This is a genomic window from Streptomyces sp. WAC04114 (assembly GCF_019733245.1).
Classification (GTDB): Bacteria; Actinomycetota; Actinomycetes; order Streptomycetales; family Streptomycetaceae; genus Streptomyces; species Streptomyces massasporeus_A.
The window spans coordinates 57,672-114,180 of sequence record NZ_JAIGQA010000001.1 but is presented as its reverse complement, the minus strand read 5'-3'; the positions used below and the strand labels follow the sequence as shown (position 1 = coordinate 114,180).

The 56,509-nt window shown below is 71.8% G+C and carries 51 protein-coding genes and 6 pseudogenes (2 of these 57 only partly in view); 29 read left to right on the top strand and 28 right to left on the bottom strand.

Annotation, left to right across the window (positions count from 1 at the left end; all coding sequences use genetic code 11):
- Positions 1-914 carry the 5' portion of an IucA/IucC family protein gene (locus K4G64_RS00505; RefSeq protein WP_221754012.1) on the bottom strand. The gene continues 580 nt to the left of window position 1, outside the view, so only the first 914 of its 1,494 coding nucleotides appear in the window; the start codon lies at positions 912-914; the stop codon falls past the left edge of the window.
- A gap of 113 nt (positions 915-1,027) precedes the next feature.
- Between K4G64_RS00505 and K4G64_RS00500 the strand changes: the two genes are divergently transcribed.
- Positions 1,028-2,578, top strand: coding sequence for an IucA/IucC family protein (locus tag K4G64_RS00500; RefSeq protein ID WP_374206335.1), 1,551 nt, complete (start codon positions 1,028-1,030; stop codon positions 2,576-2,578).
- 59 nt (positions 2,579-2,637) lie between these two features.
- Positions 2,638-3,009 carry a (2Fe-2S) ferredoxin domain-containing protein gene (locus tag K4G64_RS00495; RefSeq protein WP_221754011.1) on the top strand — a complete coding sequence of 124 codons (372 nt, stop codon included), beginning with the start codon at positions 2,638-2,640 and terminating at the stop codon, positions 3,007-3,009.
- Positions 3,010-3,018: 9 nt separating this feature from the next.
- On the opposite strand, the gene K4G64_RS00490 is transcribed toward K4G64_RS00495, so the two are convergent.
- The 6 genes and pseudogenes from K4G64_RS00490 to K4G64_RS00465 form a co-directional block, all read right to left on the bottom strand.
- Positions 3,019-3,435, bottom strand: coding sequence for a universal stress protein (locus K4G64_RS00490; protein WP_221754010.1), 417 nt, complete (start codon positions 3,433-3,435; stop codon positions 3,019-3,021).
- A gap of 2 nt (positions 3,436-3,437) precedes the next feature.
- On the bottom strand, positions 3,438-4,937 hold the full coding sequence (locus K4G64_RS00485; protein ID WP_221754009.1) for an APC family permease: 1,500 nt from the start codon (positions 4,935-4,937) through the stop codon (positions 3,438-3,440).
- Between the two features lie 80 nt (positions 4,938-5,017).
- Positions 5,018-7,090 carry an iron ABC transporter permease gene (locus tag K4G64_RS00480; RefSeq protein WP_221754008.1) on the bottom strand — a complete coding sequence of 691 codons (2,073 nt, stop codon included), beginning with the start codon at positions 7,088-7,090 and terminating at the stop codon, positions 5,018-5,020.
- Between the two features lie 7 nt (positions 7,091-7,097).
- On the bottom strand, positions 7,098-8,078 hold the full coding sequence (locus K4G64_RS00475; RefSeq protein WP_221754007.1) for an ABC transporter substrate-binding protein: 981 nt from the start codon (positions 8,076-8,078) through the stop codon (positions 7,098-7,100).
- A complete protein-coding gene (locus tag K4G64_RS00470; RefSeq protein ID WP_221754006.1) occupies positions 8,075-8,944 on the bottom strand; it encodes an ABC transporter ATP-binding protein in 870 nt (289 codons plus the stop codon). The genes K4G64_RS00475 and K4G64_RS00470 overlap by 4 nt, the downstream gene beginning before the upstream one ends.
- A 57-nt stretch (positions 8,945-9,001) precedes the next feature.
- Positions 9,002-9,378, bottom strand: a pseudogene (locus tag K4G64_RS00465) (pyridoxamine 5'-phosphate oxidase family protein).
- A gap of 146 nt (positions 9,379-9,524) precedes the next feature.
- On the opposite strand from K4G64_RS00465, the gene K4G64_RS00460 reads away from it, so the two are divergent.
- Positions 9,525-10,439 carry a HipA family kinase gene (locus K4G64_RS00460; protein ID WP_221754005.1) on the top strand — a complete coding sequence of 305 codons (915 nt, stop codon included), beginning with the start codon at positions 9,525-9,527 and terminating at the stop codon, positions 10,437-10,439.
- On the top strand, positions 10,436-10,756 hold the full coding sequence (locus tag K4G64_RS00455) for a SelT/SelW/SelH family protein (RefSeq protein ID WP_221754004.1): 321 nt from the start codon (positions 10,436-10,438) through the stop codon (positions 10,754-10,756). The genes K4G64_RS00460 and K4G64_RS00455 overlap by 4 nt, the downstream gene beginning before the upstream one ends.
- 7 nt (positions 10,757-10,763) lie before the next feature.
- On the opposite strand, the gene aceB is transcribed toward K4G64_RS00455, so the two are convergent.
- Both aceB and K4G64_RS00445 read right to left on the bottom strand, forming a co-directional pair.
- Positions 10,764-12,389: a malate synthase A gene (gene aceB / locus K4G64_RS00450; protein ID WP_221754003.1), complete on the bottom strand. Its 1,626-nt coding sequence runs from the start codon at positions 12,387-12,389 to the stop codon at positions 10,764-10,766.
- Between the two features lie 208 nt (positions 12,390-12,597).
- Positions 12,598-13,212, bottom strand: a complete 615-nt coding sequence (locus K4G64_RS00445; protein WP_221754002.1) for an NTP transferase domain-containing protein — start codon at positions 13,210-13,212, stop codon at positions 12,598-12,600.
- Between the two features lie 243 nt (positions 13,213-13,455).
- Here K4G64_RS00445 and K4G64_RS00440 point away from each other — a divergent pair, with 243 nt between their 5' ends.
- Positions 13,456-13,785: a DUF5955 family protein gene (locus K4G64_RS00440; protein WP_308122164.1), complete on the top strand. Its 330-nt coding sequence runs from the start codon at positions 13,456-13,458 to the stop codon at positions 13,783-13,785.
- A gap of 429 nt (positions 13,786-14,214) precedes the next feature.
- Here K4G64_RS00440 and K4G64_RS00435 read toward each other — a convergent pair whose 3' ends face one another.
- The gene (locus tag K4G64_RS00435; protein ID WP_221754001.1) at positions 14,215-15,012 is read right to left on the bottom strand and encodes an IclR family transcriptional regulator; all 798 of its coding nucleotides are present in this window, start codon (positions 15,010-15,012) and stop codon (positions 14,215-14,217) included.
- A 236-nt stretch (positions 15,013-15,248) separates the two neighbouring features.
- Here K4G64_RS00435 and allB point away from each other — a divergent pair, with 236 nt between their 5' ends.
- Together allB and alc are read left to right on the top strand one after the other, a co-directional pair.
- Complete coding sequence (gene allB, locus K4G64_RS00430; protein ID WP_221754000.1) at positions 15,249-16,589, top strand: allantoinase AllB; 1,341 nt, start codon at positions 15,249-15,251, stop codon at positions 16,587-16,589.
- A 35-nt stretch (positions 16,590-16,624) separates the two neighbouring features.
- Positions 16,625-17,740 (top strand): allantoicase, encoded by a 1,116-nt coding sequence (gene alc / locus K4G64_RS00425; RefSeq protein WP_221753999.1) that lies wholly within the window; start codon positions 16,625-16,627, stop codon positions 17,738-17,740.
- Between the two features lie 108 nt (positions 17,741-17,848).
- Here the strand turns inward: alc and K4G64_RS00420 are convergent, their stop codons facing one another.
- Positions 17,849-18,592 (bottom strand): 3-oxoacyl-ACP reductase family protein, encoded by a 744-nt coding sequence (locus tag K4G64_RS00420; RefSeq protein WP_221753998.1) that lies wholly within the window; start codon positions 18,590-18,592, stop codon positions 17,849-17,851.
- A gap of 147 nt (positions 18,593-18,739) precedes the next feature.
- On the opposite strand from K4G64_RS00420, the gene K4G64_RS00415 reads away from it, so the two are divergent.
- From K4G64_RS00415 to K4G64_RS00405, 3 genes are all read left to right on the top strand, one after another.
- Positions 18,740-19,564, top strand: a complete 825-nt coding sequence (locus K4G64_RS00415) for an AIM24 family protein (protein ID WP_221753997.1) — start codon at positions 18,740-18,742, stop codon at positions 19,562-19,564.
- An 89-nt stretch (positions 19,565-19,653) separates the two neighbouring features.
- Complete coding sequence (locus tag K4G64_RS00410) at positions 19,654-20,280, top strand: dihydrofolate reductase family protein (RefSeq protein WP_221753996.1); 627 nt, start codon at positions 19,654-19,656, stop codon at positions 20,278-20,280.
- Between the two features lie 131 nt (positions 20,281-20,411).
- Positions 20,412-20,807 (top strand): ribonuclease, encoded by a 396-nt coding sequence (locus K4G64_RS00405; RefSeq protein ID WP_221753995.1) that lies wholly within the window; start codon positions 20,412-20,414, stop codon positions 20,805-20,807.
- 38 nt (positions 20,808-20,845) lie between these two features.
- Here K4G64_RS00405 and K4G64_RS00400 read toward each other — a convergent pair whose 3' ends face one another.
- Positions 20,846-21,046, bottom strand: a complete 201-nt coding sequence (locus K4G64_RS00400) for a hypothetical protein (protein WP_031106532.1) — start codon at positions 21,044-21,046, stop codon at positions 20,846-20,848.
- A gap of 177 nt (positions 21,047-21,223) precedes the next feature.
- On the opposite strand from K4G64_RS00400, the gene K4G64_RS00395 reads away from it, so the two are divergent.
- A complete protein-coding gene (locus tag K4G64_RS00395; protein WP_374206334.1) occupies positions 21,224-22,498 on the top strand; it encodes a histidine kinase in 1,275 nt (424 codons plus the stop codon).
- A 108-nt stretch (positions 22,499-22,606) separates the two neighbouring features.
- Complete coding sequence (locus K4G64_RS00390; RefSeq protein WP_221753994.1) at positions 22,607-23,284, top strand: response regulator transcription factor; 678 nt, start codon at positions 22,607-22,609, stop codon at positions 23,282-23,284.
- 16 nt (positions 23,285-23,300) lie between these two features.
- Here K4G64_RS00390 and K4G64_RS00385 read toward each other — a convergent pair whose 3' ends face one another.
- Complete coding sequence (locus K4G64_RS00385) at positions 23,301-24,323, bottom strand: Gfo/Idh/MocA family oxidoreductase (protein ID WP_221753993.1); 1,023 nt, start codon at positions 24,321-24,323, stop codon at positions 23,301-23,303.
- Positions 24,324-24,451: 128 nt separating this feature from the next.
- Between K4G64_RS00385 and K4G64_RS00380 the strand changes: the two genes are divergently transcribed.
- The 5 genes and pseudogenes from K4G64_RS00380 to K4G64_RS41270 all read left to right on the top strand — a co-directional run bounded on the left by K4G64_RS00380 (position 24,452) and on the right by K4G64_RS41270 (position 32,322).
- Positions 24,452-25,189 carry a GntR family transcriptional regulator gene (locus K4G64_RS00380; RefSeq protein ID WP_221754080.1) on the top strand — a complete coding sequence of 246 codons (738 nt, stop codon included), beginning with the start codon at positions 24,452-24,454 and terminating at the stop codon, positions 25,187-25,189.
- Positions 25,190-25,312: 123 nt separating this feature from the next.
- Positions 25,313-26,461, top strand: a complete 1,149-nt coding sequence (locus K4G64_RS00375) for an ROK family glucokinase (RefSeq protein ID WP_221753992.1) — start codon at positions 25,313-25,315, stop codon at positions 26,459-26,461.
- A complete protein-coding gene (locus K4G64_RS00370) occupies positions 26,458-27,039 on the top strand; it encodes a sugar kinase (protein WP_185010492.1) in 582 nt (193 codons plus the stop codon). The genes K4G64_RS00375 and K4G64_RS00370 overlap by 4 nt, the downstream gene beginning before the upstream one ends.
- Positions 27,040-27,161: 122 nt before the next feature.
- Positions 27,162-30,014, top strand: a complete 2,853-nt coding sequence (locus K4G64_RS00365; protein ID WP_221753991.1) for a DEAD/DEAH box helicase — start codon at positions 27,162-27,164, stop codon at positions 30,012-30,014.
- A pseudogene (locus tag K4G64_RS41270) lies at positions 30,011-32,322 on the top strand (SWIM zinc finger family protein). Before K4G64_RS00365 ends, K4G64_RS41270 begins: the two are co-directional and overlap by 4 nt.
- Before the next feature lie 120 nt (positions 32,323-32,442).
- Here the strand turns inward: K4G64_RS41270 and kdpB (K4G64_RS00355) are convergent.
- A complete protein-coding gene (gene kdpB / locus K4G64_RS00355; protein WP_260459778.1) occupies positions 32,443-34,371 on the bottom strand; it encodes a potassium-transporting ATPase subunit KdpB in 1,929 nt (642 codons plus the stop codon).
- A 215-nt stretch (positions 34,372-34,586) separates the two neighbouring features.
- On the opposite strand from kdpB (K4G64_RS00355), the gene K4G64_RS00350 reads away from it, so the two are divergent.
- The 4 genes and pseudogenes from K4G64_RS00350 (at position 34,587) to K4G64_RS00335 (ending at position 36,115) form a co-directional block, all read left to right on the top strand.
- Positions 34,587-34,676 (top strand): potassium-transporting ATPase subunit F, encoded by a 90-nt coding sequence (locus K4G64_RS00350; protein WP_215450453.1) that lies wholly within the window; start codon positions 34,587-34,589, stop codon positions 34,674-34,676.
- An 82-nt stretch (positions 34,677-34,758) separates the two neighbouring features.
- Positions 34,759-34,902, top strand: a pseudogene (locus K4G64_RS39690) (hypothetical protein); the annotation flags it as partial.
- A gap of 58 nt (positions 34,903-34,960) precedes the next feature.
- Positions 34,961-35,325 (top strand): annotated as a pseudogene (locus K4G64_RS00340) (sensor histidine kinase); the annotation flags it as partial.
- Between the two features lie 31 nt (positions 35,326-35,356).
- Complete coding sequence (locus K4G64_RS00335) at positions 35,357-36,115, top strand: DUF4118 domain-containing protein (protein WP_221753990.1); 759 nt, start codon at positions 35,357-35,359, stop codon at positions 36,113-36,115.
- Positions 36,116-36,325: 210 nt separating this feature from the next.
- On the opposite strand, the gene K4G64_RS00330 is transcribed toward K4G64_RS00335, so the two are convergent.
- Positions 36,326-36,874 (bottom strand): hypothetical protein, encoded by a 549-nt coding sequence (locus K4G64_RS00330; protein ID WP_221753989.1) that lies wholly within the window; start codon positions 36,872-36,874, stop codon positions 36,326-36,328.
- Between the two features lie 401 nt (positions 36,875-37,275).
- Between K4G64_RS00330 and K4G64_RS00325 the strand changes: the two genes are divergently transcribed.
- The 7 genes from K4G64_RS00325 to K4G64_RS00295 all read left to right on the top strand — a co-directional run bounded on the left by K4G64_RS00325 (position 37,276) and on the right by K4G64_RS00295 (position 45,343).
- Complete coding sequence (locus K4G64_RS00325; protein ID WP_221754089.1) at positions 37,276-37,416, top strand: hypothetical protein; 141 nt, start codon at positions 37,276-37,278, stop codon at positions 37,414-37,416.
- Positions 37,413-37,502 (top strand): K(+)-transporting ATPase subunit F, encoded by a 90-nt coding sequence (kdpF, locus tag K4G64_RS00320; protein ID WP_033264828.1) that lies wholly within the window; start codon positions 37,413-37,415, stop codon positions 37,500-37,502. Before K4G64_RS00325 ends, kdpF begins: the two co-directional genes overlap by 4 nt.
- A 9-nt stretch (positions 37,503-37,511) precedes the next feature.
- Positions 37,512-39,176 (top strand): potassium-transporting ATPase subunit KdpA, encoded by a 1,665-nt coding sequence (gene kdpA / locus K4G64_RS00315; RefSeq protein WP_221753988.1) that lies wholly within the window; start codon positions 37,512-37,514, stop codon positions 39,174-39,176.
- Positions 39,173-41,311 carry a potassium-transporting ATPase subunit KdpB gene (gene kdpB, locus K4G64_RS00310; protein ID WP_221753987.1) on the top strand — a complete coding sequence of 713 codons (2,139 nt, stop codon included), beginning with the start codon at positions 39,173-39,175 and terminating at the stop codon, positions 41,309-41,311. The genes kdpA and kdpB (K4G64_RS00310) overlap by 4 nt, the downstream gene beginning before the upstream one ends.
- Before the next feature lie 5 nt (positions 41,312-41,316).
- On the top strand, positions 41,317-41,931 hold the full coding sequence (gene kdpC / locus K4G64_RS00305; RefSeq protein WP_221753986.1) for a potassium-transporting ATPase subunit KdpC: 615 nt from the start codon (positions 41,317-41,319) through the stop codon (positions 41,929-41,931).
- Between the two features lie 123 nt (positions 41,932-42,054).
- Complete coding sequence (locus K4G64_RS00300; protein WP_221753985.1) at positions 42,055-42,738, top strand: response regulator; 684 nt, start codon at positions 42,055-42,057, stop codon at positions 42,736-42,738.
- Positions 42,739-42,790: 52 nt separating this feature from the next.
- Complete coding sequence (locus K4G64_RS00295; protein WP_221753984.1) at positions 42,791-45,343, top strand: sensor histidine kinase KdpD; 2,553 nt, start codon at positions 42,791-42,793, stop codon at positions 45,341-45,343.
- Positions 45,344-45,397: 54 nt separating this feature from the next.
- Here the strand turns inward: K4G64_RS00295 and K4G64_RS00290 are convergent, their stop codons facing one another.
- The 7 genes and pseudogenes from K4G64_RS00290 to K4G64_RS00260 form a co-directional block, all read right to left on the bottom strand.
- Positions 45,398-46,120, bottom strand: a complete 723-nt coding sequence (locus K4G64_RS00290) for a TrkA family potassium uptake protein (protein WP_221753983.1) — start codon at positions 46,118-46,120, stop codon at positions 45,398-45,400.
- A complete protein-coding gene (locus K4G64_RS00285) occupies positions 46,113-47,483 on the bottom strand; it encodes a potassium transporter TrkG (RefSeq protein ID WP_308122160.1) in 1,371 nt (456 codons plus the stop codon). The genes K4G64_RS00290 and K4G64_RS00285 overlap by 8 nt, the downstream gene beginning before the upstream one ends.
- Positions 47,484-47,659: 176 nt before the next feature.
- Positions 47,660-48,802, bottom strand: a complete 1,143-nt coding sequence (locus K4G64_RS00280) for a universal stress protein (protein ID WP_221753981.1) — start codon at positions 48,800-48,802, stop codon at positions 47,660-47,662.
- A gap of 162 nt (positions 48,803-48,964) precedes the next feature.
- Positions 48,965-49,360: pseudogene (locus K4G64_RS41265) on the bottom strand (YnfA family protein).
- 214 nt (positions 49,361-49,574) lie between these two features.
- Positions 49,575-49,925, bottom strand: a complete 351-nt coding sequence (locus K4G64_RS40945; protein ID WP_221753980.1) for a hypothetical protein — start codon at positions 49,923-49,925, stop codon at positions 49,575-49,577.
- 717 nt (positions 49,926-50,642) lie between these two features.
- Positions 50,643-50,942: a helix-turn-helix transcriptional regulator gene (locus K4G64_RS00265; protein WP_260459777.1), complete on the bottom strand. Its 300-nt coding sequence runs from the start codon at positions 50,940-50,942 to the stop codon at positions 50,643-50,645.
- An 85-nt stretch (positions 50,943-51,027) separates the two neighbouring features.
- Complete coding sequence (locus K4G64_RS00260) at positions 51,028-51,330, bottom strand: hypothetical protein (protein WP_221753978.1); 303 nt, start codon at positions 51,328-51,330, stop codon at positions 51,028-51,030.
- Positions 51,331-51,808: 478 nt separating this feature from the next.
- Here K4G64_RS00260 and K4G64_RS00255 point away from each other — a divergent pair, with 478 nt between their 5' ends.
- Entirely contained in the window at positions 51,809-52,285 is a 477-nt protein-coding gene (locus K4G64_RS00255; protein ID WP_221753977.1) for a class I SAM-dependent methyltransferase, read from the top strand.
- 28 nt (positions 52,286-52,313) lie between these two features.
- On the opposite strand, the gene K4G64_RS00250 is transcribed toward K4G64_RS00255, so the two are convergent.
- The 6 genes and pseudogenes from K4G64_RS00250 to K4G64_RS00225 all read right to left on the bottom strand — a co-directional run.
- Positions 52,314-53,195, bottom strand: a complete 882-nt coding sequence (locus tag K4G64_RS00250) for a metal ABC transporter permease (RefSeq protein WP_221753976.1) — start codon at positions 53,193-53,195, stop codon at positions 52,314-52,316.
- Positions 53,192-54,082 carry a metal ABC transporter ATP-binding protein gene (locus K4G64_RS00245; protein ID WP_221753975.1) on the bottom strand — a complete coding sequence of 297 codons (891 nt, stop codon included), beginning with the start codon at positions 54,080-54,082 and terminating at the stop codon, positions 53,192-53,194. Before K4G64_RS00245 ends, K4G64_RS00250 begins: the two co-directional genes overlap by 4 nt.
- Positions 54,083-54,093: 11 nt before the next feature.
- Entirely contained in the window at positions 54,094-55,035 is a 942-nt protein-coding gene (locus tag K4G64_RS00240) for a metal ABC transporter solute-binding protein, Zn/Mn family (protein ID WP_221753974.1), read from the bottom strand.
- A gap of 56 nt (positions 55,036-55,091) precedes the next feature.
- Positions 55,092-55,559: a transcriptional repressor gene (locus K4G64_RS00235; RefSeq protein WP_308122159.1), complete on the bottom strand. Its 468-nt coding sequence runs from the start codon at positions 55,557-55,559 to the stop codon at positions 55,092-55,094.
- 246 nt (positions 55,560-55,805) lie between these two features.
- Positions 55,806-56,198 (bottom strand): SCO5389 family protein, encoded by a 393-nt coding sequence (locus K4G64_RS00230; protein ID WP_221754079.1) that lies wholly within the window; start codon positions 56,196-56,198, stop codon positions 55,806-55,808.
- 26 nt (positions 56,199-56,224) lie between these two features.
- Positions 56,225-56,509 (bottom strand): annotated as a pseudogene (locus K4G64_RS00225) (ATP-binding protein); its annotated part runs 531 nt beyond the window's last position; the annotation flags it as partial.

Sequence of the window (56,509 nt, the reverse complement as noted above, 5' to 3'; positions counted from 1 at the left end):
GAACCGGCCGCCGCCGCCCCGAGGGTGCGGGTGACGTGCAGCAGGCCGTCCGTGCGCGCCGCGGGCGTCCCGGCGAAGTCCGACAGCACCGCCGACGCGGCGATCGAGGGCAGGGAGATGTCCCGCACCGACGACGTCAGCCGGGCGCTCAGCGCGGTCTTCACATGCGGCCCGCCGGGCAGCGCCAGCGTCCGCAGGGACATCAGCGGATGCGCGGGGCTGCGCTCCTCGTGTGTCCGCTTCAGCACATGCGCCGCCTGCCACGGGTGCACCGGCAGCACCACCCGCCCCCCGTCCCGCAGCTCGTCCGGCCACCCGCCCGTCACCAGGCACTCCTCCGCCCGCACCGGAACCAGCCCCAGCTCCACGACCGGCCGGTGCTCGGGCCCGTAGGCGAGCTGCTCGGCCACCGAGAAGCCCGGCCGGGAACGGCACGTCGGATGGAACGGATGCCCGTCGACGATCCGCTGCTCCCACTCCCAGTCGTGCTCCGGCCAGTCGCTCCGGCCACCCTCCTGCCCCGCCCGCGACAGCGCCAACGAGGCCACGCTGTGCCCGAGTTCGGCGGCGAAGGAGGCGGAGTGCGGTACGGCGAGGTCCGTCATCAGCCGCGCCGGATCCTCGTAGGCCCTCTCGTCCAGCCGTACGACCGTGACGTACGCGCCGGTCGCGTACGGATCCGGCCGGGGGCCGTGCAGCCGGCGGCCGTCCCGCAGGGACAGCGTCAACCCGTCCCCGCCCTGCTCGCGGCGGACGACCCAGGGCAGCGGATCGTGGGCGAGACCGCGCCACAGCCGGGACAGCACGGCCGCCCGGGCACCGGGCAGTTCGGCCTCGTACCGCGCCGGCAGACCGGGCCGCACGACGGACAGCTCGTCGGCGACCTCGGTCTCGGCGGTGGGGGAACGGTGCACGGGCGGGCTCCTCGGGTACGAATGCGGGTACGAACAGGGATGTCACAGCGCAGTGGCGACGACCCACATACTGATCATCTCCGCCCGGAACGCTGGAAGGACCGTAGGGACGAGTGGAACGCGTGGACCTCATGCCCCCGCCCGCCGACGACGACTCGGCCCCCGGCGACTCCGCCTGCGGCGACGGCCCGTCCGTCGGCGCTCTCGCCGACGCGTACGCTGCCGTGCCCCTGCTGAACTGCCTGCTGCGGGAGGTGGCCCGTCCGGTCCGTCAGGAGGGCGAACACCACGTATACCGGCTGCCCGGCGGGGACCGCCTGCTGCGGGTGCGCGGCACCCGGCGGCCCGCCGAACCGCACATCCGTGTGGCGGGTGCCTGGCACCGCGTCGGCCACGCCGAGCTGGTCAAACTCGTCGCCGAGGAACTGCGCCGGCACACCGGGTCGTCCAACCACGAACTGCCCGCCGAGATGCTCGACAGCCGGGAGGCCGTGGCCGCCCTGCTCGCCGCCCGCACCCGGGCCGCCCCGCCGGAGGACCTCTACCGGCGCTCCGAGCAGTCCCTCCTCACCGGCCACACCCACCACCCGGCCCCCAAGGCGCGCGGCGGTGGGCCGGCCGCCGCCTGGCTGCCGTACGCGCCCGAGGCGTACGCCCGTTTCCCGATGGCCCTGCTCGGGCTCCGCGAGGACACCGTCGTCGAGGAGGGCGACACCTCCGCCCTCGACGCCCTCGGCACGGCCCCGCCCGGCTACCGCCTGCTCCCGGCCCACCCCTGGCAGCTCGACCTGGCCGCTCCCGAACTCGCCGCAGCCCTCGCGGACGGCAGGCTGATCCGGCTCGGCACGACCGCCTTCGACACCTGGCCCACGGCCGCGATCCGCACGCTCTACGCGCCCGGGCACGACCTCTTCCTCAAGTTCAGCCTCGACGTGCGCATCACCAACGACATCCGCCGGCTGTGGCGCCACGACCTGCTCGCCCTGCGCCGCACGGACACCACCGTGTGCGCCGCCTTCGCGACCTTCGACGGGCCCCCGGCCTGGCTCGGCGACCGCGGGTACCGCACCGCGGACTTCGCCTTCGAGGCCCTCGCCGTCCTCGTCCGCGACGGCTTCGGCGACCACCTCCTGCCCGGCGCGACCCCGCTGCTCGCCGCCGGACTCGTCGAGGGCTTCGACGGCAGCCCGCTCGACCGGACCCCCGACCCCGCCGCCTGGTGGGAGGCCTATCTGGCCCAGGTCGTGCCTCCGGCGCTGACGGCGTTCGCCGAGCACGGCGTCGTCATCGAGGCCCACCTGCAGAACACCCTGGTCGCCGTCGACGCCGACGGCCTTCCGGTGCAGGCGCTGTACCGGGACGCCGAGGGCGTGAAACTGCTGCCGGACGTGACGCGGCAGGCCGGCTGGGAGCGGCTCGTGTACTGCCTCGTCGTCAACCATCTCGTCGAGATCGCCGGCGCCCTCGCCGAACGGCACCCCGGTTTCGACCCCTGGCCCGCCGCCCGCCGCGCGTTCGCCCGCCACGACCTCCCCGAGGTCCCCGCCCTGCTCACCTCACCGAGTCTGCCCGCCAAGACCAACCTGCTGCTGCGCTGGACGGGCGCGGACGGCGCCGACGCCCGCTACCGGCCGCTGCCCAACCCGCTCGCGGAGGGGACCTGACCACTCTTGGCCCCCCGCGTGAAAGGATGATCACAACGGCTGGAGAGGGAGGGTGCGGCATGTCCGCGACGCCGGACGCAGGGGTCCCCTGCCGCATCGTCGTCTGCCGGGACTGCTGCTGCGGCAGTCCCAAGGTCACCGGCGTCGATCACGCCGCCCAGACCGAGCGCCTGCGCGAAGCGGCACCGGTGCGCATCTCCGAGTGCCTCGACGTCTGCGACCAGGCCAACGTCGTCGTCGTCCAGCCCTCCGCCGCGGGCCGGGCCGCCGGGGGCCGGCCGGTGTGGCTGGGCCTGGTCAACGACCCGGCGGCGACCGAGGACGTCGTCTCCTGGGTCCGGGAGGGCGGTCCCGGCGTCGCGCCCGTGCCCGACATCCTCGGCCTGTACGTCTTCACGCCGATCGCGCGGCGCCGCTCCGACGGCTCGTGACACGGCGGTTCATGACACGGCGGGCACGCACAGCACCGGGACCCTCGACAGGTGCAGCAGCTTGTGCGGAGTCGAGCCCAGCAGCGCCCCGCGCACCGGGCTCTCACCCCAGGTGCCCACCACGATGACCCGGGCCCCATGGAGGGCCGCGGCCTCGATCAGCGCCTGCGCGGGCCGCTCGTCGATGAGCTCCACAGACGTCCGGACACCGGCCTCCTCGGCCACCCGGACCGCATGACCGAGCGCGGTGCTGCCGGCCTCGCGGACGGCCTCGTGATGGGCGCCGTACTCCTCGCCCGCGACACCGGGGGCGGCGGCGCCGTAGACGATCACCAGAGGTTCGTCGTAGGCGGTCGCCACCTCGATGGCCACGCGCAGGGCCTGCTGGGCGCCCGGGGACTCGTCGTATCCGAGGACCACCGACATCTTCAGGACTCCTTGCCGTCGACGAGGGCCGGGTCGACCACGCTCGGGTGTTCCGACCAGAAGGCGGGCGCCGTCAGCCGCCGCACGACCATGAGGATCACGCCCACGACGGCGATGCCGATGCCGATGACGAGTGGCGGGCCGAGCCCGAACCAGTCGCTGCCGGTCACGGAATTGGCCGGGTCGGCCATGTCCTGGACGGACTCCACCAGCAGCCACGCCAGCAGCCCGGCGCCGATCAGCGGACCGACGCCGATCAGGAGAAGGTCCGGGACGCTCCTGGTCAACTGGCGGCGGTAGTACACCGCGCAGGCGACACCGGTGAGCGCGTAGTAGAACGCGATCAGCAGGGACAGTGCCGTCAAGGAGTCGAAGAGGGCGTTCTCGCTGATGTTGTAGACGACGAGGTACCAGGCGATGGCGATGCCGGCGACCCACCAGGTGCTCACGTCGGGGGTGCGGAACCGCGGGTGGATGTGGCCGAAGTGCGCGGGCAGGGCATGCCGGCGAGCCATCGACAGGCCCGTGCGGGACGCCGGGATGATCGTCGTCTGGGTGGAGGCGAGGGCGGATGTCGAGACCGCCAGCAGCACGACCCAGTCCCAGTCGCCCATGGCCTCCTCGGCGAGCAGGGCGAAGATGAACTCCTCCTCCGCCGCGTTCTCGGCGAGGTAGTCCGTCCCCGCGTAGGCCACGACCGCGAAGGCGACCGCGACGTACGTCACCAGCAGCAGCACCGTGGACCAGACGGCCGCCTTGCCGGGGGCGACGGCCGAGTCCTCGACCTCCTCGGTGAGGTTGACCGCCGACTCCCACCCCCAGTAGATGAACACGCCCAGCAGCAGGGCGCCGGTCAGGGACGCCCCACCCGCCCCGAAGGGGTCGAGCCAGCTGAACTCCGGATCGATGGCGTCGAGGGTTCCGGTGTCGGCGTAGACGCGGTACAGCGCCACCACGGCGAAGGCGAGCAGGCAGACGACCTGCGCCAGGATGAGGACGTTCTGCACCTTGGCCGATACATCGATGCCGATCACACAGATGGCCGTCATCACCACGATGAGCAGCACGGTGAGCACCTGGCGCACCACGTCGTTGTCGGCCCAGCTGTCCAGGCCGACGGCGAGCAGGAAGAACGTCACGGCGACGTCCGCGAGGGACCCGACGACCAGGACGCCCGTCATCGTGATGGCCCAGCCGCCGAGCCAGCCCGCCCACGGTCCCATGGCGCGGGTGACCCAGGAGAACGTCGTGCCGCAGTCCTGGTCGACCTTGTTGAGGTAGTAGAACGCCGACGCGATCAGCAGCATGGGCACGAACGACGCGAGCATCACACCGGGGGCGTAGATGCCCACCAGCGCCACGATCGGGCCGATGACCGCCGCCACGGAGTACGCGGGGGAGGTCGCGTTGAGCCCGATGACCAACGCGTCGACGAACCCGATCGCATTGGGCTTCAGGCTCGCCTCCGGGGGCGGGCCCGCGTCCGTGATGTCCTTGGTCATGCTCCCTCGCTCCCGTCGTGTGTGCGTCCATACAACAGGGGCTATGGGGTCATTTGGCTCATTGGCGACCATTCAGGGCTTCATGTCGCCCTCCGGCTGCGGACCAGCAGGTGCAGGAAGTACGGCGTGCCGATCACCGCGGTCATCAGGCCGGCGCCCAGCTGGGCCGGAGCGATGACGGTGCGGCCGAGCACATCGGCCGTGCCGACCAGCGCGGCGCCGAGCAGGACGGCGACCGGCACGACCCGGACGTGCCGCCGGCCGACCAGGGCACGGGCCGCGTGCGGCGCCACCAGGCCCACGAAGCCGATCGTGCCGGCCGAGGCGACGGCGGTCGCCGCGAGCAGCACGCCCACCACCAGGAACCCGAGCCGGGCCCGGGGCAGTCCGAGGCCGAGCAGCCGCGGGGTGTCCTCGTCCAGGGAGACGAGATCCAGCTCGGTACGCCGGGCGACCGCGACGGCCAGGCCCAGTGCCAGCACGAGCGCGACGGGCAGCACGTCCGGCATGGTCCGCCCGTACGTCGAACCGGACAGCCAGGTCAGCGCCTTGACGGCGTTGAACGGGTCGGTGAGCACGATGAGCAGGCTGATCAGGGCGGTGGAACCGGCGGCCATGCCGATGCCGACGAGGACCAGCCGGTTCTGCCGGAAGCCGCCCCGGGCGGAGAGCCCGAAGACGATCGCGGAGGCCAGCGCGGCGCCCCCGAACGCGGCGCCCGCCACGCTCCAGGAGCCGGCCGCGGGCACGGTGGTGACGAGCAGGACGGCGCCCAGCGCGGCGCCGCCGGACACGCCCAGCACCCCGGGCTCCGCCAGGGGGTTGCGGGTCACGGCCTGCACCAGCGTGCCGGCCAGGGCGAGCGCCCCGCCCGCGCACAGGGCCGCGAGCACCCGGGGCACGCGGGTGTCCAGGACGAAGGTGACGGTCTGCCCGGCCCGGCCCTGCACCCAGTTGGCGACATCGCCGAGCAGGAGCTTGCTGTCGCCCAGCAGGACGCCGGCCAGCGTGACGCCGACGACCGCGGCGACGAGCGCGGCCACGGTGACGAGGAAGGCCGTCCGGCTGGGGATGCGCAGCCGGTCCGGCGCGTCGGCCCCGGCGGTGTCGCGCAGCCGCAGGGCCGTCACCACCAGGAAGACGGCACCGACCAGGCTGGTGACGATGCCCGTGGGCACGGCGACCGCCGTGTCCGCCGGGACGATGGCCCGCAGCAGCACGTCCGAGCCGAGCACCAGCGCGGCACCGGCGAGACCGGCCACGGGCAGGACCGCCCGGGCGCGCACGAAGCCCCGGAACCGGCGGGCGAGCGGACGTACCAGCGCGGGGGCGCACAGCCCGACGAAGCCGATGGGCCCGGCGAGCGTGACGGCTGCCGCGGACAGCAGTGCCGCCAGGACCACCACCGTGACACGGGTGGCCCGCACCGGGACGCCCAGACCGCGCGCCGCGTCGTCCCCGAGGGCGAGCGCGTCGACCCGGCGGGCCACCAGCAGCAGCCCGAGGAGTCCGATCAGGGCGACGGGCAGCATCTGCAGGACACCGTCGAAGCCGTTCTGGCCGATGCTGCCCTGGTTCCACTGGTAGAGGCCCTCCGTCTGCTGCGGGAACAGCAGCAGCAGCCCTTCCGTCACGGAGTTCAGGCCGAGCGCCAGCGCGGTGCCGGCGAGGACCAGCCGTACGGTGCCAGTACCGAGGCCGGACAGGGCGAGCACGACGGCCGCGGCCGCCAGTCCGCCCGCGAAGGCCACCCCGGAGGAGGCGAGCAGCGGCAGGGAGACGCCGCTCGCACCGACCAGCCCGAGGGCCAGGTACGAACCGGCGTTCACCGCGAGGGTGTCGGGTGAGGCGAGCAGATTGCGGCTGACGGCCTGCAGGACGGCGCCGGCGATGCCGAGGACCACGCCGACCAGGACGCCGGCGGTCATCCGCGGCAGCCGGGAGGCGACGACCACGGAGGCGTCGCCCGGATCGGCCTGCCCGGTCAGGGCCTTGAGGACCTGCCGCGGTCCGACGGCGGCGGTGCCCTGGGTGATGTCGACGACGGCCAGGGCGGCGACCAGGAGGACGAGAGCGGCCGTCACCGCGGCCGCACCGGTCCGGGACGCGGCCGCGGGCGGACGGGTGACAGTCGGCGCTTCGGTGACGGCCATGACTCCGCTACTTCGTCAGCGCGCCGACGACGGCGTCGATGTACGCCTCCATCGACTCGGGACCGCCGAACATCCAGATGCCGTCGGGCAGCCGGTGCACCTTGTCCGCCTTCACGAACGGCAGGGAGGTCCACACGGCGTTCTTCTTGAGCTGCCCGGAGAACGGGTTGCTGGACTTGTCGCCGTCGTTGCCTATGTAGGCGAACTGCACGTCCTTCGGCAGGGCGGTGAGGCCCTCGACGTCGGTGGTGCCGAGGCCGTAGGCCGGGTCGCCCTTGACCTTCCAGGCGTTCTTCAGGCCGAGCTGCTTGTTGACGGAGCCGATGAGGGAGCCGTCGGTGTACGGGCGCAGCGAGACCTGGTTGGACGTCACGTAGCCGTCGGCGAAGGCGATGTCGGTGCCCTCGAGCTTGGCGTCGGCGAGGGCCTTCTTGCCCTCGGCGACCTTGGCCTCGAAGTTCTTCCGGGCCGTCTCGGCCTTGTCGGTGGTGCCGGTGGCCTTGGCGATGAGGTCGAGGTTGGTGAACATCTGCCCGATCTGGTCGGAGGCGTCCGCCGACTTGATCTCCAGCACCGGGGCGATCTTCCGCAGCTGCTTCACGGCCGCGTCCGGCAGGTCGGAACTGGCCACGATGAGGTCGGGGGAGAGCGAGGCGATGGTGTCCATGCTCGGCTCGCCGCGCGTGCCGATGTCCTTCGGCTCGTTCTTCAGCGGGACGGCGGTGTCCCAGGTCTTGTAGCCCTTGACGTCGGCGACACCGACCGGGTCGACGCCGAGGGTGATGAGGCTCTCGACCTCGTTCCACTCGGTCGCGACGACCTTCTTCGCCGGGCCGTCCAGCTTGACCTTCGCGCCGGTGGAGTCGGTGAGGCTGATGGCCCCGGAGGTCTTCTTCGTGCTGTCGGCGGCCGGCTCGGTGGTGCCGCAGGCGGCGAGGGTGAGCGCCGCGGCGGTGGTGGTGGCCGCGGTGAGCAGGAGACGTCTCATGAGGTGGTGCCGAGCCTTTCGCTTCGGGTGGTGCGGGTGTGGTGCCGGCCGATCGGACGGGTCCGCAGGCGGCCGGTGTGGGGGTCTGTGTCGACGTCGATCCGGATGCCGTAGACGGCGGTCAGCCGCTGCGGGGTCAGGACGTCCTCGGGCCGGCCGTCGGCGACGATCCGGCCCGCTTCGAGCAGCGTGATCCGGTCGGCGATGGCCGCCGCCTGGTCGAGGTCGTGCAGCACGACCCCGACGGCGATCCCGTGGTCGTCCGCCAGGTCGCGGACGAGGTCGAGGAGTTCGATCTGGTAGCGCAGGTCGAGATAGGTGGTCGGCTCGTCCAGCAGCAGCACGCCGGTCTCCTGCGCGAGGCAGCTCGCGAGCCAGACCCGCTGCAACTGCCCGCCGGAGAGGTGGTCCGCGCCGCGCTCGGCGAGGTCCGTGACCCCGGTCAGCGCGAGCGCCCGCTCCACCGCGGCCGTCGCGTCCGGATCCGGGCGGCCGAAGCGGCCCCGGTAGGGGTAGCGGCCGAACTCGACGACGTCGCGCACGGTCAGCCCGCTGGGCGTGGGGCGACCCTGCGTCAGCAGGGCCACGTACCGGGCGAACTCCCGGGCGGTCAGGGCGAGGCCGTCGGTCTCGCCGTCGATCCTGAGCTCGGCCCGGCGGGCCCGCTGCAACCGGGCGACGGTCCGCAGCAGCGTCGACTTGCCGCTGCCGTTGGGGCCGACCAGGACGGTCACCTCACCGGGCAGCAGCGCGATGGCCGCGTCGTGCACGACGTCCGTGCCGTCGTACGACACCGTCACGCCGGTGGCCGACAGTTGATGCCCGCGCAGACGCGATCCGCCGGCGGGTTCTTCACCAGATCTCACGCGGCGAAGGTTAGCCTAACCTAATATCGCCTTGACAAGGGGGTGTGGTGTTCGGGTTCATCCGGTCCGCCACGACGCCGGGTCCCACACCCCCGAGCGGCGCAGCGACATCGGGCAGTGCAGATGGATCTCGTCGATGTCGAGCGGGTTGTCGAGGATGTTGTGGAAGCTGTCGCCGCGCCGGTTGCCCGGCCGGTCGGGCAGCGCGAGTGTGCCCGCGTCGAGGACGTGGGTGAATCCGGCCAGATCGCCGCGCGGGGAGACGTCGCAGTTGCCCTGGCGTCGGAGGTGGCCAGCGAACACAAGGGGGAGCGGGCCAGGATGTCCAGGTCCTGCTCGATGAGCCGGTCGTGGACCTTGTCGATGACCACGGGCCAGGGGGACCGCGTGGTCGGCGGCATCGACGTCTTCGAGTTCGACGACGCCGTCCGCATCCGCAAGGTGCACTCGGTGACGGGCCGGCGCGGCATCACCGAGGCGCCCGCCCCGGGGCACTGAGCGGCCTCGGCCCCGACCGCCGGCCCGCCCGGCCTGGGTACTATGGCACCTTCGGATTCCGCCCTCCGGGGAGCCTTGGACCATGCTGAGAGAGGTCACCGCGACCCGCTACGTCGAACCCCTGCGGTCCGGCGGCTCCGTCCCCGGGGTGGTCGAGGCGGACGACCTCGGCACCTACGTCGTGAAGTTCACCGGCTCCGCGCAGGGCCGCAAGGCGCTCGTCGCCGAGGTGGTCGTGGGGGAACTGGCCCGCGCCCTCGGGCTGCGCTTCCCGGAACTCGTCCTGGTGCACTTCGACCCGGCGATCGCGGACCACGAACCGCACCAGGAGGTACGGGAGCTGCACGCGGCGAGCGCGGGTGTGAACCTCGGCATGGATCACCTGCCGGGTGCCCGGGACTTCACCCCGGAGGTCGCCCGCGTCTTCCCCGTCGATCCGCTGGAGGCGGGGAGGATCGTCTGGCTCGACGCGCTGACCGTGAACGTCGACCGTACGGTGCACAGCTCCAACCTGATGGTCTGGCCCACCCTCGGCGTCGCGCCCCCGCGCCTGTGGCTGATCGACCACGGCGCCGCCCTGGTCTTCCACCACCGCTGGGACGCCACCGACCCCCGCAAGGCCTACGACTTCCGGCATCACGCCCTCGGCCACTACGGGCCCGACGTCCGGGCCGCCGACGCCGAGCTGGCGCCCCGCGTCACCGAGGAGCTGCTGCGGGACATCCTCGCGGAGGTCCCGGACGCCTGGCTCGCGGACGAGCCGGGCTTCAGCACCGCGGACGAGGTGCGCGAGGCGTACGTGACCTACCTCCGCGCCCGCGCGGAGACCTCCGCGGACTGGCTGCCCACCGGCTTCCCCACCCGGGAGGAGCTCGCCGCCGAGGAGGCCCTCCGGGCGGCGAGGAACCAGCAAGAACGCCCCGCGTGGCTCAAGCAGGTGCCCGACCTGCACGGCAAGCCCGCGGCCGAGCAGGATTGGTCGGTGCACCTCGGATGACGGACACACAGCGGGTCGAGATCGAACTGTCGGAGGACGCCCCGGGCGCCTCGGCGCGGGTCGAGATCGAGTACTGCACCCAGTGCCGCTGGCTGCCCCGCGCGGCCTGGCTGGCGCAGGAACTGCTCACGACCTTCGAGGCGGAACTCACGGAACTGGCCCTCAAGCCCGGCACGGGCGGGGTGTTCACCGTCCGCGTCGGCGACGAGATCGTCTGGGACCGCCGCGAGCAGGGCTTCCCGGAGCCGACGGCGGTGAAGAAGGCCGTACGCGACCGAGTGGCCCCGGGAAAGTCCCTGGGCCACTCGGAGCGGTAGCGGTTGCTTAGCCCTTGAGCTGCTCGTAGGCCGGGAGCGTCAGGAAGTCGGCGTAGTCCTCGTCGAGGGAGACCGTCAGCAGCAGGTCGTGCGCCTGCTGCCAGTTGCCGGCCGCGAAGGCCTCCTCGCCGATCTCGGCGCGGATGTTCGCGAGTTCCTCGGCGGCGACCTTGCGGGCCAGCTCGGCCGTGACCTGCTCGCCGTTGTCGAGGACGACCTCCGCGTTGATCCACTGCCAGATCTGGGAGCGGGAGATCTCCGCGGTGGCCGCGTCCTCCATCAGGTTGAAGATGGCGACGGCGCCCATGCCGCGCAGCCACGCCTCGATGTAACGGATGCCCACCTGCACGGCGTTGACCAGGCCCGCGTACGTCGGCTTGGCGTCGAGCGAGTCGACGGCGATCAGGTCGGCCGCCTCGACGACGACGTCCTCGCGCAGGCGGTCCTTCTGGTGGGGCTTGTCGCCGAGGACCTTGTCGAAGGACTCCATGGCGATCGGCACCAGGTCGGGGTGGGCGACCCAGGAGCCGTCGAAGCCGTCGCCGGCCTCGCGGTCCTTGTCGGCGCGGACCTTCTCGAACGCGACCTTGTTGACCTCGGCGTCACGGCGGGACGGGATGAACGCCGCCATGCCGCCGATGGCGTGGGCGCCGCGCTTGTGGCAGGTGCGGACGAGGAGTTCGGTGTACGCGCGCATGAACGGGGCCGTCATCGTCACCGCGTTGCGGTCCGGCAGGACGAACCTGGCGCCGCCGTCACGGAAGTTCTTGACGATGGAGAACAGGTAGTCCCAGCGGCCGGCGTTCAGCCCGGAGGCGTGGTCGCGCAGCTCGTAGAGGATCTCCTCCATCTCGTACGCGGCGGTGATCGTCTCGATGAGGACGGTGGCGCGGATCGTGCCCTGGGGGATGCCGCAGTACTCCTGCGCGAAGACGAACACCTCGTTCCACAGGCGGGCCTCCAGGTGGGACTCCGTCTTCGGGAGGTAGAAGTACGGGCCCTTGCCGAGGTCCAGCAGGCGCTGGGCGTTGTGGAAGAAGTACAGGCCGAAGTCGACGAGCGCGCCGGGCACGGGCGTGCCGTCGGCGTCGACGAGGTGCCGCTCGTTCAGATGCCAGCCGCGCGGGCGCATGACGACGGTGGCGAGCTCCTCGTCCGCCTTCAGCGCGTACGACTTGCCGGACCTCGCGTCGGTGAAGTCGATGTTCCGGGTGTAGGCGTCGCTCAGGTTGACCTGGCCGAGGATCACGTTCTCCCAGGTGGGCGCGGAGGCGTCCTCGAAGTCCGCGAGCCAGACCTTGGCGCCGGAGTTGAGCGCGTTGATGGTCATCTTGCGGTCGGTGGGACCGGTGATCTCGACCCGGCGGTCGTTCAGGGCGTCCGGGGCCGGGGCGACCCTCCAGGAGTCGTCGGCGCGGATCGCGGCGGTCTCCGGGAGGAAGTCGAGGGTGGAGGTGCGGGCGATCTCGGCGCGGCGCTCGGCGCGGCGGGCGAGGAGTTCGTCACGCCGGGGCGTGAACCGCCGGTGCAGCTCGGCCACGAAGGCGAGCGCCGCTTCGGTGAGGACCTCCTCCTGCCGGGGCAGAGGCTCGGCGTCGACGATGGCCAGCGGAGACGGCGCTGGAGCGGACATGAACGGTCACTTCCTTCAGCGAGCTGTGAAGACGAGCCGGCGTGCTTGGCACCGGGTGCCAGTCTTCCCGGATACGGCGTTCGGCGCCCGGGGAGCCGTCGGGCGCTTCTGAACAGTGGATACTAGTTTCCTCATAGTGGAAGTTCAATCGTCTGTTGATGTCGAGAATCTCAGGGTCGAGGCAAGGTGGCGCTCCGTGCCACCCCCCTCACTCCAGGTGGGCCAGATCGGCTTCGGTGTCGATGTCGAAGGGCCGGGCGACGTCCCCGCACTCGACGAGGGCGAGGGCCGTCCGATGCTCCTTCAGATAGGCGCGTGCCCCCCGGTCCCCGGTCGCAGTCGCGGCGATGCCCGGCCAGTGGGCGGCGCCGAACAGCACCGGATGGCCGCGCTCACCGTCGTACGCGGCGGAGGCGAGCGACTCCTCGCCCTCGAACGCCGCGAGGACCCGGGCCACCGCCTCGGGTCCGATGCCGGGCTGGTCGACGAGCGACACCAGGGCGGCCCGTGCGCCCGTGCCGGCGAGCGAGCCGAGCCCGGCGCGCAGAGAACTCCCCATCCCCTGCTCCCAGTTGGGGTTGTCCACCAGGACGCAGCCCGGCAGTGAGGCCCGCGCGCGCACGTCGCCGGCCTGCGCGCCCAGGACCACGTGGACGGTCGCACAGCCGCCCTCCCGCAGCACCCGCACCGCGTGCTCCACCAGGGGCCGCCCCCGATGGGGGAGCAGTGCCTTGGGCCGCCCGCCGAGCCGCCGCCCGCCACCGGCCGCGAGCAGCAGTCCCGCGACCGCTCGTGCCCCGCCCGTCGTCTCCCGTGTCGTCATGGCTCCTGCATACCGCACGCCCCGTACGGGCGTACGACGGCGCGGGGTGCGCGTCGCACGGGCGTGCGCCTCGGGCCAGAAAGTCACTCAGTGAGACAAGTCGATGACGCAATGGACTGGCGCCTGGTGGCCCGCGTCGTTTACTGTCGCCCGCACCGACCGGCCGGGCGCCCGACTGCGGCCCGGTGTGGGGGACTTCGCGTCGGAAGAGCACGCGCACGACGAGGTGCGAGGGGGAGGACTGTGTTGCGGAGCGTCGAGCAGAAGCGGCAGGGGCCTGTGGCCGGCGGCGACGAGGACCCGCGCGTGACGGAGCTGCGCTCCGCCGTGTCCCGGTTACGCCGCCGACTGGCCGCCCATCCCGGTGAGTTCGCCGACCGGACCATCGCCGACGAGGAACTGGCCGCGCTCGCGGCCATGGCCGCCGACGGCATCCCCGAGATCCCCTGCCTGCGCCGCTCCCTCCTGCTGATCGCGGGCGCGATCGGCTCCGTGAGCGCCCTGTCGGCGGAGCTCACGGAGGTTCGGCGGGCCGTCGATCTCTTCGGAGGTCCGGTGCGGGGGCAGGGCTAGGCGGTTTCGTTTGGATCAGTGGGGCGTTGATCCGGGCCTGAGGGCATCGTGCACACAGACGGTCCCCGGAAATTTCCGATCAACCCACTACTCGTGTCTCAGAAGTCGCCGGGGACCTGGCCGGTGCCCGACAGGTACTCCGCGAGGGAGCCCTGTCGCGGTTGACCGGTCCTATTTGCAATCATTACTCCGGTTATGCGAGGTGGTCAAAGGATCCGGCGGACTATCTCGCCCGGGCTGATCGAGACGGCAGGGCCCAGAGGTGAGGCAGGGCTGACCCAGACGCGGCGTGACGCCGGGCTGATCCAGACGGGCAGGGCCCAGGGGGCGAGGGCCGGGCCGATCCGCACGGCAAGGCCCACGCCGCGGGTCGCGACCCGGGCCCGTCAGGTCCGGCAGCCGGGCACGGCGCCCTGCGGCCCGCCGCCGTTACGCCGGGCTCTGGCTGGCGAGCGCCGCGGACAGCTCCACGGCGACCTGCTGGAGCACCGGCACGATCTTGTCCGTCGCCGCCTCCGTGACCCGGCCCGCCGGGCCGGAGATGGAGATGGCCGCGGCGGTGGGGGAGTCGGGCACCGGCACCGCGAGGCAGCGGACCCCGATCTCCTGCTCGTTGTCGTCGATGGCGTAGCCCTGCAGGCGCACGTCCTCCAGGGCCGCGAGGAAGCCGTCGGCCGTCGTGATCGTCTTCTCCGTCGCGGCGGGCATGCCCGTACGGGAGAGCAGCGCCCGCACCTCCTCCGGCGGGAAACCGGCGAGCAGGGCCTTGCCCACGCCCGTGGAGTGCGGCAGCACCCGCCGGCCGACCTCCGTGAACATGCGCATCGAGTGCTTCGACGGCACCTGCGCCACGTAGACGATCTCGTCCCCGTCCAGCAGCGCCATGTTCGCCGTCTCGCCGGTCTCCTCGACGAGTCGCGCCAGGTACGGCCGTGCCCAGGTGCCCAGCAGCCGGGAGGCCGACTCGCCGAGGCGGATCAGGCGCGGGCCGAGCGCGTACCGCCGGTTGGGCTGCTGACGTACGTACCCGCAGGCCACCAGCGTGCGCATCAGACGGTGGATGGTCGGCAGGGGCAGGCCGCTGCTCGCGGACAGCTCGCTCAGGCCGACCTCGCCACCCGCGTCCGCCATCCGTTCGAGCAGGTCGAAGGCGCGCTCCAGGGACTGGACGCCACCGTTGGCGGAGGACCGGGCGGAGTCGGTGGTGCTGGCGCTGGACGTCGGCACGGCGCGTTCCTTTCGGGGCGGGCGGGAAGGGCAGAAGCCTACCCGGCGGTCGGTTGACTCCCCGCTTGTACGTAGCTACGTTCTGCTTGCTGGAAGTTTAATTCCGCTTTGTGGAAACGTCTAGGAGCTTCACCGAAGAGCGCCGCAGTCAAGTGTGCCCTTGACGGCGCGGAAGAGGGAGTGAAGACTCCTTCAACAGAAAGTTGAATTCCGTTACGCGGAAGTAAGGGGTTCGGGTGTCCGACGCTGAACTGGTGCTGCGCTCGACGCGAGTCATCACCCCCGAAGGAACGCGGGCCGCGTCCGTCGCGGTGACCGACGGCACGATCACGGCCGTCCTCCCGCACGACGCGCCCGTCCCCGAGGGCGCCCGCCTGGAGGACCTGGGCGACCACGTCCTGCTGCCCGGCCTGGTCGACACGCACGTCCACGTCAACGATCCCGGCCGCACCGAGTGGGAGGGCTTCTGGACCGCCACCCGCGCGGCGGCCGCCGGTGGCATCACGACCCTCGTCGACATGCCCCTCAACTCCCTCCCGCCGACCACGACCGTCCCGCACCTGCGGACCAAGCAGCAGGTCGCCGCCGACAAGGCACACATCGACGTCGGGTTCTGGGGCGGCGCCCTGCCCGACAACGTCAAGGAGCTCCGCCCGCTGCACGAGGCAGGAGTGTTCGGCTTCAAGGCGTTCCTGTCGCCGTCCGGCGTCGACGAGTTCCCGCACCTGGAGCGAGACCCGCTCACCCGCACCATGGCCGAGATCGCCGCCTTCGACGGCCTGCTCATCGTGCACGCCGAGGACCCCCACCTGCTCGCCTCCGCCCCGCAGCAGCCGGGCCCGAGGTACGCCGACTTCCTCGCCTCCCGCCCCCGGGACGCCGAGGACACCGCCATCGCCCAGCTCATCCGCGAGGCGAAGGCCCTCGACGCGCGCGTGCACGTGCTGCACCTGTCCTCCAGCGACGCCCTGCCGATGATCGCCGAGGCGCGGGCCGAGGGCGTCCGCATCACCGTGGAGACCTGCCCCCACTACCTGACCCTCACCGCCGAGGAAGTCCCCGACGGCGCCAGCGAGTTCAAGTGCTGCCCGCCCATCCGCGAGGCCGCCAACCAGGACCTGCTCTGGCAGGCCCTCGCCGACGGCACCATCGACTGCATCGTCACCGACCACTCCCCGTCCACGGCCGACCTGAAGACCGACGACTTCGCGACGGCCTGGGGCGGCATCTCCGGGCTCCAGCTGAGCCTGGCCGCGGTGTGGACGCAGGCCCGCAGGCGCGGGCACGGCCTGGAGGACGTGGTGCGCTGGATGTCCGCGCGCACCTCCGAACTGGTCGGGCTCGACGACCGCAAGGGCGCCATCGCGGTCGGCCGCGACGCCGACTTCGCCGTCCTCGCCCCGGACGAGACCTTCACCGTCGACCCCGTGGCCCTCCAGCACCGCAACCGCGTCACGGCGTACGCCGGCCGGACCCTGCACGGCGTCGTGAAGTCGACCTGGCTGCGCGGGCAGCGCATCGTCGCGGACGGTGAGTTCACCGAACCGAAGGGGCGGCTCCTCACCCGGACCCAGTGAAATCCCCACCGACTCGAAAGGCAGATCTGATCACCGTGACGGCGATTCCCAGCTTCACCGGCGACGCGAACCCCTACGGAGGCGGCGACCCGTACGCGGACTACCGCACCGCCGACTTCCCCTTCACCCAGTACACCGACCTCGCCGACCGGCGCCTCGGAGCCGGTGTCATCGCCGCCAACGACGAGTTCTTCGCCCAGCGCGAGAACCTGCTGGTGCCCGAGCCCGCCGAGTTCGACCCCGAGCACTTCGGCCACAAGGGCAAGATCATGGACGGCTGGGAGACGCGCCGCCGCCGGGGCGCCTCCGCCGACCACCCCTGGCCGACCGCCGAGGACCACGACTGGGCCCTGGTCCGCCTCGGTGCGCCCGGCGTGATCCGCGGGATCATCGTCGACACCGCCCACTTCCGCGGCAACTACCCGCAGGCCGTGTCCGTCGAGGGCACCTGCGTCCCCGGCTCGCCGTCGCCCGAGGAACTCCTCGGCGACGACGTGAAGTGGACGACCCTCGTCCCGCGCACCGCGGTCGGCGGCCACGCGGCGAACGGTTTCGCCGTCGCCGCCGAGCAGTGCTTCACGCACCTCAGGGTCAACCAGCACCCCGACGGCGGCATCGCCCGCCTGCGCGTCCACGGCGAGGTCGTCCCCGACCCCGCGTGGCTGGAGGCGCTGGGCACCTTCGACGTCGTCGCCCTGGAGAACGGCGGCCGGGCCGAGGACGCCTCCAACCTCTTCTACTCACCCGCCTCCAACACCATCCAGCCGGGCCGCTCCCGCAAGATGGACGACGGCTGGGAGACCCGCCGCCGGCGCGACCAGGGCCACGACTGGATCCGCTACCGGCTCGCCGCCCAGGCCCGGATCCGCGCCCTGGAGATCGACACCGCCTACCTCAAGGGCAACAGCGCCGGCTGGGCGTCGGTGTCCGTCAAGGACGGCGAGGACGGCGAGTGGCAGGAGATCCTGCCCCGCACCCGCCTCCAGCCCGACACCAACCACCGCTTCGTCCTGCCGGAGCCGGCCGTCGGCACGCACGCGCGCGTGGACATCTTCCCGGACGGCGGCATCTCCCGGCTCCGCCTCTTCGGCTCCCTGACCCCGGAGGGCGCGAGCCGCCTGGCGGCACGCCACCAGGAGCTCGGCGGCTGACCCGACCCGTGAGACCCGTGAGGCGCACCGGCCGGACAGCACCGATGCGCCTCACGTACGTCACGGCGTGCGCGCCTCAGGGGGAGCGTGTCTTGCGTCGTACGCGCCTCACGCCGCGTGGCCCCCGTCCACCGGGAACTCCGCCCCGGTCACGTACGTCGCCCCCGCCAAGTAGGCGACCGTCGACGCCACCTCCTCCGCCGTCCCGAACCGGCCCAGCGCCGTCAGCGCCGCCTGCCCGGCCGCGTACGGCCCGTCCGCCGGGTTCATGTCCGTGTCGATCGGGCCGGGAAGAACCAGGTTCGCCGTGATCCCGCGCCCGCCCAGCTCCCGGGCCAGTGCCTTGGTCAGACCGGCCAGGGCCGCCTTGCTCGTCGCGTAGAGGGTCCCGCCCGGCCCCGGCACCCGCTGGGCCATGCAACTGCCGATCGTGATGATCCGCCCGCCCTCGGGCAGCCATGCGGCAGCCGCCTGCGAGGCCAGGAAGACACCCCGTACGTTGACGTCGAGAACCCGGTCCACGTCCGCGAGCGACAGGGTGTCCAGCGGACCGAGCACCCCCACACCGGCGTTGTTGACCAGGATGTCGAGCCGGCCCAGCGCCTCCGCGGCCGCGTCCACCAGCTCGGCCGCCTCCGTGGCATCGCCCGTGTCCGCGCGCAGCGCCACCGCCCGGCGCCCCAGCGCCTCCACGGCCCGTACGACGTCCTCGGCCGCCTCCTTGCCGTTCACATAGCCGACGGCCACGTCCGCGCCCTGGCGCGCCAGCCGCACCGCCGTCGCCGCGCCGATGCCACGGCTCCCCCCGGTCACGAGCGCCACCTTGCCGTTCAGAGTTCCCTGAGAAGTCATGGCTCCATCCCAGCGGCCGCACGACACCGGCGCTGGCGGCGAGCGGACGTCGACGTTCCCGGGCCGGCCGAAGGTTCCACGGCCCGGAGCACACCCGATCCGGCGTACAAGCGGAACCTTTCCATCCGCTTCCTGCGTTCCCCGGTCGTGACCCTTCAGCAAGAGATCGTCGGCAACGCCATGCAGATGGCGGTCGTGAGCCTGCAGCCCGGTCAGACGGTGTACTGCGAGGCCGGAAAGTTCCTGTTCAAGACCACGAACGTGACCATGGAGACCCGCCTGGGCGGCCCGTCGGGCGGGGGCGGGCGGCAGTCGCAGCCCGGCGGCAGCGGCTCGGGCGGCATGGGCGGCCTGCTGCGCCAGGCCATGGGCACGGCCATGCAGGCCGGCCAGCGCGCCCTCGCGGGGGAGTCGCTGGCGTTCCAGTACTTCACCACCCAGGGCGGCGAGGGCACCGTCGGCTTCGCGGGCGTGCTCCCCGGGGAGATGCGCGCGCTGGAACTGGACGGCACGCGCGCGTGGTTCGCCGAGAAGGACGCCTTCGTGGCCGCGGAGTCCACCGTCGACTTCGGCATCGCCTTCCAGGGCGGCCGTACCGGGCGGAGCGGCGGCGAGGGCTTCGTCCTGGAGAAGTTCACCGGACGCGGCACGGTGATCATCGCCGGGGCGGGCAACTTCATCGACCTGAACCCGGTCGACTTCGGCGGCCGCGTCGAGGTCGACACGGGGTGCGTCGTGGCCTTCGAGGAGGGCATCCACTACGGCGTCCAGCGCGTCGGCGGCCTCAACCGCCAGGGTGTGATGAACGCGGTCTTCGGCGGCGAGGGCCTGTCCCTGGCCACCCTGGAGGGCAACGGCCGGGTGATCCTGCAGTCCCTCACCATCGAGAGCCTCGCGAACGCCCTGAAGAAGGCCCAGGGCGGCGACAAGCAGGGCCCGACGGGCGGGCTGTTCTCCACGAACGCCCAGTGAGCGGGCGTCCGGGCCGGCGATGAGTTGCGGGTGCCGGCGGGGTCTGACGTGATGGCATCAGGCCCCACACCAGGAAGCAGGCACTCGCCATGGGCAAGCTCGTCTCCACCCTCTTCGTCACCCTCGACGGCGTCTACCAGGCCCCCGGCGGGCCGCAGGAGGACACCCGCGGGGGCTTCACCCACGGCGGCTGGAGCTTCCCGTACGCCGACGAGGACTTCGGCCGGTTCATGGGCGAGGTGTTCACCCGCCCGGGCGCCTTCCTGCTCGGCCGCCGTACGTACGACATCTTCGCCACCTACTGGCCCAAGGTGACCGACCCCGCGGACCCGGTCGCCGGCCCGCTCAACTCCCTGCCGAAGTACGTGCCTTCCTCGACCCTGACGGACCCGGGCTGGGCGGGCACGACCGTGCTCTCCGGCGACCTCGCCGAGGAGGTCACCGCCGTGAAGGAGCGCACCGACGGCGAGGTCCAGGTGCACGGCAGCGGCGCCCTCGTCCGGTCGCTGCTGGCGCTCGACCTGGTGGACACCCTGCACCTGCTGACCTTCCCGGTCGTGCTCGGCTCCGGGTTCCGGCTGTTCACGGAGGGCACCGTACCGACCGCGTTCGAGCACACCGGCGGGAGCGTCACCGGTGGGGGCGTCTCGATCCAGACGTACGACCCGAAGGGCCGCCCGGAGTACGGCGAGTTCGGCCTGCCGGAAGGCGCGTGAGGGCGCTCGCGGGGCTACGCGTGAGGGCGCCGCGGGGCCGGTGAACTTCCCGCGAACTCACGGGGCTTCACAGGAAATTCTCCGGGCTTGTCATTGACATGCCAGCGTCTACGCGCGTCATCATGAGCGGCATGAATGTCCCCCCACGCGCCTCGCGGCTCGGCGCAGCAGCCGCCCTTCTGTCCGCTCTCCTCGTCGGCGGAACCGTCTCCGCCACCACGGCCGACGCCGCCCCCACCGCCGTCGGCGACATCTGCTACAGCAAACTGCCGTCCCAGGCCCATGACACGCTCGACCTGATCGAGCAGGGCGGCCCTTACCCGTTCGACCAGGACGGCACCGTCTTCCAGAACCGGGAAGGCATCCTGCCCAGCCAGTCCTCCGGCTACTACCACGAGTACACGGTCATCACCCCGGGCTCCTCCGACCGCGGTGCGCGGCGCATCGTCACCGGTGAGCAGAACCAGGAGGACTACTACACGGCCGACCACTACGTCTCCTTCGACCTGGTCGACCACGGCTGCTGAGCCCTGACGGGGCGCCGGGCCGGAAGTCCGTCGGCGTCTCAGACGGACTTCCGGCTCCCGGCCGCCGCGAACAGGGCCACGCCCAGCACGAGCAGCGCGACGCTCGCGTAGATCTCGTAGCCGTCCAGGAACCCCAGGCGCTGGACCAGGCCCCAGTTCCAGTCGGTGAACTCGTGCACCAGGCCCGCCACGCCCTGGACCAGGGCGAGAAAACCGAGAATCTCCAGTACCTGCTTCATGCCACCAGCCTCGTCCCGCGGACCCCCCACGCAGATCGGCCGCGGGACGAGCACCCCGGGACGGAAGTCCCCGCTCCGGGGTGCCGGCCGCGTCGAAAGTCTGCGGCGTGACGACTTTGGTCGACGATCCCGCCCGAGGACGGCCGGTACGCGTTCCGGCTGCGTAGATTTGGCGCCGTGAATGGTGACGACGTGGGGCACGCCTCGCCGGTACCGACGGGAGCGACGCCCGCGCTCCTCACCGGGCGCAGATGGTTCTTCCCGTCGGCGCTCCTGCACGAACTCGACCCGGACGCCGCACGGGCCGGGCGGCGGCCCCGGCGCACCGCCCGCGACTGGGTCGTCGACTTCTCCTGCTTCCTGATCGCCGTCGTGGTGGGCGCCGCGGCCCTCGACGCGCTCGTCGACAACCCCCATGCCCCGCGCGGACTGGTCGTCGTCGACCAGGTGATCGGCGCGCTGGCCTGTGCGGCGGTCTGGCTGCGGCGCCGCTGGCCGCTGGGGCTGACCGTGGCCCTGACGCCCCTCTCCCTCGTCTCGGACATCTCGGGGGGCGCCGGCCTGATCGCCCTGTTCACCCTCGCGGTGCACCGCCCCTTCCGGTACGTGGCCTGGGTGGGCGGGGTCAACGTGGCGCTGGTGCCGCTCTACTACTGGGTGCGCCCCGACGCGGACCTCCCCTACCTGGTGAGCGTCCCCTTCGCCATGCTGCTCACCGTGGCGATCGTCGGCTGGGGCATGTTCGTGCGTGCCAAACGGCAGCTGATGGTGAGCCTCAGGGACCGCGCCCGGCGCGCCGAGACCGAGGCGCGGCTGCGGGCCGAACAGGCGCAGCGGCTCGCCCGCGAGGCCATCGCCCGGGAGATGCACGACGTGCTCGCCCACCGGCTGACGCTGCTCAGCGTGCACGCGGGCGCCCTGGAGTTCCGGCCCGACGCGCCCCCGGCTCAGACGGCGCGGGCGGCGGGCGTGATCCGGGAGAGCGCGCACGAGGCGCTCCAGGACCTGCGGGAGATCATCGGCGTGCTGCGCGCCGGCGAACCCGACGACACGGGCCGGCCGCAGCCGACCCTCGCGGCGCTCGACACGCTGGTCGCGGAGTCCCGTGAGGCCGGCATGAAGGTCGTCCTCGACCAGCGTGTCGAGGACGCCGCCGCCGTCCCGTCCTCCGTCGGCCGCACCGCCTACCGGATCGCCCAGGAGGGCCTGACCAACGCGCGCAAGCACGCCCCCGGCGCGGAGGTCACGGTGACCGTCACCGGCGCGCCGGGCACCGGCCTCACCGTCCGCGTGCACAACCCGCCGCCCGTGGGCGAGGTGCCGCACGTCCCCGGCTCCGGCCAGGGCCTGATCGGCCTCACGGAGCGGGCGACCCTCGCGGGCGGCCGGCTGGAGCACGGGCACACGCCCGGCGGCGGGTTCGAGGTGGACGCGTGGCTGCCGTGGCCGTGAGCACCCGCCGTCCTCCCCCCCCAGGCCGTCAACCCCGGGCGCGGCGCCGGGCGTTGGCGCCGCCCGTCCGGGCCCGCCGCCCGGCCCGGCCGTGATTACGTAAGGCCCATGACTGCGATCAGACTGCTCCTCGTCGACGACGACCCGCTGGTGCGGGCCGGGCTCTCCTTCATGCTGGGCGGCGCCGACGACATCGAGATCGTCGGTGAGGCCGCCGACGGCACCGAGGTGGAGGCCCTCGTCGACCGCACCCGCCCGGACGTCGTGCTCATGGACATCCGGATGCCGGCGGTGGACGGTCTCACGGCCACGGAGCGGCTGCGTGCCCGCAAGGACGCCCCGCAGGTGGTGGTACTCACCACCTTCCACGCCGACGAGCAGGTGCTGCGCGCGCTGCGCGTGGGCGCCGCCGGGTTCGTCCTCAAGGACACCCCGCCGGCCGAGATCATCGCGGCGGTGCGCCGCGTCGCGGCCGGCGACCCGGTCCTGTCGCCCGCGGTCACCCGCCAGCTGATGCGGCACGCCGTCGGCACCGGCCCCGACACCCGCCGCACCCGCGCCCGGGACCGCATCGCCGTCCTCAACGACCGCGAGCGCGAGGTCGCCGTCGCGGTCGGCCGGGGCCTGGCCAACGCCGAGATCGCCACCGGCCTGTTCATGAGCGTCGCCACCGTGAAGACGCACGTCTCGCGCATCCTGGCCAAGCTGGACCTCAACAACAGGGTGCAGATCGCGCTGCTCACCTACGACGCGGGGCTCCTGGAGGGAGAGCGGGAAGAGCAGTGACCGCCGGGGTCCGGCGTCAGGCGACCGTGGGCGGGGAGCCGCCGGCGATCTCCGCGAGGTGCACCGGCCTGCGCTCGCGCCGCGACAGCTCGCACGCCTCGGCGATCCGCAGTGCCTGCAGCGCCTCGCGCCCGTCGCAGGGGTTGGCCCGCTCGCCCCGGACGACCTCGACGAAGGCGTTCAGCTCCGCCGCGTAGGCCGGGCCGAACCGCTCCAGGAAACCCGTCCAGGGCTTGTCCGCGGCGGGCGGCCCGGTCGGCTCGGTGGACGCGATCGGCGTGCGGTCGTCCAGGCCGACCACGATCTGGTCGCGCTCCCCGGCCAGCTCCATGCGCACGTCGTAGCCGGCCCCGTTCATCCGGGTCGCCGTGAGCGTGGCGAGCGTGCCGTCGTCCAGGGTGAGGAGCGCGGCCGCGGTGTCGACGTCGCCCGCCTCGCGGAACATCCGGGGACCGGCGTCGGACCCGGCCGCGTAGACGTCCGTGACCTCCCGGCCGGTCACCCAGCGCAGCACGTCGAAGTCGTGGATCAGGGTGTCCCGGTACAGCCCGCCGGACAGCGGCAGCCAGGCCGCGTCCGGCGGCTGCTGGTCGCTGGTCAGGGCCCGCACGGTGTGCAGCCGCCCCAGCCGGCCGGACCTTACGGCCTCGCGCGCACCCGTGTAGCCCGCGTCGAAGCGGCGCTGGAAGCCCATCTGCAGAACCGTCCCGGCCGCCTCGACCTCGGCGATCGCCGCCAGGGACCCCGGCAGATCCAGCGCGATGGGCTTCTCGCAGAACACCGGCAGACCCGAGCGTGCTGCCCGACCGATCAGTTCGGCGTGGGCCGACGTGTTCGTCGTGATCACCACGGCGTCGACGCCCCAGCGGAAGATCTCCTCCACGCCGGGCGCCGCCGTCTCGCCCAGCCGGTGCGCCAGTTCCTGGGCCCGGGCGGCGTCCGCGTCCGTGAGGATCAGGGAACCGACGTCCCGGTTCCGGCTGAGTGTCTTCGCGTGGATGGTGCCGATGCGGCCCGTACCGATGACCCCGATGCGCATGGAAACAAAGTGCGTGCACAGCCCGCCGCTGTCAATCTGTATGTCCGGACAATCTGACTACACGACTTCCCGTCAACAACGCACGGAGCTACGCTCGGCCCGTGCCGAAACCTGAAGTGGACCCGACCGTGCAGCTCGAGCTGAGTGTGGACCGCAGCTCTCCCGTGCCGTTGTACTTCCAGCTGTCCCAGCAGCTGGAGGCCGCGATCGAGCACGGCACGCTGACCCCCGGCAGCCTGCTGGGCAACGAGATCGAGCTCGCCGCCCGACTCGGCCTGTCCCGGCCGACCGTCCGCCAGGCGATCCAGTCGCTCGTCGACAAGGGCCTCCTCGTGCGCCGCCGCGGCGTGGGCACCCAGGTCGTGCACAGCCAGGTCAAACGCCCTCTCGAGCTCAGCAGCCTCTACGACGACCTGGAGGCGGCGGGCCAGCGCCCGGCCACCAGGGTCCTGGTCAACAAGCTCGTCCCCGCCTCCGCCGAGGTCGCCGCCGCGCTCGGCGTCGCCGAGGACAGCGACGTCCACCGCGTCGAGCGCCTCCGCCTCGCCCACGGCGAGCCCATGGCCTACCTCTGCAACTTCCTGCCCCCCGGCCTCATCGACCTCGACACGGACCAGCTGGAGACGACCGGCCTCTACCGTCTGATGCGGTCGGCGGGCATCACCCTGCACAGCGCCCGCCAGTCGATCGGCGCCCGGGCGGCGACGACGGAGGAGGCGGAACGGCTGTCGGAGGAGACGGGGGCCCCGCTGCTGACCATGCAGCGGGTGACGTTCGACGACACTGGCCGAGCAGTGGAATACGGCACACACACCTACCGCCCGACGCGCTATTCGTTCGAGTTCCAGTTGCTCGTTCGGACGTGATGGTCATGCTGTTGAGGGGCGCGGGGAACTGCGCGACAAGCCCCCACCGGCCGGCACGCGGCGATGATCCGCACCACCCCTGTGCTCCGCACCGTGCCGTCCCGTGAGGCAGAATCGGGCCCGATGAGCACCTACCGCGACTTCACCGCCCCCATCGGCTCCCGCCGTGCCACGGCCCTGCGCACCGTCGGCACCCGGGAGCGCCGCTCGCACCTGACGGCCCCCCGCGTGCCCACGGTCGGCATCGACATCGGCGGTACGAAGGTGATGGCGGGTGTCGTCGACGCCGACGGCAACATCCTGGAGATGCTCCGCACGGAGACCCCGGACAAGTCCAAGAGCCCCAAGGTCGTCGAGGACACCATCGCCGAGCTGGTCCTGGACCTCTCCGACCGGCACGACGTGCACGCCGTCGGCATCGGCGCGGCCGGCTGGGTGGACGCCGACCGCAACCGCGTGCTGTTCGCGCCCCACCTGTCCTGGCGCAACGAACCGCTCCGCGACCGCCTCTCGGGCCGGCTGTCCGTCCCGGTCCTCGTGGACAACGACGCCAACACCGCCGCCTGGGCCGAGTGGCGCTTCGGCGCCGGCCGCGGCGAGGACCACCTGGTCATGATCACCCTCGGCACCGGCATCGGCGGCGCGATCCTGGAGGACGGCCAGGTCAAGCGCGGCAAGTACGGCGTCGCCGGCGAGTTCGGCCACATGCAGGTCGTGCCCGGCGGCCACCGCTGCCCGTGCGGCAACCGCGGCTGCTGGGAGCAGTACAGCTCCGGAAACGCCCTGGTCCGCGAGGCCCGCGAGCTGGCCGCCGCCGACTCGCCGGTCGCGTACGGGATCATCGAGCACGTCAAGGGCAGCATCGGCGACATCACCGGCCCGATGATCACCGAGCTGGCCCGCGACGGCGACGCCATGTGCATCGAACTGCTCCAGGACATCGGCCAGTGGCTCGGCGTCGGCATCGCCAACCTCGCCGCCGCCCTCGACCCCTCCTGCTTCGTGATCGGCGGCGGCGTCTCGGCCGCCGACGACCTGCTGATCGGCCCCGCCCGGGACGCCTTCAAGCGGCACCTCACCGGCCGCGGCTACCGCCCCGAGGCCCGCATCGTCCGGGCCCAGCTCGGCCCCGAGGCCGGCATGGTCGGAGCCGCAGACCTCGCCCGGCTGGTCGCCCGCCGCTTCCGCCGCGCCAAGCGCCGCCGCGTGGAGCGCTACGAGCGCTACGAGCGGTACACGCAGTCGCTGCGCAGTACCCAGGAGACGTCGTGACCGCCTCCCTGCCCCACCAGGGCCCCTGGCCCGACGAGCCGGACCGTCCGGCCGAGGACCGCCGCCACATGATCCGGCGCAGGTCCCTCACCCTGCTGATCATCGTGCTGCTCATCGGCATCCCGGCCGGCTACCTCGTGATCTCCGCGAACCAGAGCCGCGACAGCGGCAAGGACAAGGAGGCGAAGTACTCGGCCACCGGCCTGACCGAGGGCTGGCCCTCCAAGCTCCAGCGCCGGATCTACCAGGTGCCCGTCCCGCACCCGGCCTGGCACGTGGCGTACTACGAGACCAACAACTGGAAGACCAGCCGCCTCTACACCCAGTTCGAGACCAACGCGGCTGGTCTGGACGCCTACCTGACCGGCCTGGGTGTGACGCGGAAGGACCTGAAGCAGGGCCACATCACGATCGGCGCCCGCGACCGGAAGATCACCGGCTGGAAGTTCGCCACGAACGACTCCTGGTACGGCTTCGTCCACCGGCAGAAGAACCCGGCACCCACCCACGACGTGGTCGTGGACCTGTCCAACCCGGCCTACCCCTGGGTGTACGTCGTGGGCCGGACCGTGCCGTAGGCCATGACACCGCGGAGACCCGTCGGGAGCCTCCGGGCCCGCCGCCGGGGCCGACTGTCAGACCCCGCCCGTAGAGTCGGAGACAACTGATCCGACACGCGGGGCGGGAGGTGGCAGGACGTATGCAAGAGGCGGCTCAGGTGGCCGAGGGGGCGGGGGACGCGGCGGTCCCGGTCCGGCTCCCCGCCGTCTTCCTGCCCGCGCCCCTCCCGCGCGAGGGCCGCATCGCCTTCTGGGACCCCGAGGGCGAGCCCCTCCCGGCGGACTCGGAAGGCACGTCGGACGCCGCGGACACCGAGCTGACCGTCGTACGGCGGCACGGCACCGCCGGAGTCCGGCGGCGCACCACCCGCGCGCTGACCCTCCCGCTCGACGCGGCCCTGCCACTCCTCGTGCGCGCCCGGCACGACCCCGCGGCCCACCCCGCCACGGCCTGCTGGGGCGCCGCCGCCCTGCACGCCCTGCGGCTGACCGCCCGCGGCCGGCTGCTGCCCGGCCTCACCGCCACGGGCCACGACGCCTGGCGGGCCGGGCCCCTCGACCCGGACGACATCGCGCACCTGCGCGCGGTGGCCGCCGCCCTGCCCTACGAGGGCCACGCCGTGCCACTGCCCGGCCCCGGCCCGATCCGGCTGCCCGAACCGGAAGCGCTGATGCGCGCCTTCCTCGACGCGGTCGCCGACACCCTGCCCCGCACCCCGGCCGCGCCCCACACCTACGGCGGGCCTTTCGCCGCCCGCGAGGCCCAGCATCTGCCCACCGCCCATGACTGGGCCGCCGAGGTCGCCGCCGGCATGGACGCCGGCGTGCGGATCTCGCTCCGCCTGGACCTGTCGGCTTACGACCTGTTCGACGACGCCTCCGGTGGCGCCCGCAGCGCCGGAGCGGCGATCGTCCAGGTGCACAGCCTCGCCGACCCCACCCTGGTGGCCGACGCGGCGGCCCTCTGGGCGGGCGAGGCCGACGCCTTCGGCCCCCGCGCGCGCGTGGACGCGGCCCTCGCCGTGCGCCGCGCGGCCCGCGTCTGGCCCCCGCTGGACCGGCTCGCCGACCAGGACGTGCCCGACGTGCTGGCCCTGACCGAGGACGAGCTGAGCGACCTGCTCGGCGTCGCGGCGACCCGGCTCGCCGCCGCCGGGGTCGCCGTGCACTGGCCGAGGGACCTCGCGCAGGACCTGTCCGCCGCTGCGGTCGTCCGCCCGGCCCCCGGCTCGGCGACCGACGGGACCGGCTTCTTCGAGAGCGAGGACCTCCTCCTGTTCCGCTGGCAGCTGGCGCTCGGCGGCGACCCGCTCACCGACACCGAGATGGACGCCCTCGCCGAGGCCCACCGCCCGGTCGTCCGGCTGCGTGACCAGTGGGTGCTGGTCGACCCGGCGCTCGTCCGCAAGGCCCGCAAACGGGACCTGGGCCTGCTCGATCCGGTCGACGCGCTGTCCGTCGCCCTCACCGGCACCGCCGACGTCGACGGCGAGACGGTCGAGGCCGTCCCCGTCGGTGCGCTGGCCGCCCTGCGCGACCGCCTGACCGCGGGGATCCGCCCGGCCGACCCGCCCCCGGGCCTGCGGGCCACCCTCCGGGACTACCAGCTCCGGGGTCTGGCCTGGCTCGACATGATGACCTCCCTCGGCCTCGGCGGCTGCCTCGCCGACGACATGGGACTCGGCAAGACCGTCACCCTCATCGCCCTGCACCTGAGGCGGGCCCGCCCGGAACCGACCCTGGTCGTCTGCCCGGCCTCCCTGCTGGGCAACTGGCAGCGGGAGATCACCCGCTTCGCCCCCGGCGTCCCCGTCCGCCGCTTCCACGGTCCCGACCGCAGCCTCGACGACCTGGACGGCGGCTTCGTCCTCACCACCTACGGCACCATGCGCTCGGCGGCCCCCGCCCTGGCCGGCCGCACCTGGGGCATGGTCGTCGCCGACGAGGCGCAGCACGTCAAGAACCCCTACTCGGCCACCGCCAAGGCGCTGCGCACGATCCCGGCCCCCGCGCGCGTCGCCCTGACCGGCACGCCCGTCGAGAACAACCTCTCGGAGCTGTGGGCACTGCTCGACTGGACCACCCCGGGCCTGCTCGGCCCACTGAAGTCCTTCCGCGCCCGGCACGCGCGCGCCGTGGAGAACGGCGAGGACGAGGAGGCGGTGGAGCGCCTGGCCCGGCTGGTCCGGCCCTTCCTGCTGCGCCGCAAGAAGTCCGACCCGGGCATCGTGCCCGAGCTGCCGCCCAAGACCGAGACCGATCATCCGGTGCCGCTCACCCGTGAACAGGCCGCGCTGTACGAGGCGGTCGTCCGCGAGTCGATGCTCGCCATCGAGACGGCCGAGGGCATGCCCCGCCGGGGCCTGGTGCTGAAGCTCCTCACCTCGCTGAAGCAGATCTGCAACCACCCCGCGCTGTTCCTCAAGGAGGAGCACACCCCGGCCGTCGGCGACCGGCTCGCCGCCCGCTCCGGGAAACTCGCCCTGCTGGACGAGCTGCTGGACACCCTGCTGGCCGAGGACGGATCCGCCCTCGTCTTCACCCAGTACGTCGGGATGGCCCGGCTGATCACCTCCCACCTGGCCACCCGCGCCGTCCCGGTCGACCTCCTCCACGGCGGCACGCCCGTCCCCGAGCGGGAGCGCATGGTGGACCGCTTCCAGGCCGGTTCGACGCCGGTCCTGGTGCTGTCGCTCAAGGCGGCCGGCACCGGCCTCAATCTCACCCGGGCGGGCCACGTCGTGCACTTCGACCGCTGGTGGAACCCGGCCGTCGAGGAACAGGCCACCGACCGCGCCTACCGCATCGGCCAGACCCAGCCGGTGCAGGTGCACCGCCTCATCACGGAGGGCACCATCGAGGACCGCATCGCCGAGATGCTCCAGTCCAAGCGCGCCCTGGCCGACGCGATCCTCGGCACCGGCGAGTCCTCCCTCACGGAACTGACGGACCGGGAGCTGACCGACCTGGTGTCCCTGCGGAGGTCGCCATGACACCCCGCGAGGACCGCGCACCTGCCCCCGGTGAGGACGCGACGATCGCCCGCCCGGCCGACGAGGCCCGCCGCGCGCTGCGCGAGGCCCGCGAGCGGGCGGCCCGTGACCCGGACCGTCCGGAGGCGTCCCCGGCCGGGGGAGGAGCCGCAGCCCAGGAGACCTCCGGTCCGGCCGGCGCGGCCCGCGAGGCGCTCCGGAGGGCCGTGTCCGAGCAGCGGGGAAGCGGGCGGGGGGACACCGATGCCGTCGAGGCCGCCGGCTCCTCCGAAGACGCCGGCGTGCCGGGTGACGCCGGTGCGTCCCCGGTCACCCGTGCCCCCGACGCGGCCGGAGCCTCCGAGGACGGCGGTGGGCAGGAGGGCACGACTGCCACCGGTAGGGGCAGCCGGGCGGAGGGCGCCGGCGCTTCCCGCATCACCGGAGCGCCTCGCATCACCGGCATACGCGAGGACACCACGGCAGCCATGAAGCCGCAGTCGCAGGAATCCGGCGACCCGCGGACGAGCCCGGATGAGACCACGGCCGACGCGGCCCCCGCGCGCAGGGCCGACCGGGCGGGTACCGAACCGCGGGCGGCGGACGTCGCGCGCGAGGCGCTGCGTGCGGCGCGGGACGAAGCGCGGCGGGCCCGGGAGGCGACCGAGCGGGAAGGCGCCCGCCGCAGGCGCCGGGCCCGGCAGAGCGCCGTGGACGACAGGGCGGCGGCCGTGCGGCGGGCGGGCGCGGACGCTCCCGGCAGGGGCGCGCGTGACGTACGGCAGTTGCTGTCCGACGCCTTCCGGATGCCGAGCACGTCCGAAGCGACCCCGGACGACCCCGAGCGATCGACAGGGCAGCGGGACCGGTCCGCTCGCATGACCGACCTGCTGCACGGCCCGGCCGTGCCCGGCTCGCAAACGCCGCACAGCGGGCAGGACCTGGCCGCAACGAGCCCGGACGCACCGGACAGCGCGGGCACCCCGGCGCCCCGGCCCGAGACCCCGGCCATCCCGACCCCCGGGACCAGCGACCCGGACCTCCGGGATCCGACCCCCGCCTCGCACGGAGGCGGCCGGGCCGAGGATGATCTGGCCCCCGCCTCGCACGGGGACGGCCGGGCCGACGATGGTCCGGCTCCCGGCTCGTACGGGGACGGCCGGCTCGAGGATGATCTGGCTCCCGGCTCGTACGGGGACGGCCGGCTCGAGGATGATCTGGCTCCCGCCTCGTACGGGGACGGCCGGGCCGAGGATGATCTGGCTCCCGCCTCGTACGGGGACGGCCGGGCCGACGATGGTCCGGCTCCCGCCCCTACCGCGTCCAGGTGCGCCTGCGCACACTCGACGACACCGACTGGGACCGCTTCCTGGACGCCGCCGCCGACCGCCCCGGGCACATCGCGGCACTGCTCGACAAGGAGTTGCCCCAGTCCCTCGCGGAGTGCGGCGTGCCGCTGCTGCCCGGCCCTGGTGACCTGGAGCCCCAGTGCAGTTGCCCGGACCGCGGCCACCCCTGCAAGCACGCGGCTGCCCTCTGCTACCAGTCCGCCCGGCTGCTCGACGCCGACCCCTTCGTCCTGCTCCTCCTGCGCGGCCGGGGCGAGCGGGAACTGCTCGACGCGCTGTCGCGGCTGAACGCCACCCGCGCGGCGCGCGCCGCGCAGGACAGGGGCCCGGCGCCCCTGCCCGGAGTGCGAGCCACGGAAGTGCTCGCGTCGCGCGCCCTCGCGCCCCTTCCCGCTCCACTGCCTCCGCCCGCCCATCCCGAGCAGCCCCCCGCCTACCCGGCGGCCCCCGGCGGCCCGGACCCCTTCGCCCTGGACCAGCTGGCCACGGACGCGGCCGCCCGCGCCCACGCCCTGCTCGGCACCGGCCGTGACCCGGTCGGGCAGCTGACGTTCTGGCAGGACGCGGTCCGCCTGGCCGCCGCCCGCCCCGGGGCGGGACTCACCGCCGGCACCCGGGCGCTCTACGCGTCCCTCGCCGCCGCGGCGGGCCGTACCCCGTCCGAGCTGGCCCGCGCGGTCGCCGCCTGGCGCCAGGGCGGAGCGGAGGGCCTCGCCGTACTGGAGGAGCCGTGGGACCCGCCGGCCGGGCGGTTCGACCGGGCCCGTCCCCTCCTGCTCGCCGCCGACCTGCCCGCATTCCGGCCCCGGCGCAACCACCTCACCCACCCCCAGGGCCACGTCCAGCTCCGCCTCGGCCGCGACGGCCTCTGGTACGCGTACGAGTCCGAGCCGGGCCACGACGACTGGTGGCCCAGAGGCACCCCCGACCTGGACCCGGTCGGCGCCCTGACCGGCCTCGGACTGCCGGGCGACCTCTGACGGAGCCCCCGGGCGCTCCTCGGGACATGTGCGTGAAGGCGGTGTGAGGGTTGTCCGGCGATATCCGGGAGCCGGGTGTCAGGATGCGGGGACCCCTGTCAGGGGTGCCGCGCCCGGCGGTTAGCGTGGAGCGGTGAGTGAGACCACGACCCCTGCCCTCCAGTACCGCTTCGACGGCCCGGAAGACGCCCCCGTCCTCATCCTCGGGCCCTCGCTCGGCACGACGTGGCACAGGTGGCTGTGCAGGCCCATGATGTTGAGTGACTGCAGGCCGGGATAGGTGCTCGCGAACATCGCCGGGATGATCGCGAAGTACTTCGCGACGTCGTTCGTGATCGAGAACGTCGTCAACGCGCCCCGGGTGATGAGGAGTTGCTTGCCGATCTCGACGATCTCGATGAGCTTGGTCGGGTTGGAGTCGAGATCGACCATGTTGCCGGCCTCCTTGGCCGCCGCTGTGCCCATGTTCATGGCGACACCGACGTCGGCCTGGGCGAGGGCGGGCGCGTCGTTGGTGCCGTCGCCAGTCATCGCGACCAGCTTGCCGCCGGCCTGCTCCTGCTTGATCAGGGCGAGTTCGTCCTCGGGCTTTGCCTCGGCCAGGTAGTCGTCGACGCCCGCCTCCTGGGCGATGGCGCGTGCGGTGAGCGGGTTGTCGCCGGTGATCATCACCGTGCGGATGCCCATGCGGCGCAGTTCGGCGAAGCGTTCGCGGGTGCCGTCCTTGACGACGTCCTTGAGGTGGATGAGGCCGAGGACGCGGGGGCCGTTCCAGTCGTGCACGGCCACCAGCAGCGGGGTGCCGCCCGAGGCGGCGACCGAGTCGGCGAAGTGCCCTGCCTCGGGCGGGACTTGGCCGCCGTACATCTGGACCCACTCGATGACCTGCTGGGCGGCGCCCTTGCGGATGGCGCACACCGCGCCGTTGCCCCAGCGCAGGTCGACGCCGCTCATCCGGGTCTGCGCGCTGAAGGCGACCCAGCGGGCGTTCGCCAGCTCGCCCTCGGCGGGCTCGCGCAGGCCGTGGCGGTTCTTGGCCAGGACGACGACGGAGCGGCCCTCGGGTGTCTCGTCGGCCAGCGAGGACAGCTGCGCCGCGTCCGCGAGTTGCCGCTCGTCGATGCCGGGCAGCGGCACGAAGGCGGCGGCCTCGCGGTTGCCGAGAGTGATCGTGCCGGTCTTGTCGAGCAGCAGGGTGTTGACGACGCCCGCCGCCTCAACCGCCCGCCCGGACATGGCCAGGACATTGCGCTGGACGAGGCGGTCCATTCCGGCGATGCCGATCGCGGAGAGCAGGGCGCCGATCGTGGTCGGGACGAGCGTGACCAGGAGGGCCACCAGCACGGTCGTCGACTGGACGGCGCCCGCGTATGTGGCCATCGGCTGCAGGGCGACCACAACCAGGATGAAGATGATCGTGAGCGACGCGAGCAGGATGTTGAGGGCGATCTCGTTCGGGGTTTTCTGCCGGTTCGCGCCCTCGACCAGGGCGATCATGCGGTCCAGGAAGCTGTGGCCGGGGCGGGCACTGACCCGCACGACGATCCGGTCGGACAGGACCGTCGTGCCGCCCGTGACCCCGCTGCGGTCGCCACCGGCTTCGCGGATGACGGGTGCCGACTCGCCGGTGACGGCTGACTCGTCGACCGCGGCCACCCCGTCGATGGCGTCGCCGTCCGCCGGGATCATCTCGCCCGCCTCGACCAGCACGACGTCGAGCGGCTTGAGGTCGGTGGCGGAGACGGCCTCCCCGGGGAGCGGGCCGCGGCCGAGCGCACGGCCGAGGCGTACGCCGTCCACCAGCGCGACGACCGGAAGATCGGCGCGCTCGTGGCGCAGGGAGACGAGCGGGAAGCGGCCGAGTTCTGCATCAGCTGGGATCCGGGCATGTCCAACGCGCACTTCGGCGCGTACATGGGCGCCCTGGGCAGGGTGATCGCCATCAACCGCGACCACTTCGGGGGCGTCGGTCCGCTCCGGCCGCTCGACGCTGACCGAGCTGCCGCCCTGGTGCTGCGGCCTGCTGGTGGCGGCGTGCGCGCCGACCATCCTTGGGCTGCGGCCGCGGCTCGCCGAGTTCCGCTGACCCTGCGGCCCCCGGGACGGTCCGCCGCGCCGTCAAGGTCGCGTCAAGGTCCTCGTGCGGGGCGCCAGAGATGTGTCAAAGCAGTGCCAGGCGGCCGGGAGAAACGCTTCGGTGAGGAATAACAAACCGGAGCGGCACGGGACAGGACCCGCCCGGGAGCCCGAGGAGTTGAGTATCGGTGAGTATCGAGAATGTCGTGGGCCTGATCGTCGCGGGTTGCCTGGTCGGGTACCTCGTGATGGCAGTGAAGTTCCCGGAGAGGTTCTGAGACGGTCCCGGTGAGCGACGTACGGCCGGGACGGCTGAAGGTCTACCTCGGGGCGGCTCCCGGCGTCGGCAAGACCTACCGGATGCTCGACGAGGCGCGGCGCCGGGCGGCGCGGGGCGCCGACGTGGTGGTCGGGTTCGTGGTGTGCCACGGACGCCCGCGAACCGAGGCCATGCTCGACGGGCTGGCGGTCGTCGGTCGGCTCAGCTGTGCTTACCGGGGCGGGAAGTCCGCCGAGATGGACCTGGCCGCCGTCCTCGACCGGCGTCCGCAGGTCGCGGTCGCCACTGCTGGAGCGGGTCATCGCCAACCTGGTCGCCAACGCGGCCCGCCACACCCCGCCGGGGACGAAGGTGCTGGTGACCGCCAGCGCTCTGGCCGGCCGCGTCGAGGTGCGGTCGTCGACCGGGGGCCCGGCCTGCCGGCCGAGGACCGGGAGCGGATCTTCGAACCCTTCCAGCGGCTCGGAGACACGGACAACACCACCGGCCTCGGCCTCGGTGTCGCCCTCTCGCGGGGCCTGGCCGAGGCCATGGACGGAACGCTCACACCGGAGGACACTCCCGGCGGAGGGCTGACCATGGTCCTCGCCCTCCCGGTCGTCTCAGGCGAGCAGATGTCACAGGTTCGTGGTACGCGGATTGCATAGGCGCCGCTATGAGCGCGGGAGGCGAGGAGAGATGACCGGGTTTCCGCTGCGGGACCGGATGGCGGCGGTCGCCGCGCTGTTGGGGCCGTTCCTGGTGTCCCTCGTCCTCGTGCCGTTCCGGACCGACCTGTCGAACACCAACGCGGCCCTGATCCTGGTCGTGGTGGTCGTCGCGGTCGCGGCCGTCGGAAACCGGATCGCGGGCGCGGTCGCGGCGCTGTCGGCCGCGGCCTGGTTCGACTTCTTCCTCACCCGCCCGTACCAGCGGTTCACCATGACCGACACGGACGACATCGAGACCGCCGTGCTGCTCCTGGTCGTCGGCCTGATCGTCTCCCAACTGGCAGCGCACGCCCGGCGCCTGGAGGTGGTGACGGTGACCGACGCCGACCACCTCCGGCGCATCCACGAGACGGCCGATCTGGCCCGGACGACCAAATCGGCCGACACGGTGGTCGAGCACGTCCGGCGTCAGCTGGTCGAGCTGCTGGACCTGCGGGCCTGCCGCTTCGAGTACGGCACGCTCATGGGGCAGCCGCCGAGGCTGGAGCAGGATGGCGCGGTGGCGGTCGGCCGCCGCCGCTGGGACGTCGACGCCACCGGCTGGCCCGAGGGCGAGATCGAGCTGCGTGCGTACGGCAACGGCCACTACTTCGGGCGGTTCATGATGACCCCCGGACCGGGGAGCGTCCCCTCGCTCAAGGCCCGGCTCGTCGCGGTGACGCTAGCCGACCAGGCGGGCGCCGCCCTGGACACGGCCGGCCTGACGAACGGGCGCACCTCGGACTGAGAGGCCGGCGCGGCCACATACGGGATCTTGACGTCCGGTGTGTCCGCAGGCCGGGACTGTGCCTCCCTGACCTGCCATTGTTGACGGATGTGACATCAACTCGGCCTGATGTGTGGGTTGGTCAGCGCTCCCAGCACATGGTGATATGCGGTGACGACGGGCTCGCCCACCGGCCGGCCGTGGAGCTGGACGCGGTGTGTGGCGAGACCGTCACCGTCGTCCTGCCCTCCCGGCGCGACGAGCACGGCGCCGAGATCGCCGCCCTCCACCGCGCCCCGCACTCGCCGATCGAACTCCTGGTGTCGCCCCACCCGGGCGAGGCTCGTCGGCCTCGGCCGTCATCCCGGAGACCTTGAACACCGCCCGTGCGGTCTCGCGGTCGATGCGGTCCGACAGCGTGTGCAGCGCAGACAGGGGAGTGCCGTGGCGATCCCCGTCGGCCGATGCCTGGGCGTCCGTGCCGAGGCGGTGCCACAGGGCCGGATTGGCGAGCAGCACCTGGATGCCGAAGTCGGCCTGCCCGCCCAGGGCGTCCCGCAGCACCAGACGCTGACAGGCGTGACCGGTGACGCGGGCGGCGACGAGACGGTCGGTACGCACCCGGCGGGTGCCCCTGAGGGTCCGCACAGCCAGCCATCCCTCGCCCGCGGTGACGCGGGGAGGCATCAGGACGAGGAACAGCAGCAGGGCGAGCCCGAGCCACAGAAGGGCACGCGCCGCGGTGAACGTACCGGCCGCCGCGTCCACCGGGACGAGCATCCCGAGGAGGGAACCGGCACACAGGAGTGCGGTGCGCAGGTCCGCAGCCCACTCGCAGTCGACGATCTCGTTCCCGTGTGGTGCGATGCGCCCTGTGGTGCCGTCGCCCCCGGGGCCGGACGGGCCTCTACCGTGGCTTTCCCTGTCTCCATGAGCGCGATGTCCCATGGCGGGGACGATATGCGGGAGATGCCACCCGGCCCCGCTTCTTGACGGGCCGCTAACGGGTTGGCGACCGATCCCTGACGCCTTGGCGCGGGCTTCGAGGTCGGCAGGGAAGACCGGCCGGTTCCGCCCAGTCCATGATCACCCGAACGGCGGGCGCGGCGCGGCGTAAGAGGTGCGTCAAGGCCGTCAGAGTCGCCGTAAGAGGGCCGTTAAGAACGCTTGAATCCGGCCGAGTGGCGGGTTTCCTGTACTGGTCCGATCCGTTTCCGAATCTCATCCAGGAGCTTGCGATGGCCGATGTGGCCTTCGTCGTCGCCACGATCGCGGTGTTCGCGCTGGTGGCTCTCGTCGCCAAGGGGGTGACGAAGCTGTGACTGCCGAGAACATCGTCGGCCTGGTCGTGGCCGTCGCCCTGCTGGGCTACCTCGTCCTCGCCCTCGTCTTCCCGGAGAGGTTCTGAGCCGCCCCCATGAGTTCCGTACTTGCTGACGTGCTCGTGGTGACCGCGCTGATCGGCGCGCTCGCCCTCGTGCACCGTCCCCTCGGCGACTACATGGCCGCCGTCTTCCAGACCAAGAAGCATCTGCGCGTCGAGAAGTGGATCTACCGCTCGGTCGGCGCCAACCCGGACGCCGAGATGCGCTGGCCCGCCTATCTGCGCGGGGTGCTCTTCTTCTCCGCGGTGAGTGTGCTCTTCCTGTTCCTGATGCAGCGGGTGCAGGAGAAGCTGCCGCTGTCGCTGGGCTTCGAGCCGATCACCCCGGACCAGGCGTTCAACACGGCCGCCTCCTTCGTGTCCAACACGAACTGGCAGTCGTACTCGGGCGAGGTGGCCATGAGCCACGTCACCCAGACGATGGGCCTGGCCGTGCAGAACTTCGTCTCCGCGGCCGTCGGCATCGCCGTCGCGGTGGCGCTGGTACGCGGCTTCGCCCGCTCCCGCACGGGTGAGCTGGGCAACTTCTGGGCAGACCTGGTGCGCTGCGTCATCCGCATCCTGGTCCCGATCTCGGTGGTCGCGGCCGTGATCCTCATCGCCTGCGGCGCCATCCAGAACTTCGGCGACATCCACACGATCACCACGCTGACCGGTGACAAGCAGGCCATCAGCCCGGGCGCGGTCGCCTCCCAGGAGGCCATCAAGGACCTGGGCACGAACGGCGGCGGCTTCTTCAACGCCAACTCCTCGCACCCGTTCGAGAACCCCAACGGCTTCACGAACTGGCTGGAGATCTTCCTGCTGCTGGTGATCCCGTTCTCGCTGCCGCGCACCTTCGGCACCATGGTCGGCAACGCCAAGCAGGGTTACGCGATCCTCGCGGCGATGGGCATCATCTGGTTCCTCGGCGTGGTCGCCGTGACGATCACCGAGTACGCCCACCCCGGCACCGCCTCGCAGCTCGCGGGCGGCGCGATGGAGGGCAAGGAGCAACGCTTCGGGGAGGGCAACTCCTCGCTGTTCGCCGTCTCCACGACCATGACCTCGACCGGGTCGGTCAACTCCTTCCACGACTCGTTCAGCGGCCTGTCCGGCGGTGTGCTGCTGCTCGGCATGATGCTGGGCGAGATCGCGCCCGGCGGCACCGGCTCCGGCCTCTACGGCATGCTGATCATGGCGATCATCGCGGTGTTCATCGCCGGTCTGATGGTCGGCCGCACGCCCGAGTACCTGGGCAAGAAGATCGGCACCCGGGAGATCAAGCTGGCCGCCTGCTACATCCTCATCACCCCGGCGCTGGTGCTGATCGGCACGGCGCTGGCGATGGCGCTGGGCAAGGGCGAGTCGTCGATGACGAACATCGGGGCGCACGGCTTCTCCGAGGTGCTGTACGCCTACACCTCCGCATCGAACAACAACGGCTCCGCGTTCGCCGGGTTCGCCGCCAACACCGAGTACCACAACACGATGCTGGGTCTGTGCATGCTGCTGGGCCGGTTCGTGCCGATGGTGTTCGTGCTGGCGCTGGCCGGCTCGCTCGCCGAGCAGAAGCCGGTGCCGGCCACCGCGGGCACGTTGCGCACCGAGAAGCCGCTGTTCACCGGGCTGCTGGTCGGGGCGATCCTGATCATCACCGGTCTGACGTTCTTCCCGGCGCTGGCGCTGGGGCCGCTGGCCGAGGGGTTGGCGTCATGACGACCAACACGCAGAAAACCGACGTAAAGAAGCAGGACTCCATGTCCACTCCCACCCTTGCGCCCCACCAGGACGCGCCCACCGGGCACAAGCCCGACGGGCGTGTCGGCGGGGGGCTGTTCGACCCCAAGCAGCTGCTCAAGTCCCTGCCGGACGCCTTCCGCAAGCTCGACCCGCGGGTGATGATCAAGTCGCCCGTGATGTTCGTGGTCCTCGTCGGCTCCGTCCTGACGACGATCTTCTCGTTCAAGGACCCGGGCGACTGGTTCGGCTGGACCATCAGCGCCTGGCTGTGGCTGACCGTGATCTTCGCCAACCTGGCGGAGGCCGTCGCCGAGGGCCGCGGCAAGGCGCAGGCCGACACGCTGCGCAAGGCCAAGACCGACACGGTCGCACGTCGGCTGCTCAAGGACGGCTCCGAGGAGCAGGTGCCCGGCACCGAGCTGACCATCGGTGACCTGGTCGTGTGCGAGGCCGGCGACATAATCCCCGGCGACGGTGACGTCGTCGAGGGCGTCGCGAGCGTCGACGAGTCGGCCATCACCGGTGAGTCGGCTCCGGTCATCCGTGAGTCCGGCGGCGACCGGTCGGCGGTCACCGGCGGTACGAAGGTGCTGTCCGACCGGATCGTCATCAAGATCACGACGAAGCCCGGCGAGACCTTCATCGACCGGATGATCAACCTCGTCGAGGGCGCGGCCCGGCAGAAGACGCCGAACGAGATCGCGCTGAACATCCTTCTCGCGTCGCTGACGATCATCTTCCTGCTCGCGGTGGCGACCCTGCCGCCGTTCGCCGACTACGCAGGCAGTCATCTGACGATGGTCGTGCTGGTGGCCCTTCTGGTCTGCCTCATTCCGACGACGATCGGTGCGCTTCTCTCCGCGATCGGTATCGCGGGCATGGACCGGCTGGTGCAGCGCAACGTCCTGGCGATGTCCGGCCGTGCGGTCGAGGCAGCCGGTGACGTCTCCACGCTGCTGCTCGACAAGACCGGCACCATCACCCTCGGCAACCGCCAAGCGTCCGAGTTCGTGCCGGTGCGCGGGACGACGGAGGCCGAGGTCGCCGACGCCGCCCAGCTCTCCTCGCTGGCCGACGAGACGCCCGAGGGCCGCTCCATCGTGGTCCTGGCGAAGGAGAAGTACGGACTGCGCGAGCGCCACCAGGGCGAGCTGGCCGGCGCCGTGTGGATCGCGTTCACCGCCCAGACCCGCATGTCGGGTGTGGACGTGGACGGCAGGAAGGTCCGCAAGGGCGCCACGGCCTCCGTCATCGCCTGGGTGCGGGAGGAGGGCGGCACGGTCGCCGACGACGCGGACACCATCGCCAACCGCATCTCCGAGGCCGGCGGCACCCCGCTGCTGGTCGCCGTCAAGGACGACAAGGGCGCTCGCGTGCTGGGCGTGATCCACCTCAAGGACGTCGTCAAGGACGGGATGCGGGAGCGGTTCGAGGAACTGCGCCGCATGGGCATCAAGACCGTCATGATCACGGGCGACAACCCGCTGACGGCCAGGGCGATCGCCGAGGAGGCGGGCGTCGACGACTTCCTCGCGGAGGCGACTCCCGAGGACAAGATGGCGCTGATCAAGCGGGAGCAGGCCGGCGGCAAGCTCGTGGCGATGACCGGTGACGGCACCAACGACGCCCCGGCGCTCGCCCAGGCGGACGTCGGCGTGGCCATGAACACGGGCACGTCGGCCGCCAAGGAGGCCGGCAACATGGTCGACCTCGACTCCAACCCCACCAAGCTCATCGAGATCGTCGAGATCGGCAAGCAGCTGCTGATCACCCGAGGTGCGCTGACGACGTTCTCCATCGCCAACGACGTCGCCAAGTACTTCGCGATCATCCCGGCGCTGTTCGCCGCCGTCTATCCGGGCCTGGACAAGCTCAACATCATGGGCCTGTCCTCACCGGACTCCGCGATCCTGTCCGCCGTCATCTTCAACGCGCTGATCATCATCGCGCTGGTGCCGCTGTCCCTGAAGGGCGTGCAGTACCGGCCGGTCAGCGCCGACAAGATGCTGCGGCGCAACCTGACCGTCTACGGGCTCGGCGGGCTGATCGCGCCGTTCATCGGCATCAAGATCATCGACCTGCTCATCTCGCTCATCCCCGGGATCGGGTGAAGGACATGAACACCTCTTTCGCAAGCTCCGCGCGCATGGCGTGGGCCGCCCTGCGCATGCTGCTCGTCCTCACCGTGGTGACCGGCATCGCCTACCCGCTGCTGGTCACCGGGATCGGCCAGGCCGTGTTCAACGACAAGGCCAACGGCTCGATGGTGAAGGTCGACGGCAAGGAGGTCGGCTCGAAGCTGATCGGCCAGAGCTGGAACCTGCCCGGCACCGACAAGCCCGACCCCAAGTGGTTCCAGGGACGGCCCTCCAACAGCGGCTACGACCCGCTGACCACGGGCTCCAGCCAGCTGGGCGCCAGTGACCCGACGCTCGTGAAGAACGTGAAGGCGGCGAAGAAGCAGGTCGCCGAGTTCAACGGCGTACCCGAGTCCGAGGTGCCCAAGGACGCGGTCACCGGCTCGGCCTCCGCCATCGACCCGGACATCTCCCCGGACTACGCGGACATCCAGGTCAAACGGGTGGCCGAGAACAACGGGCTGACCGGCGCGCAGGTCCAGAAGCTGGTCGACGACCACACCACGGGCCGCACGCTCGGCTTCATGGGCGAGCCCCACGTCAACGTCCTGGAGCTCAACATCGCGCTCCAGGAACTCGCGGCGAAGAGCTGATGGGTTTACGCAAACCGCAGGGGAGCCGACGGCCCGGGACACCTCCCGGAGCCGTCGGCTCCCATCGCCATTCAGCCCCTGCGGGCTGTTCCGCCCCGCGCATGACAGGAAAGGCGCACACCGATGACCCGGGTGCTGGTCGTGGAGGACGACCCCCAACTCGTACGCGCGCTCGTCATCAACATGCAGGCCCGCCACTACGGCGTCGACGCGGCCCCGGACGGCGCCACGGCCCTGCGCCTGGCGGCTGCCCGCCAGCCCGACGTGGTCGTCCTCGACCTGGGCCTGCCCGACATGGACGGCGTCGACGTCATCAAGGCCCTGCGCGGCTGGACCAGGGTCCCGATACTCGTGCTGTCCGCACGGCGGGCGTCCGACGAGAAGGTCGCCGCGCTGGACGCGGGCGCCGACGACTACATCACCAAGCCGTTCAGCATGGACGAGCTGTTCGCCCGCCTGCGCGCCGCCGTACGCCGTACCGAAGCCCTGCCGATCGAACCCGAGATGACGCTGGTCACGACCGACGAGTTCACCATCGACCTGGCCGCGAAGAAGGTCCACCGCGGCGGGCACGACATCCGCCTCACGCCGACCGAGTGGCACCTGCTGGAGATCCTGGTGACCAACCCCGGACGGCTCATCACACAGAAACAGCTGCTGCAGGAGGTGTGGGGTGTGTCTCAGAGCAGCAAGACCAACTACCTGCGGGTGTACATGGCCCAGCTGCGCCGCAAACTGGAGGCCGACCCGTCCCATCCCCGCTATCTGATCACCGAGCCCGGGATGGGTTACCGCTTCGAGGCGTGAGCCCGCCCCCCCCGGCCCACCGCCCAGACGAGACGAGAGCAGAGACGACACGATGGGACGCGGCAAGCTTCGGATCTACCTCGGTGCGGCACCGGGCGTCGGCAAGACGTACGCGATGCTCTCGGAGGCACACCGGCGGGTGGAACGCGGCACCGACTGCGTGGTCGCCTTCGTCGAGCACCACCACCGGCCGCGCACCGAGGTGATGCTGCACGGCCTGGAGGAGATCCCGCGCAAGGAGCTGGAGTACCGCGGCAGCGTCTTCACGGAGATGGACGTCGACGCGGTCCTGGCCCGTCGTCCGCAGGTCGCCCTGGTCGACGAGCTGGCCCACACGAACATCCCGGGCTCGCGCAACTCCAAGCGCTGGCAGGACGTCGAGGAGCTGCTCGCGGCCGGGATCGACGTCATATCCACGGTGAACATCCAGCACCTGGAGTCGCTGGGCGACGTCGTCGAGTCCATCACCGGCATCCGGCAGAAGGAGACCGTGCCGGACGAGGTGGTGCGCCGCACCGACCAGATCGAGCTGGTCGACATGTCGCCGCAGGCACTGCGCCGCCGCATGGCGCACGGCAACATCTACAAGCCCGACAAGGTCGACGCGGCCCTGTCGAACTACTTCCGGCCGGGAAACCTCACCGCCCTGCGCGAGCTGGCCCTGCTCTGGGTGGCCGACCGCGTCGACGAGTACCTGCAGCAGTACCGCAGCGAACACCAGGTCTCGACGATCTGGGGCTCGCGCGAGCGGATCGTGGTGGGGCTGACCGGCGGCCCGGAGGGCCGGACGCTGATCCGCCGGGCGGCGCGGCTGGCGGAGAAGGGCGCCGGTGGGGAGGTGCTGGCCGTCTACATCGCCCGCAGCGACGGACTGACCTCGGCCTCTCCGAAGGAACTGGCCGTCCAGCGCACCCTCGTGGAGGACCTCGGCGGAACCTTCCACCACGTCGTCGGCGACGACGTGCCCGTCGCGCTGCTGGAGTTCTCGCGCGCCGTCAATGCCACCCAGATCGTCCTCGGCGTCTCCCGTCGCAAGAGCTGGCAGTACATCTTCGGGCCCGGCGTCGGCGCCACCGTCGCCCGTGACTCGGGACCCGACCTGGACGTCCACCTGATCACCCACGCCGAGGCGGGCAAGGGCCGCGGGCTGCCGGTCGCCAGGGGCGCGCGGCTCGGCCGGTCGCGGCTCATCTGGGGATGGCTGACCGGAGTGGCAGGACCCGTGCTCCTCACGCTGCTGCTCAGCAATGTCGTGCCCGATGTGGGCCTGGCCAACGACATGCTGCTGTTCCTGACGCTGACGGTGGCGGCGGCGCTGCTGGGCGGTCTGCTGCCCGCCCTGGCCTCTGCGGTGGTGGGGTCGTTGCTGCTCAACTGGTTCTTCACCGAGCCGGTCCACACCCTGACGATCGCCGACCCGAAGAACATCGTCGCCATCGCGGTCTTCGTCGGCGTGGCCGTGTCGGTGGCGTCGGTGGTCGACCTGGCGGCCCGCCGCACCGAGCAGGCAGCCCGCCTGCGTGCCGAGTCGGAGATCCTCTCCTACCTCGCCGGCAGCGTGCTGCGCGGCGAGACCAGCCTGGAGGAACTGCTGGAGCGGGTGCGCGAGACCTTCGGTATGCGGTCGGCGGCTCTGCTGGAGCGCGAGAACGACACGGCACCGTGGACCTGCGCGGGCAGCGTCGGTGAGAGCCCCGTGGTGGGGCGGCCCGAGGACGCCGACGTGGACGTGCCCGTGGGCGACCACATGGCACTCGCCCTGTCGGGCCGGGTACTACCGGCCTCCGACCGGCGCGTCCTGTCCGCGTTCGCCGCCCAGGCCGCCGTCGTCCTGGACCGCCAGCGGCTGAAGTCCGAGGCCGACCAGGCCAGGGAACTGGCCGAGGGCAACCGCATCCGCACCGCCCTGCTGGCCGCGGTCAGCCACGACCTGCGCACCCCGCTCGCCGGCATCAAGGCATCGGTGTCGTCCCTGCGCTCGGACGATGTCGAGTGGTCCGAGGAGGACCAGGCCGAACTCCTCGCCGCGATCGAGGAAGGCGCCGACCGACTCGACCACCTGGTCGGCAACCTGCTGGACATGTCCCGCCTGCAGACCGGGACCCTCACCCCGCTGATCCGAGAGATCGACCTGGACGAGGTCGTCCCGCTGGCCCTGGGCGGCATCCCGGACCCCGACGAGACGATCGACCTGGACATTCCCGAGACCCTGCCCATGGTGGCCACCGACAAGGGACTGCTGGAGCGCGTGGTCGCCAACGTCGTCGAGAACGCGGCGAAGTACAGCCCCGAGGACGAGCCGGTCCTGGTGGCGGCCAGCGCCATCGCCGACCGGGTCGAACTCCGCGTGGTCGACCGCGGCCCCGGCGTCCCCGACGAGGCCAAGGACCGCATCTTCGCCCCCTTCCAGCGCTACGGCGACGCCCCGCGCGGAAACGGCGTCGGCCTCGGCCTCGCGGTCGCCCGCGGCTTCGCCGAGGCCATGGGCGGCACCCTCCACGCCGAGGACACCCCCGGCGGGGGCTTGACCATGGTGCTCAGCCTGCCGGCCGCGGCAGATCGTCAGCCGGTCACCGCGGACCTTCCGGCGACCGCCACCTCGTAGAACCGCTCCGGGCTCGCTCGTCTCACAACGGGCTGCGGCGACGGTGACGGCGTCTCACTGGTCCAGCTCCGCGAACGTCTCCACGTCCCGGGTCTTGCCCGTGACGATGATGACGTCGCCCGGGTGGACGACCGTCTCGGCCGTGGCGTGCGTGAAGTCGGCGCCCGGGCGTTTGATGCCGACGACGGTCACGCCGTACGTACTGCGCACCCGGCTCTCGCCCAGCGGCACCCCGCCGACGAACTTCGGGGCGAGGGTCTTGATGAGGGCGTAGTCGCTGTCGAAGGCGATGAAGTCCAGCATCCGCCCGGTGACCAGATGGGCCACGCGCTCGCCCATGTCGTGCTCGGGCAGCACGACATGGTGGGCGCCGATCCGCTCCAGGATCTGGCCGTGCTGCCGGGTGGTGGCCCGCGCCCAGATGTGCGGTACGGCGGCGTCGACGAGGTTGGAGGTGGTCAGGATGCTGGCCTCCAGGTCGGTGCCGATGCCGACCACCACGCGGGAGAACTCCCCGAGACCGAGCTGCGCCAGCGCGCCGGGATCGGTGCAGTCCGCGGCGGCGGCGTGGGTCAGCTCGTCGCCGACCTTCTGGACCAGGCCGGCGTCGGCGTCGATGCCGAGCACGTCCCAGCCGCGCCGCATCAGCTCGCCCGCCACCGACTGGCCGAAACGGCCGAGCCCGATGACGGCGACGCGGGAATCGCGGCCCGGGCGACGCTCGGCGGCGGTCCGCCGATCCCGGTGCGTGCGCAGGAACTTCAGACGGTCAGCCAATGACGGGTCGCTCCTCGGGCAGGGTGTAACGGCGGTCGCGCTGGCGCAGGGCGAGCGCGCTGGCGAGAGTGATCGGGCCGACGCGTCCGATGAACATCAGGACGATGACGATGAGTTGACCCGCCGCCGGAAGGTCCGCAGTGATGCCGGTGCTCAAGCCGACCGTGCCGAAGGCGGAGACGGCCTCGAACAAAACTGCCTCGGCCGACTCCTCGGTGACCGCGAGCAGAACCAGCGTGCCGATCATGACGAGCCCCACGCCCAGCAGCGCCACGGTGAGGGCCTGACGCAGCGTGGAACCGGAGATCCGGCGGCCCATGATGTCCGCGTCGGTGTGCCCGCGGATCTCGGCCAGGATCGCGGCCGCCGGCACCGCGAACGTGGTGACCTTGATACCGCCGGCGGTGCCCGCGCTGCCGCCGCCGATGAACATCAGCACGCAGATGCCCAGCAGGGTCGCCGGTTCCATGGCGCCGGTGTCGACGGTGTTGAAGCCGGCCGTGCGCGCACTGGCCGCGGTGAAGAACCCGTTCAGCACCTTGTCGCCCCAGCCCATGGGACCGAGGGTCGCGCTGTTGCTCCATTCCAGGCCGCAGGTCAGGACCGTGCCCGCGGCGAGCAGGAGGGCGGAGGTGACGAGGGTGAGCCGGGTGTGCAGGGACCAACGGCGTCTGGTGCCGCCGACCTGTGCCCTGCGATTGCGCAGCAGTTCGAGCAGGACGGGGAAGCCGAGGGCGCCGAGCATGCAGGCGAGGGTGATCGGCAGCAGGATCCAGGGGTCGTGTGCGTAGGCGATGAGGTTGTCGTCGCGCAGGGCGAATCCGGCGTTGTTGAAGGCGGAGATCCCGTAGAAGATCCCGTGGTGGACGGCGTCCCCGACCGACAGGCCGTGGCCGAAGCGGAGACGGAGCGCGAGTACGGCGGCCGTGGCGAGCTCGACGGCGAGCGTGGTGCCGGCGATTCCCAGCAGCACCCGGCGGATACCCGCGACACCCAGCCCCCTGGTCTCCGTCTCCGCCTGCGTGGTGAGCTGGGTCCGTAGCCGCAGCCGGCCTGAGACGAGCAGGGCGAGCAGCGACGCGAACGTCATGATGCCGAACCCGCCGAGCTGGATCAGCGCCAGGACGACGCCCTCGCCGAACGGGGTCCAGTGGCTGCCGGTCCCCACGATGGACAGGCCGCCGCTGAGCGCACCCGCGGAGGTGAACAGGGCGGTCAGCACGCTCGTGCCCCGGCCGGGCGCGGTGGCGGCAGGCAGCATCAGCAGGGCTGTACCCAGCGCGACGGCGAACGCGAAGCCCAATACGACGCCGCGGGTGGGGTGGACGGCCAGCCGTGACCACCGGGCCCGAGGCGCACCCACGGCCACCAGCCACCTCCGATGTCCCGACGCCACACTTCGGCAGTGGCCTGTCGCATTGCGCGGCCGCGGAAAGGGGCCGTCCTGGCCCAGCATCCCCGTCCGAACCGGCGTACGGAACGCGGCACGGCGTTAAGAAGGCGTCGAAATCCGCCGATGGACGGGCCACCGCCCTCGGATCACTGCGCGGCGTCGTGGGCTCCGGCGGAGCGCGTACGACGGTGCAGGAGCCGACCGTGCGCCGCTTCGGAGTGAGTGACGACATAGACGTCGATGTCGTCACCGGAGCCCTCGATGATGGTCTCGCCCACGCCCCGGGAGAACAGCTCCTTCAGGCGGCTGCGCCGGGTGGCGCCGATGACGATCTGGGTGGCGTTGACCTCGCGGGCGAAGTCCAGAACGCCCTGGGCGGTGTCGTCCCCGGTCACGGTGTGGAAGCTGCCGCCGAGCTCCTCCACCAGCGCACGCTGACGCTCCAGGAGCTCGGGGGACGCGGTGGCGAGCCCGTCGCCGCGCTCGACGTGAACGGCGAGGAATTCCCCGCCCGCCCCGCGCGACGCGGTCCGCTTGGCACGCCGGACGAGGGTGTCGCCCTCGAGCCCGCCGGACAACGCGACCAGCACCCTCTCCCGAGTACCCCACGGCTGCTGGATGCCATGGCCCTGGCGGTAGCGCAGCAACGCTTCCTCGACCCGGTCGGCGGCCCACAGCATGGCCAGCTCCCGCAGGGCGGTGAGGTTGCCGAGGCGGAAGTAGTTCGACAGCGCCGGGTCGATCTTGTCGCGCGGGTAGATGTTGCCGTGCACCATCCGACGGCGCAGCGCCTCGCCGGACATGTCCACCAGCTCGATCTGGTCGGCCTGCCGGACCACGTCGTCGGGCACGGTCTCGCGCTGCCGGACCCCGGTGATCTGCTCGACCACGTCGTTGAGGGACTCCAGGTGCTGGATGTTGACGGTGGAGACGACGTCGATGCCCGCATCCAGCAACTCCGCGATGTCCTGCCAGCGCTTTTCATTGCGGCAGCCGGGAACGTTGCTGTGGGCGAGCTCGTCGACCAGGGCGACCTGAGGGCGGCGGGCGAGGACGGCGTCGAGATCCATCTCGGTGAAGGAGGTGTCCCGGTAGGGCACGGTCTTGCGGGGCACGGCCTCCAGCCCGTCGGCCATCTGCCGGGTCAGCGGCCTGCCGTAGTCCTCCATGAACCCGATGACCACGTCGGTGCCCCGCTTCGCGCGGCGCTGCCCTTCGCCGAGCATGTCGTAGGTCTTGCCCACCCCGGGAGCCGCTCCGAGGTAGACCCGCAGCTTGCCCCGTGGCATACGCCCCTCCTTCCGGAACACACCCTCCCTGCCATGGTCGTCCATCAGGGCTGGGGATGAAGCGAGCGAAGCGCCTGGGTGCGCCTCGGTGAGACCGGCAGCAATCCAGCGGCCCCAGCATTCTGGTCCGCGGTGGCACGTTCTATGAAGGTTCTGTGCATCTCAGACGCAGTGAACGGTCCTGGGGAGGGCGTGAACTGACTCCTGGGATGCGGTTGTTGCCGAGGCCGGGCCTCGGCATGACGGGTGCCGCATGCCGTGAATCGACGCTGACCATCGCCTCTGTGTGATGGGTCCAGCCGGGGCCCATGTCGCGATATAGCGCCCCAGTGCGATCGACCCGGCGACGAAGATGCCGCCGTACGCGGCGACGATGCGGCCGAAGTTCTCGTCGCTCTGGAAGGTGGCGACCACACCGTACAGGCCGAGGGCGATGGCGCCGGGCCCGATCCAGACCCAGCCCTTGTGCTCGCGGATGCCCTGTCAGACCAGCCGGGCCCCGCCGATCTCGAACAGGGCGGCGACGACAAACAGGGCAACGGAACGAACGACAGTCATAGCCGTGAAGGCCGGCCGCGGGCCTGACCAGCGATCTGCAGCGGATCGGCCGTCTCCTTACAGCCGCAGCCGTCCTCGGCGGCTGGGGGAGGGGCAAGCGCAGGACCGGCGGCGCCGCCCCACCCCCCCCGCAGCGAGCGCGGCCAGGGCAAGGCGAGCGCGGGCAGCCGGCTCACCAGGACGGACGCCCCGGCGCCGACCACGCCCGCGGCAATCAAGAAGGGCAGGATGCAGCTCGCCACGCAGGCCAGACGGCCAGGACCGCCGCGTCGGGGACCACCGAGGACGCCGGCAGCGCGAAGGCAGACAGCAGGCAGCCGGCCGACCCAGCGGCGGGCACGATCCGCGCGGGCCTTCCCTCGGCCGGTGTCAGGGCCCAGGCGGAGGCGCTCGCGACGGTGCGGTGCACGGGGACGCCGAAGGACAAGAAGCCGATCGCGCCACGGACGTCGGCAGTGGCGGCGAGGGCCGCGACCGCCGCCCCCACCACGAGTTGGCCCGGTGCGGGATTTCGTAGCGGGGTGGAGACAGCCAGGGCGTGCGGCACATGCTGGTCGTGGACCACGGTGTCAGCCAGTGCGCGACCAGCAGTAGTGGCAGCGTCGGTGAGCGCCTGCGGCCCGGTCGCGTCTGCCGGCCGGTCCGGGCCGAGGACCGTCGCATGGTGGTGGCCACGGCGCCGTACACGACCAGGGTGATGCCGAGGGTGATCGGAACCGCGCGAGGGAGGGTGCTTGCAGGTTGCGGACCTCCTCGCCGGGGATACGGGTGTATCCGGCGAAGGCGAAGAACAGCAACCCGGCGGCCTGCAGCGCGCCGCTCCAGACCGCGTCCGTACAGAAGTCGAGGTGGGCGCTGTCAGCCGTGCCGCTGGTGAGGCAGGTGGTCACGACGGCGGCCAGGACCGCGGGAACGGCGGCCCATATGACGTGGGTCGGCCAAGCGGCTTCCCGGACGCCGGTGTGGTTTGACGGCCGTGATCATCACGACGGCGGCGACCACACACCGTGTGAGCCTGGTCCGGCCAGGCGTAAGAGCCGACGGTCGGTGCCGTCGCCCCGCAGGATGCCGTCTCGCCAACCCTGAACGCCCAGCCGGTGAGGGCGCCGAGGCGCCCGCGCCGTACGCGTTGCCCCGCCCGAGGCGGGGCAACGCGCCGTCGGCCGCGGAGGTGGCATTGCAGGACGCGACCACCGCCGCGGCCGCGACCATGCGTGTGTGATGCCGACGGCGGCCGGACATTCGCCGGACCGCCGTCGATGAGTAGGGTGCCGCAGGGTGACTACTCCTGCGCATGCCGGATGGCGTCGAGCACGATGTGCGCCACATGGTCGTCCGTCAGGCTGTACTGCGTCTCGCGAGCCTGACGCCGGGCCGTCACGATGCGGGAGGTGCGCAGCACCCTCAGGTGCTGCGAGACCAGCGGCTGACTGACGCCGAGGACCGTCACCAGTTCGTGGACGTACTTCCCGCCGCCGGACAGCTCACGCACGATGCCGATGCGCACAGGTGATGCCAGAGCGCGGAGCAGGTCGCTGGCGGCCTGCAGGGCCTGCAGCGGGTCGCCCGAAGGGGAAATCATCGCCATATGCAGACATTAGCATATGGCGATGATTTCCAATTGATCGCGCTCAGGGTTGCCTGCTGCGACGCTGTCCGCGGGCGGCCTAGTGGTCGTCCCAGTGTCCCTCATGGGCGGCGTGGCGGTGGCCGTCGTGCAGGTAGTCGGTGTGGTTCTCGTGTGGCACTGCGACATGGCCGCAGCCCTCGCCGTGCTGGTGGTCGTGCCCCTCGTGGGTGGTGTGACCGGTGTTGGCGCACTCGTCGACGTGGTCGTCGTGCACTCGGTGGATGTGTCCGTCGTGGGCGTAGTCGGTGTGGTCGCCGTGCGGGAGGGCGACGTGGCCGCAGCCTTCGCCGTGGGTGTGGGCGTGGTTCTCGTGGGTGCGGTGGTCGGTGGCGGTGGACATGGGGGCTCCTTGCTGCGGTCGTGCCGTGCGGCGCCGATGGTCGGCGCGTGGTGCTGTATTCCGACATTAACATATGGCGATCCATGCATGTATTGGGGTGGTGGCATGTCAAGGAGCTGTCACCCTCGGTGATATGTGGGAACTTGTCCAGGTGTACTGAGCTGGGCTTTGCCTCCGTTTTCCCGGAGCCGCGCTCTGAGCCGCCCGGGCAGCGCCGGTCCGGGGCCTCGCCGAACTGCCGGCGCGGTGCGGGAACGGTTCGCCGTCGCGGTCGTGCCGCAGGTGATCTCGTGGCACTGACGACGCTCGTGCTGTTCCGCGGTTGCCCCTCCGCGACGCAGTCGTCGGTCGTGTCCCGGAGTGACGCGAGGCAGGTCCGCTCCACCGGGGTGTTCGCCGGTACGGGTCCGCCCTTGAGCTGTCGAAGAGGTCGGCCGCCCGCACCCACCACTCGTCCGCCGCCCGCTACGAGGACACCGTGATCGGGGCCTACGGGTGGGCCGACAGCCTCGGGCTGAACCGCCCCCTGGACGCTGCCGTCTCAACCACCGCCCTGCACTGCCTCTCCGAACCGGTCCTGCTGCGCACCTACCGGCAGCTCGCGGCCCTGCTGCGCCCCGGCGGCGTCCTCGTCAACGGCGACCACTTCGCCCAGGACGGCCCGCCCCGCTCGGACCTCACCGCGCAGGTCGGACGCCGCCGGGCCGAGCGCGCACGCACACACGCCCACGAGGACTGGCAGTCCTGGTGGACCGCGGCCGCCCAGTGCCCGGAACTGGCCGACCTGTTCACCGAGCGCGAGCAGCGACAAGCAGCCCACGGCAACCACGGCGGAAACGGCAACGCCGTGACCCTCGTCCGCCACACCGAACTGCTGCGGCGGGCGGGCTTTGACCACATCACCCCGGTCTGGCAGTTCGGCGACAGCCACGTCCTTTATGCGGTCAAGGACTGACGGAAGCGGACGCACGTCCCACCGTCGCTCAGGCGGGTTGCGGGGCCGTCCTCCGGGATCCCCACCGGCGGGTCCGGTAGCTGCCCGCCAGCCGGCAGACGGCGTAGAGGGTGAACGAGATCGTCGTGACGTAAGGGCTGATGGGGATGGAGCTGCCCAGGGCCAGCAGCATGCCGCCCTCGATCGAGGCCACGGCGAAGAGCACGCTCAGCAGGGGCAGGAGCACCGGCGAGGCCGTGACGCGGGCGGCGGCCGCGGCCGGGGTGACGACGAGGGTGAGGACCAGGAGCGCCCCGACGGCCTGGACCGACAGGGCCACCGCGAGCCCGAGCACGATCATGAACGCGAAGGACAGGCCGCGCACCGGGACCCCGCGGGCCTCGGCGACGTCCGGGTCTGCGCTGGCGAAGGTGAGCGGCCGCCACATCACCGCCAGTGCGACGAGTACGACGGCCGACGTGCCCAGCAGCCATGCCATCTGAGGGGTGTCCACGGCGACGATCTGCCCGGTCAGCAGGCCGAACTTGTTCGCCGCCCGGCCCTTGTAGAGGGCCAGGAAGAGCACTCCGAGGCCGAGTCCGAACGGCATGAGGATACCGATGGCCGAGTTGCGGTCGCGGGCCCGCGCGCCCAGGACGCCGATCGCGCCGGCCGCGACGATCGAGCCGACGATGGAGCCTGCCACGACGTTCACCTCCAGCAGCAGCGCCGCCGAGGCGCCCGCGAAGGACAGCTCGCTGATGCCGTGCACCGCGAAGGGCAGGTCGCGCATGATGACGAAGACCCCGGCCAGGCCGCCGATCAGGCCGAGCGCGACGCCCGCGATGAGGGAGTTGCGGACCAGGGCGAGGAGCTCGCCGTAGTCGTCGTAGTTGAAGATCTGCTGCCAGATCCCGTCGGCGAGCGTCATGGGCGGACTCCGTCGCTCTCGTGGAGTTCCTGGGCGTGGTGCGGTTGGGCGGACGGCTCGTCCGGGGCTCCGACGACCACGACCCGGCCGTGGACGCGGACGACGTCGACCTGGGTGTCGTAGAGCAGGGACAGCGACTCGGAGGTCAGGACCTCGTCCGGAGTGCCGACCCGGTGGGCACCCGGTGCCAGGTAGAGGACTCGGTCCACCAGGTCGAGCACCGGGTTGATCTCGTGCGTGACGAAGACCACCGCCGTGCCGTGGGAGCGGCGCCGGGCGTCGATCAGTTCGGTCACGGCCCGCTGGTGGTTGAGGTCGAGCGAGAGCAACGGTTCGTCGCACAGCAGGATGCGGGGGTCCGTGGCGAGGGCCTGTCCGATGCGGACGCGCTGGCGTTCACCGCCGGACAGCAGGCCCAGGGGGACGTCGGCGTAGGCGGCGGCCCCGACCGCCTCCAGGATCTCGTCCACCCGGCCGCGGATCGCGCGGGTACGCAGTCCGAGTCCGAAGCGGTGGCCGTCGATGCCGAAGCGCACCAGGTCACGGGCGCGCAGCATCGCCTGCGCGGACAGGGTCGCCTGCTGGGGAACGTACCCGATGTGCCGGCTCGCCTCGCGGGGTGAGTGTCCCAGGATGGCCAGGGTGCCGGCGGACAACAGCTGCCGGCCCAGCAGGGCCTTCACGAGGCTGGTCTTGCCCGACCCGTTCGGCCCGAGGACGGCGATGAACTCCCCGGGCCGCACGTCGAGGTCGAGGCCCTGCCACACCGTGCGCGCGCCGTAGGACAGTGCGGCGCCGCGCAGGCTGATCACCGGGGCGGTGCCGGTGCCGGCACCGCCCGTCCCGGTCCTGGTCCTGCCCTCGCGGGCCTGCGGCACGGAGGCCATGACCGGCCGCCTCACTTGCCCAGTGCGTCGGCGAGCGCGTCGACGTTGGCGGTCATCCAGCCGAGGTAGTCCTTGCCCTTGGGCAGGGTCTCGGTGACGGGCACGACGGGGATACCGGCCGCCTTCGCAGCGTCCTCGACCTTCTGCGTCTGCGGTCCGGAAGTCTGCGCGTTGTAGACCAGCGCCTTGACCTGCTTGCCGCTGTACAGCGCGAGCGTCTCCTGGAGGATCTTCGGGGAGACGTCGTCGCCCTCCTCGATGGCCTCGCTGAACTCCTCGGGCGTCTTGTTGCCCAGGCCGGCGGCCTCGGTCATGTACAGCGGCACGGGCTCGGTGATGCCGATGGCCTCGCCGCCGTGCTGCTTCTTGATGTCCGCTTCCTTGGTCTCAAGCGGCGTCAGCTTCGCCTTGAACGTCTCGGCGTTCTTGGTGAAGGTCGCGGCGCTCGCGGGGTCGGCCTTGCCGAGGGCTGCGGCGATCTGGTCGGCGATCTTGGCGACGGTGGGGAAGTCGTACCAGACGTGCTCGTTGAGTTCGCCGCCCTTGGGGGCGGTCTTGCCGGACACCTTGACCGCGTTGATCAGCTCGGCCGAGGGGTTGTTGCCGCTCTTGAGCATGCGGTCGATGAAGTCGTCGTAGCCGCCGCCGTTCTCGATGACGACCTTGGCCTTGGACAGGGCGAGCTGGTTCTGGGTGTTGGCCTCGTAGGAGTGCGGGTCCTGGTCGGGGTCGCTGATGATCGACGTGATGTCGACCTTGTCGCCGCCGATCTGCTTGACGATGTCGCCGTAGACGTTCGTGGAGGCGACCACCGGAACAACGGAGTCGGAAGCCGGGCTCGCCGAGGCGCCCCCGCCGCTTCCGGAGTCCGGCGAGCTGCCGCAGCCTGCCAGCAGGGCCAGACCGGCACCGGATATCAGGGCCGCCAGGCGACGGGACGGGGACACAGGCATGGATCCTCCTCCACAGAGGGGACGATGTCACTGCCAACGCTAGATGGGAACGAATGTCAAGACCAGATTTCAGTCTGATCATTATGAAAATCATTGCCAAGCGTTGACTTCTCCTGGCACTGGTCGCAGATGCCGGTGAGTTCCACGGTGTGTTCGACCTGGGCGAATCCGGTGTCCGCGGCCACATCGTCCGCCCAGCGCTCGACGGCCTCCGCGTCCACGGCCCGGCTCAGGCCACAGCGACAGCAGACCGGATAGTGCCGGTGCCCGTCGGCGGGCCGCGGGCGATAGAGCGGCTCACCTGACTTTTCTCGTACGACGTCGACGTGTCCGTCCCGCTCCAGCGTCCGGAGGGCCCGGTAGACCGTGGTGAGCCCGACAGCGGTTCCTCCGGCCGTCAGTGCTTCGTGCAGCTCCCGGGCGGAGATGAAGCCGGGAGAGTCGCGCAGTATACGCAGCACGGCGTGCCGCTGCCGGGTCAAACGCCAGTCCGGCAGCCGCTCCCCGGTCGACGAGCCGTGCACGACGCACCTCCCGCGATGCTGGGGCCGATGTGTCGTGCAGGTTAGTTGAACATGATTTCCATGACTACTGTCAAACTCGCCCCTGCGGGCCGTCGGCGGCAACTGGCTGCTGTCCGTGCCACGCATGGCCCGGTCCCGCGCGAGGGCGCCGCTGTCGCGGCGGCGCCGCCAGCCCCGACGTCGTGGTCATGGACATCCGGATGCCCGGTATGGACGGGGCGAGGTGAAGGCGTGAGGCATCCGGCCTCAGCAGTCGCGGAACTCCGGTGACTGGTTGAGGATCTGTGACCTCAGTGAGGTGAAACGGGTGTGGGTTTCGCCGCCGCGTGCCTCGGGGTGAAAGACCGCGACGCGGTGGCAGTTCTGGAAGGCCAGCGCCACCCCGAAGTGCCGTTCCAGGCTGCCGCGGATGGCGTCGCTGGACAGCGCACGCAGCAGCTGGCCGCGTTCCTTCTCGGAGGGCGGAGGGGTCTGGTTGTCGGCGAACTCCCCGGTGCCGGAATGCAGTTCGGTGACCAGACGGGCGACCAGGTCGTAGGCGTAGGGCAGGGAGTTGCGGACCGTTTCCACGAAGTCCTGCTCTCGCACCTCGCCGTTCTCGGCTTCGGCGAGCAGCTGCGGGGAGACGTCGAGTGACATGAAGGTCTGTCCTGTTCTGTGGTGTTGTCCTTGGGGCGGGCGTCCACGGCCGCGCGGAGCCGATCCAGCGTGCGCATGTTGTGCGCCTCCAACTCGCCATGTTCGCGGCCCTGTTCCTGGGCGCGGACGTAGGAGGACTGCACGCAGTGGGCGATCAGGTCGTCGCCGAGGTGGGTGCGGAGGAAATCGAGGTCGTCCTCGCCGGTGACCTTGTTGCCGACGACCGCGACGGGGATGCCGAACTCGGCGGCGTGGTCGCGGTACTGGCGGTAGACGGAGACGCCCTTGCGGGTCGGTTCGGCGACCAGGAA

What these genes read in the sequence shown, in the direction of transcription:
- K4G64_RS00495 (WP_221754011.1), top strand. Translation starts at nt 2,638, where the DNA reads ATGTCCGCGACGCCGGACGCAGGGGTCCCCTGCCGCATCGTCGTCTGC.
- K4G64_RS00490 (WP_221754010.1), bottom strand. Translation starts at nt 3,435, where the DNA reads ATGTCGGTGGTCCTCGGATACGACGAGTCCCCGGGCGCCCAGCAGGCC.
- K4G64_RS00485 (WP_221754009.1), bottom strand. Translation starts at nt 4,937, where the DNA reads ATGACCAAGGACATCACGGACGCGGGCCCGCCCCCGGAGGCGAGCCTG.
- K4G64_RS00480 (WP_221754008.1), bottom strand. Translation starts at nt 7,090, where the DNA reads ATGGCCGTCACCGAAGCGCCGACTGTCACCCGTCCGCCCGCGGCCGCG.
- K4G64_RS00475 (WP_221754007.1), bottom strand. Translation starts at nt 8,078, where the DNA reads ATGAGACGTCTCCTGCTCACCGCGGCCACCACCACCGCCGCGGCGCTC.
- K4G64_RS00460 (WP_221754005.1), top strand. Translation starts at nt 9,525, where the DNA reads ATGCTGAGAGAGGTCACCGCGACCCGCTACGTCGAACCCCTGCGGTCC.
- K4G64_RS00455 (WP_221754004.1), top strand. Translation starts at nt 10,436, where the DNA reads ATGACGGACACACAGCGGGTCGAGATCGAACTGTCGGAGGACGCCCCG.
- aceB (WP_221754003.1), bottom strand. Translation starts at nt 12,389, where the DNA reads ATGTCCGCTCCAGCGCCGTCTCCGCTGGCCATCGTCGACGCCGAGCCT.
- K4G64_RS00445 (WP_221754002.1), bottom strand. Translation starts at nt 13,212, where the DNA reads ATGACGACACGGGAGACGACGGGCGGGGCACGAGCGGTCGCGGGACTG.
- K4G64_RS00420 (WP_221753998.1), bottom strand. Translation starts at nt 18,592, where the DNA reads ATGACTTCTCAGGGAACTCTGAACGGCAAGGTGGCGCTCGTGACCGGG.
- K4G64_RS00410 (WP_221753996.1), top strand. Translation starts at nt 19,654, where the DNA reads ATGGGCAAGCTCGTCTCCACCCTCTTCGTCACCCTCGACGGCGTCTAC.
- K4G64_RS00405 (WP_221753995.1), top strand. Translation starts at nt 20,412, where the DNA reads ATGAATGTCCCCCCACGCGCCTCGCGGCTCGGCGCAGCAGCCGCCCTT.
- K4G64_RS00400 (WP_031106532.1), bottom strand. Translation starts at nt 21,046, where the DNA reads ATGAAGCAGGTACTGGAGATTCTCGGTTTTCTCGCCCTGGTCCAGGGC.
- K4G64_RS00390 (WP_221753994.1), top strand. Translation starts at nt 22,607, where the DNA reads ATGACTGCGATCAGACTGCTCCTCGTCGACGACGACCCGCTGGTGCGG.
- K4G64_RS00385 (WP_221753993.1), bottom strand. Translation starts at nt 24,323, where the DNA reads ATGCGCATCGGGGTCATCGGTACGGGCCGCATCGGCACCATCCACGCG.
- K4G64_RS00375 (WP_221753992.1), top strand. Translation starts at nt 25,313, where the DNA reads ATGAGCACCTACCGCGACTTCACCGCCCCCATCGGCTCCCGCCGTGCC.
- K4G64_RS00365 (WP_221753991.1), top strand. Translation starts at nt 27,162, where the DNA reads ATGCAAGAGGCGGCTCAGGTGGCCGAGGGGGCGGGGGACGCGGCGGTC.
- kdpB (WP_260459778.1), bottom strand. Translation starts at nt 34,371, where the DNA reads ATGGTCGGCGCGCACGCCGCCACCAGCAGGCCGCAGCACCAGGGCGGC.
- K4G64_RS00335 (WP_221753990.1), top strand. Translation starts at nt 35,357, where the DNA reads ATGACCGGGTTTCCGCTGCGGGACCGGATGGCGGCGGTCGCCGCGCTG.
- K4G64_RS00330 (WP_221753989.1), bottom strand. Translation starts at nt 36,874, where the DNA reads ATGCTCGTCCCGGTGGACGCGGCGGCCGGTACGTTCACCGCGGCGCGT.
- kdpA (WP_221753988.1), top strand. Translation starts at nt 37,512, where the DNA reads ATGAGTTCCGTACTTGCTGACGTGCTCGTGGTGACCGCGCTGATCGGC.
- kdpB (WP_221753987.1), top strand. Translation starts at nt 39,173, where the DNA reads ATGACGACCAACACGCAGAAAACCGACGTAAAGAAGCAGGACTCCATG.
- kdpC (WP_221753986.1), top strand. Translation starts at nt 41,317, where the DNA reads ATGAACACCTCTTTCGCAAGCTCCGCGCGCATGGCGTGGGCCGCCCTG.
- K4G64_RS00300 (WP_221753985.1), top strand. Translation starts at nt 42,055, where the DNA reads ATGACCCGGGTGCTGGTCGTGGAGGACGACCCCCAACTCGTACGCGCG.
- K4G64_RS00295 (WP_221753984.1), top strand. Translation starts at nt 42,791, where the DNA reads ATGGGACGCGGCAAGCTTCGGATCTACCTCGGTGCGGCACCGGGCGTC.
- K4G64_RS00280 (WP_221753981.1), bottom strand. Translation starts at nt 48,802, where the DNA reads ATGCCACGGGGCAAGCTGCGGGTCTACCTCGGAGCGGCTCCCGGGGTG.
- K4G64_RS00265 (WP_260459777.1), bottom strand. Translation starts at nt 50,942, where the DNA reads ATGATTTCCCCTTCGGGCGACCCGCTGCAGGCCCTGCAGGCCGCCAGC.
- K4G64_RS00260 (WP_221753978.1), bottom strand. Translation starts at nt 51,330, where the DNA reads ATGTCCACCGCCACCGACCACCGCACCCACGAGAACCACGCCCACACC.
- K4G64_RS00250 (WP_221753976.1), bottom strand. Translation starts at nt 53,195, where the DNA reads ATGACGCTCGCCGACGGGATCTGGCAGCAGATCTTCAACTACGACGAC.
- K4G64_RS00245 (WP_221753975.1), bottom strand. Translation starts at nt 54,082, where the DNA reads ATGGCCTCCGTGCCGCAGGCCCGCGAGGGCAGGACCAGGACCGGGACG.
- K4G64_RS00240 (WP_221753974.1), bottom strand. Translation starts at nt 55,035, where the DNA reads ATGCCTGTGTCCCCGTCCCGTCGCCTGGCGGCCCTGATATCCGGTGCC.
- K4G64_RS00230 (WP_221754079.1), bottom strand. Translation starts at nt 56,198, where the DNA reads ATGTCACTCGACGTCTCCCCGCAGCTGCTCGCCGAAGCCGAGAACGGC.